Annotated in this window: 48 protein-coding genes, 1 tRNA gene and 1 pseudogene (1 of these 50 running past the window's edge); 29 read left to right on the top strand and 21 right to left on the bottom strand. The window is 30.9% G+C overall.

Annotated elements, in window-relative coordinates:
* Positions 1-280: 280 nt before the first annotated feature.
* Complete coding sequence (locus Q0684_RS00755) at positions 281-847, bottom strand: sigma-70 family RNA polymerase sigma factor (protein WP_299012131.1); 567 nt, start codon at positions 845-847, stop codon at positions 281-283.
* A gap of 227 nt (positions 848-1,074) precedes the next feature.
* Between Q0684_RS00755 and Q0684_RS00750 the strand changes: the two genes are divergently transcribed.
* The 5 genes from Q0684_RS00750 to Q0684_RS00730 all read left to right on the top strand — a co-directional run bounded on the left by Q0684_RS00750 (position 1,075) and on the right by Q0684_RS00730 (position 13,070).
* A complete protein-coding gene (locus tag Q0684_RS00750; RefSeq protein WP_018942691.1) occupies positions 1,075-1,938 on the top strand; it encodes an RNA polymerase sigma factor RpoD/SigA in 864 nt (287 codons plus the stop codon).
* 471 nt (positions 1,939-2,409) lie between these two features.
* A complete protein-coding gene (rpe, locus tag Q0684_RS00745) occupies positions 2,410-3,066 on the top strand; it encodes a ribulose-phosphate 3-epimerase (RefSeq protein WP_299012130.1) in 657 nt (218 codons plus the stop codon).
* Between the two features lies 1 nt (position 3,067).
* Complete coding sequence (locus tag Q0684_RS00740) at positions 3,068-4,450, top strand: exonuclease domain-containing protein (RefSeq protein WP_299012129.1); 1,383 nt, start codon at positions 3,068-3,070, stop codon at positions 4,448-4,450.
* Entirely contained in the window at positions 4,431-5,711 is a 1,281-nt protein-coding gene (locus Q0684_RS00735; protein ID WP_299012128.1) for an FAD-dependent oxidoreductase, read from the top strand. Before Q0684_RS00740 ends, Q0684_RS00735 begins: the two co-directional genes overlap by 20 nt.
* Positions 5,712-5,882: 171 nt before the next feature.
* A complete protein-coding gene (locus Q0684_RS00730; RefSeq protein ID WP_299012127.1) occupies positions 5,883-13,070 on the top strand; it encodes a T9SS type A sorting domain-containing protein in 7,188 nt (2,395 codons plus the stop codon).
* 53 nt (positions 13,071-13,123) lie between these two features.
* On the opposite strand, the gene Q0684_RS00725 is transcribed toward Q0684_RS00730, so the two are convergent.
* The 4 genes from Q0684_RS00725 to Q0684_RS00710 form a co-directional block, all read right to left on the bottom strand.
* A tRNA-Arg gene (locus tag Q0684_RS00725) sits at positions 13,124-13,197 on the bottom strand.
* A 256-nt stretch (positions 13,198-13,453) separates the two neighbouring features.
* Positions 13,454-13,906 carry a GatB/YqeY domain-containing protein gene (locus Q0684_RS00720; RefSeq protein WP_299012126.1) on the bottom strand — a complete coding sequence of 151 codons (453 nt, stop codon included), beginning with the start codon at positions 13,904-13,906 and terminating at the stop codon, positions 13,454-13,456.
* 41 nt (positions 13,907-13,947) lie between these two features.
* Positions 13,948-14,421, bottom strand: coding sequence for a retropepsin-like aspartic protease (locus Q0684_RS00715; protein WP_299012125.1), 474 nt, complete (start codon positions 14,419-14,421; stop codon positions 13,948-13,950).
* A gap of 50 nt (positions 14,422-14,471) precedes the next feature.
* Positions 14,472-15,224: an alpha/beta hydrolase gene (locus tag Q0684_RS00710; protein ID WP_299012124.1), complete on the bottom strand. Its 753-nt coding sequence runs from the start codon at positions 15,222-15,224 to the stop codon at positions 14,472-14,474.
* Positions 15,225-15,378: 154 nt separating this feature from the next.
* On the opposite strand from Q0684_RS00710, the gene Q0684_RS00705 reads away from it, so the two are divergent.
* Complete coding sequence (locus Q0684_RS00705) at positions 15,379-15,843, top strand: Na(+)-translocating NADH-quinone reductase subunit F (protein ID WP_299012123.1); 465 nt, start codon at positions 15,379-15,381, stop codon at positions 15,841-15,843.
* Between the two features lie 90 nt (positions 15,844-15,933).
* Here the strand turns inward: Q0684_RS00705 and nqrF are convergent, their stop codons facing one another.
* From nqrF to Q0684_RS00675, 6 genes are all read right to left on the bottom strand, one after another.
* Positions 15,934-17,244 (bottom strand): NADH:ubiquinone reductase (Na(+)-transporting) subunit F, encoded by a 1,311-nt coding sequence (gene nqrF / locus Q0684_RS00700; protein ID WP_299012122.1) that lies wholly within the window; start codon positions 17,242-17,244, stop codon positions 15,934-15,936.
* 1 nt (position 17,245) lies between these two features.
* Positions 17,246-17,968, bottom strand: a complete 723-nt coding sequence (gene nqrE / locus Q0684_RS00695; protein ID WP_299012121.1) for an NADH:ubiquinone reductase (Na(+)-transporting) subunit E — start codon at positions 17,966-17,968, stop codon at positions 17,246-17,248.
* Between the two features lie 75 nt (positions 17,969-18,043).
* A complete protein-coding gene (locus Q0684_RS00690) occupies positions 18,044-18,691 on the bottom strand; it encodes an NADH:ubiquinone reductase (Na(+)-transporting) subunit D (protein ID WP_299012120.1) in 648 nt (215 codons plus the stop codon).
* Position 18,692: 1 nt separating this feature from the next.
* Entirely contained in the window at positions 18,693-19,484 is a 792-nt protein-coding gene (locus tag Q0684_RS00685; RefSeq protein WP_299012466.1) for a Na(+)-translocating NADH-quinone reductase subunit C, read from the bottom strand.
* On the bottom strand, positions 19,484-20,683 hold the full coding sequence (locus Q0684_RS00680) for an NADH:ubiquinone reductase (Na(+)-transporting) subunit B (RefSeq protein ID WP_299012119.1): 1,200 nt from the start codon (positions 20,681-20,683) through the stop codon (positions 19,484-19,486). Before Q0684_RS00680 ends, Q0684_RS00685 begins: the two co-directional genes overlap by 1 nt.
* A 12-nt stretch (positions 20,684-20,695) precedes the next feature.
* Positions 20,696-22,045, bottom strand: coding sequence for a Na(+)-translocating NADH-quinone reductase subunit A (locus tag Q0684_RS00675; RefSeq protein ID WP_299012118.1), 1,350 nt, complete (start codon positions 22,043-22,045; stop codon positions 20,696-20,698).
* Between the two features lie 205 nt (positions 22,046-22,250).
* Here Q0684_RS00675 and Q0684_RS00670 point away from each other — a divergent pair, with 205 nt between their 5' ends.
* The 4 genes and pseudogenes from Q0684_RS00670 (at position 22,251) to Q0684_RS00660 (ending at position 25,017) form a co-directional block, all read left to right on the top strand.
* Positions 22,251-23,468, top strand: a complete 1,218-nt coding sequence (locus Q0684_RS00670; RefSeq protein ID WP_299012117.1) for a DUF5103 domain-containing protein — start codon at positions 22,251-22,253, stop codon at positions 23,466-23,468.
* A 50-nt stretch (positions 23,469-23,518) separates the two neighbouring features.
* Positions 23,519-23,905 (top strand): Co2+/Mg2+ efflux protein ApaG, encoded by a 387-nt coding sequence (gene apaG / locus Q0684_RS00665; RefSeq protein ID WP_299012116.1) that lies wholly within the window; start codon positions 23,519-23,521, stop codon positions 23,903-23,905.
* A pseudogene (locus Q0684_RS13495) lies at positions 23,896-24,198 on the top strand (DUF3667 domain-containing protein); the annotation flags it as partial. The gene apaG and the pseudogene Q0684_RS13495, both read left to right, overlap by 10 nt.
* A gap of 60 nt (positions 24,199-24,258) precedes the next feature.
* Entirely contained in the window at positions 24,259-25,017 is a 759-nt protein-coding gene (locus Q0684_RS00660) for a hypothetical protein (RefSeq protein WP_299012115.1), read from the top strand.
* Here Q0684_RS00660 and Q0684_RS00655 read toward each other — a convergent pair.
* The gene (locus Q0684_RS00655) at positions 25,014-25,694 is read right to left on the bottom strand and encodes an NRDE family protein (protein ID WP_299012114.1); all 681 of its coding nucleotides are present in this window, start codon (positions 25,692-25,694) and stop codon (positions 25,014-25,016) included. The genes Q0684_RS00660 and Q0684_RS00655 overlap by 4 nt on opposite strands.
* 151 nt (positions 25,695-25,845) lie before the next feature.
* On the opposite strand from Q0684_RS00655, the gene pruA reads away from it, so the two are divergent.
* Positions 25,846-27,471, top strand: a complete 1,626-nt coding sequence (pruA, locus tag Q0684_RS00650; protein ID WP_299012113.1) for an L-glutamate gamma-semialdehyde dehydrogenase — start codon at positions 25,846-25,848, stop codon at positions 27,469-27,471.
* Positions 27,472-27,543: 72 nt separating this feature from the next.
* On the opposite strand, the gene Q0684_RS00645 is transcribed toward pruA, so the two are convergent.
* The gene (locus Q0684_RS00645; protein WP_299012112.1) at positions 27,544-27,915 is read right to left on the bottom strand and encodes a DUF3127 domain-containing protein; all 372 of its coding nucleotides are present in this window, start codon (positions 27,913-27,915) and stop codon (positions 27,544-27,546) included.
* Positions 27,916-27,929: 14 nt separating this feature from the next.
* Positions 27,930-28,790 (bottom strand): flavin reductase family protein, encoded by an 861-nt coding sequence (locus Q0684_RS00640; protein WP_299012111.1) that lies wholly within the window; start codon positions 28,788-28,790, stop codon positions 27,930-27,932.
* A 78-nt stretch (positions 28,791-28,868) separates the two neighbouring features.
* On the opposite strand from Q0684_RS00640, the gene Q0684_RS00635 reads away from it, so the two are divergent.
* Positions 28,869-30,020 carry a HAMP domain-containing sensor histidine kinase gene (locus tag Q0684_RS00635; RefSeq protein WP_299012110.1) on the top strand — a complete coding sequence of 384 codons (1,152 nt, stop codon included), beginning with the start codon at positions 28,869-28,871 and terminating at the stop codon, positions 30,018-30,020.
* On the opposite strand, the gene Q0684_RS00630 is transcribed toward Q0684_RS00635, so the two are convergent.
* From Q0684_RS00630 to greA, 3 genes are all read right to left on the bottom strand, one after another.
* A complete protein-coding gene (locus Q0684_RS00630; RefSeq protein ID WP_299012109.1) occupies positions 30,017-30,235 on the bottom strand; it encodes a hypothetical protein in 219 nt (72 codons plus the stop codon). The two genes, Q0684_RS00635 and Q0684_RS00630, sit on opposite strands and share 4 nt — an antisense overlap.
* Positions 30,219-30,626: an HIT family protein gene (locus Q0684_RS00625; RefSeq protein WP_299012465.1), complete on the bottom strand. Its 408-nt coding sequence runs from the start codon at positions 30,624-30,626 to the stop codon at positions 30,219-30,221. The genes Q0684_RS00630 and Q0684_RS00625 overlap by 17 nt, the downstream gene beginning before the upstream one ends.
* 236 nt (positions 30,627-30,862) lie before the next feature.
* Positions 30,863-31,336, bottom strand: a complete 474-nt coding sequence (gene greA, locus Q0684_RS00620) for a transcription elongation factor GreA (protein WP_299012108.1) — start codon at positions 31,334-31,336, stop codon at positions 30,863-30,865.
* A gap of 157 nt (positions 31,337-31,493) precedes the next feature.
* On the opposite strand from greA, the gene Q0684_RS00615 reads away from it, so the two are divergent.
* The 3 genes from Q0684_RS00615 to purE all read left to right on the top strand — a co-directional run bounded on the left by Q0684_RS00615 (position 31,494) and on the right by purE (position 33,687).
* Positions 31,494-31,916, top strand: coding sequence for a phosphoribosylaminoimidazole carboxylase (locus Q0684_RS00615; protein ID WP_299012107.1), 423 nt, complete (start codon positions 31,494-31,496; stop codon positions 31,914-31,916).
* 50 nt (positions 31,917-31,966) lie between these two features.
* The gene (locus Q0684_RS00610) at positions 31,967-33,124 is read left to right on the top strand and encodes a 5-(carboxyamino)imidazole ribonucleotide synthase (protein ID WP_299012106.1); all 1,158 of its coding nucleotides are present in this window, start codon (positions 31,967-31,969) and stop codon (positions 33,122-33,124) included.
* Between the two features lie 83 nt (positions 33,125-33,207).
* Positions 33,208-33,687, top strand: coding sequence for a 5-(carboxyamino)imidazole ribonucleotide mutase (gene purE / locus Q0684_RS00605; RefSeq protein WP_299012105.1), 480 nt, complete (start codon positions 33,208-33,210; stop codon positions 33,685-33,687).
* Positions 33,688-33,816: 129 nt separating this feature from the next.
* Here purE and Q0684_RS00600 read toward each other — a convergent pair whose 3' ends face one another.
* Entirely contained in the window at positions 33,817-33,987 is a 171-nt protein-coding gene (locus tag Q0684_RS00600; protein WP_299012104.1) for a hypothetical protein, read from the bottom strand.
* 434 nt (positions 33,988-34,421) lie between these two features.
* Between Q0684_RS00600 and Q0684_RS00595 the strand changes: the two genes are divergently transcribed.
* Both Q0684_RS00595 and Q0684_RS00590 read left to right on the top strand, forming a co-directional pair.
* Entirely contained in the window at positions 34,422-36,458 is a 2,037-nt protein-coding gene (locus Q0684_RS00595; RefSeq protein WP_299012103.1) for a M3 family metallopeptidase, read from the top strand.
* Positions 36,459-36,545: 87 nt separating this feature from the next.
* Entirely contained in the window at positions 36,546-37,769 is a 1,224-nt protein-coding gene (locus Q0684_RS00590) for a carboxypeptidase-like regulatory domain-containing protein (RefSeq protein WP_299012102.1), read from the top strand.
* Positions 37,770-37,812: 43 nt separating this feature from the next.
* Here the strand turns inward: Q0684_RS00590 and Q0684_RS00585 are convergent, their stop codons facing one another.
* Both Q0684_RS00585 and Q0684_RS00580 read right to left on the bottom strand, forming a co-directional pair.
* The gene (locus tag Q0684_RS00585) at positions 37,813-39,087 is read right to left on the bottom strand and encodes a glycosyltransferase family 4 protein (protein WP_299012101.1); all 1,275 of its coding nucleotides are present in this window, start codon (positions 39,085-39,087) and stop codon (positions 37,813-37,815) included.
* A gap of 8 nt (positions 39,088-39,095) precedes the next feature.
* Positions 39,096-39,569 carry a heme-binding domain-containing protein gene (locus tag Q0684_RS00580; RefSeq protein WP_299012100.1) on the bottom strand — a complete coding sequence of 158 codons (474 nt, stop codon included), beginning with the start codon at positions 39,567-39,569 and terminating at the stop codon, positions 39,096-39,098.
* Positions 39,570-39,703: 134 nt separating this feature from the next.
* Between Q0684_RS00580 and lpdA the strand changes: the two genes are divergently transcribed.
* The 8 genes from lpdA to Q0684_RS00540 all read left to right on the top strand — a co-directional run bounded on the left by lpdA (position 39,704) and on the right by Q0684_RS00540 (position 51,764).
* Positions 39,704-41,104 (top strand): dihydrolipoyl dehydrogenase, encoded by a 1,401-nt coding sequence (lpdA, locus tag Q0684_RS00575; RefSeq protein WP_299012099.1) that lies wholly within the window; start codon positions 39,704-39,706, stop codon positions 41,102-41,104.
* Between the two features lie 111 nt (positions 41,105-41,215).
* Complete coding sequence (locus Q0684_RS00570; protein WP_299012098.1) at positions 41,216-42,430, top strand: hypothetical protein; 1,215 nt, start codon at positions 41,216-41,218, stop codon at positions 42,428-42,430.
* A 21-nt stretch (positions 42,431-42,451) separates the two neighbouring features.
* Positions 42,452-43,753, top strand: a complete 1,302-nt coding sequence (locus Q0684_RS00565; RefSeq protein ID WP_299012097.1) for an anthranilate synthase component I family protein — start codon at positions 42,452-42,454, stop codon at positions 43,751-43,753.
* A gap of 23 nt (positions 43,754-43,776) precedes the next feature.
* Positions 43,777-44,013, top strand: a complete 237-nt coding sequence (locus Q0684_RS00560; protein ID WP_299012096.1) for a hypothetical protein — start codon at positions 43,777-43,779, stop codon at positions 44,011-44,013.
* A gap of 80 nt (positions 44,014-44,093) precedes the next feature.
* Positions 44,094-45,404 (top strand): tRNA lysidine(34) synthetase TilS, encoded by a 1,311-nt coding sequence (gene tilS, locus Q0684_RS00555; RefSeq protein WP_299012095.1) that lies wholly within the window; start codon positions 44,094-44,096, stop codon positions 45,402-45,404.
* 43 nt (positions 45,405-45,447) lie between these two features.
* Entirely contained in the window at positions 45,448-47,421 is a 1,974-nt protein-coding gene (locus tag Q0684_RS00550; RefSeq protein ID WP_299012094.1) for a thioredoxin family protein, read from the top strand.
* Between the two features lie 136 nt (positions 47,422-47,557).
* A complete protein-coding gene (locus Q0684_RS00545) occupies positions 47,558-50,137 on the top strand; it encodes a phosphoenolpyruvate carboxylase (RefSeq protein ID WP_299012093.1) in 2,580 nt (859 codons plus the stop codon).
* A gap of 91 nt (positions 50,138-50,228) precedes the next feature.
* Positions 50,229-51,764, top strand: coding sequence for a YifB family Mg chelatase-like AAA ATPase (locus Q0684_RS00540; RefSeq protein WP_299012092.1), 1,536 nt, complete (start codon positions 50,229-50,231; stop codon positions 51,762-51,764).
* Between the two features lie 1,683 nt (positions 51,765-53,447).
* Here the strand turns inward: Q0684_RS00540 and galE are convergent.
* Positions 53,448-54,476 (bottom strand): UDP-glucose 4-epimerase GalE, encoded by a 1,029-nt coding sequence (gene galE / locus Q0684_RS00535; protein WP_299012091.1) that lies wholly within the window; start codon positions 54,474-54,476, stop codon positions 53,448-53,450.
* 100 nt (positions 54,477-54,576) lie between these two features.
* Between galE and Q0684_RS00530 the strand changes: the two genes are divergently transcribed.
* The 4 genes from Q0684_RS00530 to Q0684_RS00515 all read left to right on the top strand — a co-directional run.
* Positions 54,577-55,578 carry a GntR family transcriptional regulator gene (locus Q0684_RS00530; RefSeq protein WP_299012090.1) on the top strand — a complete coding sequence of 334 codons (1,002 nt, stop codon included), beginning with the start codon at positions 54,577-54,579 and terminating at the stop codon, positions 55,576-55,578.
* A 3-nt stretch (positions 55,579-55,581) separates the two neighbouring features.
* Positions 55,582-56,199: an aldose 1-epimerase gene (locus tag Q0684_RS00525; protein WP_299012089.1), complete on the top strand. Its 618-nt coding sequence runs from the start codon at positions 55,582-55,584 to the stop codon at positions 56,197-56,199.
* Between the two features lie 261 nt (positions 56,200-56,460).
* On the top strand, positions 56,461-57,609 hold the full coding sequence (gene galK / locus Q0684_RS00520; protein ID WP_299012088.1) for a galactokinase: 1,149 nt from the start codon (positions 56,461-56,463) through the stop codon (positions 57,607-57,609).
* An 18-nt stretch (positions 57,610-57,627) separates the two neighbouring features.
* Positions 57,628-57,671: the start of a UDP-glucose--hexose-1-phosphate uridylyltransferase gene (locus Q0684_RS00515; RefSeq protein ID WP_299012087.1), read on the top strand. 979 nt of this gene lie beyond the right edge of the window; only the first 44 of its 1,023 coding nucleotides appear in the window; it begins with the start codon at positions 57,628-57,630; its stop codon lies beyond the right edge, outside the window.

The following is a 57,671-nucleotide window of genomic DNA, read 5'->3' as shown; positions in this document are numbered from 1 at the left end:
TAATAGTCTTTGATACAAGTTAACTGCAATATTATTTACTATACTAAAGAAATACAGCTAAAAAAAGAAATGGTATACTCAATATAGTTATACTAAGGGATAATATTTACTTATTTTTTATAAAAAAATTGGTAAGTGTTTTGGGATATTTTAAAACATATTTATCTGCTATTTGTAAAGTCTTTGCAACCATTTTCACATCAACTAAAACATTGCGCTTTACTTTTGATGAAATTTTATGTGACGGGAGAATTTTTTTGAACGATTTATTCATTCTTTTTTATAAGGATTGATAAATTTTTATAACCTTTGCTTTCGCTCTTTTCAAACGCATTTTAACAGCACTATCTCCAAGATTTAAAAGCCCCGCTAACTCTTTAATGCTTTTATCATCTTGGTACTTCATTAATAATATCATTTTATCACAAGGGTCTAATATGGTTAAGGCTTTTGCCAATTTAGAAGACTTTAAATCTAATAATGATTTCTCATCATCTTCATCTGCAGTACTTTGTTCTTGAATTACATCTGTAACTACAGTAACTTTTTCATTTTTCTTATAGCTACTTCTTTGAACATAATTTACACAATGGTTATAAGTAAAGGAATACAACCAAGTAGAAAATTTAGAATTACCTTTAAAGCTTCTTAACTTTACAAATAAACTAACAAATATATCTTGCATTAGATCTTCTGCCTCTTGCCTACTTTTAGAAAAACCGTAACATTTATTATATACAACTGTAGAAAAACGATCGTATAAAGTTGCAAATAAATCTGCGTTATTGGTCCTTACAATTTCAAATACTAATTCTTCGTCGGTAATTTTTAATGCTAGTGCTTTCAATGTTTCTGTGTTTTTATGACACGAATAAACAGAATAAGTCACATTTAGAATTTAAAAAAAGATAAACGGTAAAATTAAATCGGTGAATGGTTAAAAAACATCTTTTTATAAATTCGACTTTTCTTCATTTAAAAAAAAAAACAAAAAAAATGTAACAAAAACAGCTTTTGTTACGTATCAATAATTGCGGGTATACTTTAATCATCAAAACAACTCGCATATAAAATATGAGACAGCTTAAAATTACCAAGCAGGTTACCAATAGAGAAACTGCATCACTAGATAAATATTTACAAGAAATAGGTAAAGTAGATTTAATTACTGCAGATGAAGAAGTAGAATTAGCACAACTTATTAAAGCAGGAGACCAAAGAGCTCTAGAAAAACTAACAAAAGCAAACTTACGTTTTGTAGTTTCTGTTGCAAAACAATATCAAAACCAAGGGTTAACTTTACCCGATTTAATTAACGAAGGTAATTTAGGTTTAATTAAAGCAGCAAAACGTTTTGATGAAACTAGAGGTTTTAAATTTATATCTTACGCAGTTTGGTGGATTCGTCAATCTATTTTACAAGCTTTAGCAGAACAATCTCGTATTGTACGTTTACCGTTAAATAAAATTGGTTCTATCAATAAAATTAACAAAATGTATGCGTTCTTAGAGCAAGAAAATGAGCGCCCACCAAGTGCAGAAGAAATTGCTAAGAAATTAGACATGACTGTTAATGACGTAAAAGAATCTATGAAAAATTCTGGACGTCACGTATCTATGGATGCTCCTTTAATTGAAGGTGAAGATTCTAATTTATATGACGTTTTAAACTCTGGTGAATCTCCAAATCCAGATAGAGTTTTATTACACGAATCTTTAAGAATAGAAATAAACAGGGCTTTAGAAACACTTACACCACGTGAAGCAGATGTTGTAAAATTATACTTTGGTTTAGGTGAACACCAACCAATGACTTTAGAAGAAATTGGCGAAACTTTCGATTTAACTCGTGAACGTGTGCGTCAAATTAAAGAAAAAGCAATTAGAAGATTAAAACATACTTCTAGATCTAAAATTTTAATGACTTATTTAGGCTAGAAATCTCAGATTTATCTAAGTAATTTACACATGCTCTTATAAAGTATGTAACATATTTAAAACTCTCAGATTAACTTTTGGGAGTTTTTTTTGAAGCTATCCTGCCTGCCGGCAAGCAGGTTCCAGCTTTACATTCTATCTTTTTTTACCACAAATGGAAGTAAAAAAAGGATGCCATTTCAATCGCGGCTAAACTTGTTTGGCAGCTTTAGCAGTGCAAAACAAATTTTATTCTATTTAAAAACTAATAAAAATCTATTATTTTAAATGTATATCATTTAGCTTACAAATCATATACTTAAAAATTTCTTCTTTCAATTTAAAAATGTTGTTCGTTTTACCATTTCCTTTTCAATAATCATTAAAAAACAACTTTTACAAACCTTAAAAATCACGACAGTCTTTTAGAATATTTAATTAAAAAAACAGCAGCTTTCTTAGTATCTTTGTCAAAAAATAAATCAAAAAATAATGAGTAATTTATTGGCTCCTTCAGTTTTAGCTGCAGATTTTGCAAACCTACAAAGAGATATAGAAATGGTAAATAATAGTGAAGCAGATTGGTTTCACATAGATATTATGGATGGTGTTTTTGTACCAAACATTTCTTTTGGAATGCCTGTTTTAAAAGCAATTACCAAGCATGCTACAAAAACAATAGATGTACATTTAATGATTGTAAATCCAGACCAATACATACAAACTTTTGCAGATTTAGGTGCAGATATTTTAACAGTACATGCAGAAGCCTGCACCCATTTACATAGAACTGTACAAGCCATAAAAGCGGCAGGAATGAAAGCTGGTGTAGCCTTAAACCCACACACACCAATTGCTGTTTTAGAAGATATTATTGTAGATTTAGATTTGGTATGTATAATGAGTGTAAACCCAGGTTTTGGCGGACAATCTTTTATAGAAAATACGTACAAAAAAGTAAGTCAATTAAAACATTTAATTGACTTTTCTAACGCCAATTGCCAAATAGAGATAGATGGTGGTGTTACAGATAAAAATGCCAACCAATTAATAGAAGCTGGTGCAAATGTACTAGTTGCAGGTAGTTATGTTTTTGGAGCAGAAAACCCAACAGAAACTATAGCCGATTTAAAAAACATAATGGCATAAATTGTATGCTGTTGTAGACATAGAAACCACAGGAAATGGCTATAAAGGCCAAAAAATCACAGAAATTTCTGTGCTGGTTTTTAATGGTCAAAAAATTACAAACGAATTTACTTCTTTAGTAAATCCGGAGCAAAATATACCACCGTTTATTACCAATCTAACAGGCATTACAAATGCAATGGTTAGAAACGCACCTAAATTTTATGAAATTGCAGAGCAGGTAGAAAAAATTACAAAAGATTTAATTTTTGTAGCCCACAATGTAAATTTCGATTATAATATTATTAGAGACGAATTCAAAAATTTAGGCTTTGATTGGAAACGCAAAAAACTTTGCACAGTTCGTTTAACAAGAAAAATAGTACCTGGCTTACCTTCTTATAGTTTAGGTAATATCTGTTCTGGAGAAAATATTCCTATAAATGGAAGACACAGAGCAAAAGGAGATGCAGAAGCTACTGTAGAACTGTTAAGAAGACTTATAGAAAGAGATCAAAATTTTATAATCAACTCTTTTTTAAACGCGCGCTCTAAACAAGCTACTTTACCACCATTATTAGACAAACAAACTGTAGATAATTTACCAGAAAATTTTGGTGTTTATTATTTCAAAAATGCAGCAAAAGAAATAATCTATGTAGGTAAAGCAAATAACATCAAACAACGTGTTATTAGTCATTTTTACGATAAAAAGAAAAAAGAGCAACAAATGTGTCTAGAAATCGCACACATTTCTCACCAACAAACTGGTAGCGAGTTGTTGGCACTTCTGCTAGAATCGTCAGAAATTAAAAAACACTACCCTAAATTTAATTTTGCACAAAAAAACAAAAGAGAAGCTATTGGTTTATTTACCTATCAAGACCAAAAAGGTGTGATTCACTTTGCGTTTAACAAACTAAAATTAACGCCAAAACCATTACTTACCTTTTTTACAAATACAGCTTGTAGAAAATTTTTAGAACAAATTTGCGAAGAGTTTACACTTTGCCCTAAATACTGCCATTTACAAACTAATGTTTCCCGTTGTTTTCATCATCAATTAAAAACATGCAAAGGCGTTTGTTGTAATAAAGAAACTGTAGAAAGTTATAATAGTAGAGTAAAACAAGCTATGGCATCTATTAATACAGGTACACAAAGTTTGGTTTTAAAAGAAACTGGCAGAACAGCAAACGAAGTTGGTTTTGCACTTATTTTAGATGGAAGTTACAAGGGAATTGGCTATCTTAATAAAGAGGAAGACGCTTTAATAGCACAACCAAAAGATTACGAAGTTTACATAGAACCTAAAAGAGACAATAGCGATATTCAAAAAATATTAGGTGCATATTTAAGAAAGCAGAAGAAACAAAAGGAAGAAAATGGAAAAATCAGCATATAAAATTAATATTATTGGTGCCGGAATTAGTGGTTTAATTGCAGCACAAATTTTAGAAAATTACGGTTATCATCCTACAATTATAGAAGCTTCTGCAACTGTTGGTGGTCGTGTAAAATCAGACATAGAAAAAGGATACACTTTAGATCATGGTTTTCAAGTTTTATTAACTTCTTATCCTGCAGCTAAAAAATACTTAGATTATAAAGCCCTAAAATTGCAAGAGTTTTTGCCTGGTGCAACTATTTTTAAAAATAACAAAGCACAAACTATTGGTGACCCTTTAAGAAATCTACCGCTACTTTTTCCTACAATATTTGCCAGTATTGGTAATTTTTCAGACAAAATAAAAATATTAAAACTGAATGCCTTTTTAAAGAAAAAGAAAATAGCGGCCATTTTTGCTGAGAAAGAAAAAACAACCTTACAATATCTGCAAGATTATGGTTTTTCGCCTTCAATTATAAATGATTTTTTTACACCATTTTTTAGCGGAATCTTTTTAGAACCTAATTTAGAAACCTCTAGTAGAATGTTTGAGTTTGTTTATAAAATGTTTGGCGATGGTTTAGCTGTTTTACCAAAAAAAGGAATACAAGAAATACCAAACCAACTAAAATCTAAATTAAAAAACACCACATTCTTATTTAACACAAAGGTTAAAGAAGTTAAAGATACTGCAATAGTACTAGAAAACAACAAAACGCTAGCAACGCAAATTACAATTATAGCAACAGACGCAAACCCATTAGTTGCAAACTTAAAAAACCAAGAAACAGCATGGAAAAGTTGTGATACCTTATATTTTGAAACCGAAAATAAAGTAATTAAAAAGCCATTAATAGGCTTAATTGCAAACAAAAATGCTTTAATTAATAACATCTTTTATCATACAAGTATTGCAACCACCATAAAACATGAGCATGACTTATTATCTGTAACTGTGGTAAAAAACCACAATTTAAACGAGGCAGAATTAATTGACAAGGTAACAGAAGAGTTAAAAACACTTTGTAATATAAATGTTAAACAATTTATTAAACACTTTACCATTAAAAAAGCATTACCAAAATTAAGCAACTTACAATATGAAATTTCTAGTACAGAAACCAAGTTAAAATCTACTTTGTTTTTAGCAGGAGATCAGCTGTTAAATGGCTCTTTAAATGCAGCCATGATTTCTGGTGAGAGAGCAGCATTAGGCGTTATACAAACTTTAGAAGATGGTTTAATTGCAGACGAGCTTACATCTGAATATAAATAAGTTAGACCAAACTATGCACTGTGACTTCTAGAAAAAATTGTGTCTAAAAAATAATATAGTTAAAATTATTGTAAATTTGTATTTAAACCCTAATTCTTAAAAATTAGAGTATATAAAATACTGTTTTATAGATAAATGAAAGAGAAAATATAAAAAAAGCAAAAAAACATAATGAAGAATATTACTTCTAACCAAATGCTTAAACAAACCTTTACATTTTTAGTAATGTTTATGTTATTATTAATTTCTGCTACTACTGCAAGTTATGCGCAGTGTGCAGATACTTCAGCAACTGGAGACTGTGATGGTGATGGTATTACAAACGAAATTGACTTAGATGACGATAATGATGGTATTTTCGATATAGTAGAATGTCCTACAGAAGATGTATTTGAATATAACTTAAATATCTTTTCAAGCATTGCCTTAACGCAAACAACAAGTTGCCCTGCTGTTAACTTTGGAGCAATCTGGTTTCGCCAAAATCCTACTTATTATATTGGTAGTCCTAATGATCCTTGTCTTGACCCTTTTGGCACAACAGGTGTAATTACAGATCATACAACGGGCTCTACTAACTCTGGTACGGTAATTGGTATTCAAGCAGGGTCAAGTGGCACAACAACTTTTAATTTTTTAACTGTACTTAGCTTTACAGAAACAGTACTACCAAACAGAGAATATGAATTTGGTTTAGCCCATATGATATGGGGTAGAGAAGATTTAACCACAGTAGATTTCAGAGGAGCAATTCAAATTCTTGTTAACGGCACAGTTATAGAAACTTTACAAGGTGGTGCTGGTTTAGCTTTTGGAGAATGGGAAGAAGATGTCATAACTATCAATTCTGGCAACTCTACCACTTTAAATATAGAAATAAGAGTTCGAAGAGGTCAGACATCATCTGGTAACGATTATCTTTTAGATGACATTACTTTGAGACAAAAAGCAGGACAACCTCTTTGTGATGCTGATGAAGATGGGGTTCCTAATATTCATGACTTGGATTCAGATAATGATGGTATTTTAGATACAGCAGAGTGTGCAGTGCCAGAAGGAAATATTACCTCAGGCAATGGTACTACAACACTTTCTGGAGATTTTACCTCCCCTTCAGGAGCCTCGTCAAATTTTTCAATTGTATCAGATCATAATACAAATCAATTTAATAACGGAGTAATCAGTGGTTTGCAATTGTTCTGGAATCAAGGTAATAATCAAACGCATAATATGACAATTAGTATTGATCAGGCAACAAACGGGAGTCTTTACGGTATTCGTGTAGGGAGTAAAGCGCCAAATGTTAATACTATATTAAGTCAAATAACCAAAGACATAAATATAACTTGGCCTGGAGGAACAGAAGCAATTATTTTTGACCCTAATAACGAAATAACAGGTTTTACTACTGGAGATCGTATAGATTCTGGTCAAGTTTTAACCATTGCTGGTGGGCTTTTAGTAAATTCTAATTGGAGTATTTTTATTGACTTATCTGGCGTAAATAATTTTCCAATAGATATAGGCTTTAATAGTAATAGCGTTCCCGGCCAAATAGTAAGTGAAGCAATGGCTTTTGATATTATTTTAGATTGCGATTCGGATAATGATGGCTTATCTAATATTTTTGATTTAGATTCTGATAACGACGGCATACCAGATAACGTAGAAGCACAAACTACTATTGGTTATGTAGAACCAAGTGGAATTGGTGCAGGAATTGCAGATGCAAACGATAATGGTGTAGATGATAATTATGAAAATGGAACGATAATTGGTATAACCCCAGAAGACACAGATAATGATAACGAACCTGACTTTTTAGATACAGATACCGATAATGATGGAATTCTAGACATTCAAGAAAATGGAGATACCACTAATAATAGTATTTTAGACATTACCGCAGACGCAGATAATGATGGTATTAACGATATTTTTGATGATAATGATGATGCTGCTGCTTTAGGATCTACTGTAAATGATGGTGTAGGTGCAAATGATACCGTTACAGGTTCTACATCTTTAGAGGATGCATTTAATGATGAAGATGGAGATTTTAACCCGGGTAATGGAGATTTAGACTTTAGAGATCTTGTCATAAACGCTGTAAATGATGCTGTAACTGTAATAGAAGGTTTAGAGAATATTAATGTACTTGATGTATTACTTAATGATACTATTGCAGGAGTACAAGCAACAACCAGTAATACAGACCTCACGCAATTAAGTACAATTAATGCCGGAGTTACAGTAAACAATTCAGGGCAAGTAAATGTGGCAAGTAACGTTCCAGATGGAGTTTATGTAATTAACTACCAGATTTGTGAAAGCGGAACAAGCAATTGTGAAGTTGCAGTGGTTTCAGTTACGGTATTAAATGATAATGATGGCGACCAAATACCAGACACTACAGATTTAGATGACGATAATGATGGTATTTTAGATACTAATGAAGGATATACAGCCCCTTCTTTAATTACAACACCAACTGTTATCGATTTTTCAAATGTTACCTCTGGCTCTGCAACAACAGGTAATCTAGGAGTTATAGAAAGTTGTAACAACGTAGATCTTTCAGCTAATTATAATTTTACACAGATAATAGGAGATGCACCAAACTTAAGAGTAGATACTGGAAGTAATCAACTTGTTATTGATTATGTTGGGACCAGTGGAACCGCACTAATAACCTATACCTTTTCTCAAAACGTTAATGTTACTATCGGTCTTAGAAGTAATAATTCTAATGAATCTGTAACATTTATAACACCATACGATAATATTATACCAGGTCCTCAGAGTACTATAGTAAACGCAGGCCCCCCAGTTGTTTGGAATAATAATAATGATCCAAACCAAACATTTTTCGAATTTATAGGAGTTTCTAGTGTTACTTTAGGCATTGAGGGTGATAATCTTGTTCAACGTCAAACTATTACTGTATCCAATTTTACAGGAAATGCATCTTGTACAGATAGTGATGGTGATACCTTCCCAAACTTTTTAGACTCAGACTCAGATAATGATGGTATACCAGATAACGTAGAGGCACAAACTACTGCTGGCTATATAGAACCAAGTGGCATAGGCACAGGAATAACAGATTCAAACGATAATGGTGTAGATGATAATTATGAAAATGCGAGTGGAACTGGGTTAACTCCTATAAATACAGATAATAGCGACGAACCTGATTTTTTAGATACAGATACAGATAATGATGGAATTCCAGATATTGAAGAAAATGGAGATGCTATTAACAATAGTATATTAGACAATAATGCAGACGCAGATGGTGATGGTATTAACGATATTTTTGATGATAACGATGATGCTGCTACTTTAGGATCTACTGTAAATGATGGTGTAGGTGCAAATGATACCGTTACAGATTCAACATCTTTAGAAGATGCCTTTAACGATCAAGATGGAGATTTTAACCCGGGTAATGGAGATTTAGACTTTAGAGATGATGAAAATAATGACAATGATGGAGATGGTATTTCTGATGCTGTAGATTTAGATGATGATAATGATGGTATTTTAGATACAGAAGAGGGACAGTGTACGGATATAGTAATTCCTGGAGCTAACGGTTTCTTAGCTACAGACATAAATGATGTAGCAAGAGAATCTGATGCTATTGATGGTATTAATGATCAATCGGCATCACTATTTCGCGATGGCTCAATTTTACAAATAACATTAAGAAGTGGTTCTGCACCAGTGCAAGCAGGTACAAATATTGCTATTGTTTCAGAAATATTTGATGTTAATTCTGGGAATATAATGACAATTACAGAATCTACAGATGGTGTAAATTTTGTAAATCCGCAAAACATTACGTTTACAGCTCAAAATATTTTTATTACAACTAATTATACACTTACTACTAACGCAACTGATATTAGAATTACGTACACCGAGGTTTCAAGTAATTTAAATATAGACAATGTAAGTTATAGTGCTTTTACAGAAGCCTGTAATACAAGTATAGATACAGATGGAGATGGTATACCAGATTACTTAGATCTAGATTCAGATAATGATGGTATACCAGATAACGTAGAGGCACAAACTACTGCTGGCTATATAGAACCAAGTGGCATAGGCACAGGAATTACAGATGCAAACAATAATGGTGTAGATGATAATTATGAAAATGGAACGGTAATTGGTATAAGCCCAGAAGACACAGATAATGATAACGAACCTGACTTTTTAGATACAGATACCGATAATGATGGAATTCTAGACATTCAAGAAAATGGAGATACCACTAATAATAGTATTTTAGACATTACCGCAGACGCAGATAGTGATGGTATTAACGATATTTTTGATGATAATGATGATACCGCTACTTTAGGATCAACTGTAAATGATGGTGTAGGTGCAAATGATACCGTTACAGATTCAACATCTTTAGAAGATGCCTTTAACGATGAAGATGGGGATTTTAACCCGGGTAATGGAGATTTAGACTTTAGAGATTCAGTAATAGCTGATGATATCATGATAACACAAGTTTACCAATTTGGCACAGAACGTTGGATAGAAATTACAAATATAAGCAGCGCAAATACACTACCTGCCAATACTATTAATATCCAATTGTATAAAGACCGAACAACAGAACCTCTAGGTGTTTTACCAGACGTAACCCTAAGTATTACCTCTGCAATTTTACCGGGTCAATCTGTATTAATTAGAAATTCTGCTAATACAATTACAAATACTACCCCTAGTACACCAGCTGCAAATGCTATTATTATAGAAAATAATGCTTTAACAGATATTGCAGATGGTGATGACATTATTACGATCTCGAGTAGCGGAAATGAATCTTCTTGGAGCAATCGTTTTGATGTTGTTTCCAACATTGAAAATAACACCTCTCTGGTTAGAATAGATGAAACACTAATACCTAATATCACTTTTGCAACAGAAGAATGGATAACATTTATAGATGATTCTATTTTACCTTTTGGTAACCCATTGGCAGATCCAAATGATGGCAGACATCCACACGCTCCTTTGGTTTCAGAAGTTATAAATGCTAACACGAATGCAAATACATTATTAGGTTTACATCGTATAAATGTCACAACAAGAACAGCTAATAATTGGAGTAATGGAGCCCCAGATCGTTCTCGTGCTGTGGTTATAAACGAAGATTACAACCACAATTCAGGAACATTAAGCGCTAGAGAATTAACCGTAAATAACAATACTAAGCTAGGTATTACAGACAACTTACTAGTGGTAACTAACGATGTGGTTTTAAACGGAGAAATAAGGTTAATAGATGCATCAAGCAATAGTAGAGCGCAATTTATACAGACACATGAATCTGCTAGTTTAGTTACTGCCGGTTCTAATGGTAAACTATTAGTAGACCAAAACTCTACGGTACCTAGTATTTATAGGTTTAATTATATAGGCTCTCCCGTAAAAGAGGTTTCTGGTGCAGCAACTTATACTATTGGTAATGTTTTAAAAGATGGTACTACACCAACTAATTTTTCTGGTACAATAAACACAACCATTGCTAAAAACATTAATTTTGTTGGAGGTTATGATGGGGATACACAAGATCCAATTCAACTTGCAAATTATTGGCTATTTAGCTTTGCTCCTGCTAATGGAGCTGTAGCTAATTGGATACAGAAAGGGAGTAATGGGGTGTTAGGTAATGCTGATGGATTTATATTTAAAGGGCCAGGTAGAGCTCAAAACTACACCTTTTTAGGAGTTCCAAAGGACGGAAATATTACCTCAAATATTGGTGCAAGTGAATCCTATTTAATTGCAAACCCTTACGCTTCTGCACTAAGTGTAAAAGAATTTATAGAAGACAATCTTGATGCTACAACAGGTGTATTGTATTTTTGGGAGCATGTTAGTGAACTAGATACATCTGGACCTACCACAGGTCATAATTTTGCAGGTTATATTGGAGGCTATGCAACAAGAAATATAACCACTGGTGTTAGTGCTATAAATGTTGCACAAAATGGATCTGGCCCAAAAGACATTACTTTACCCGCTAACACTGCAACTATTACTAACGGTTTATTACAAACAGTGCTAGATGGCGCTACCAATATTAATGTAGCTTCTTTAACCACAACAAATTCTTTATTAACTTTTACAAATATACCTAGTAGTGTAGAGAATTTAATTATAAGATATAGAACTACTTCTCTAGATTCTGTAAGCGTAAATATTTTAGAGAACGGAAACGGAGTTTTAAAGAAAAACGGCACAAGTGTAACTAGCTTAAAAATTCCTAGCAGTAGTACTTTTAGAACTTTTGAATTTAATGCATGTGTGGTTTCAGGTAGTGATATTAGCATAATTAATTTAGACAGTTTACCTATAGAAATAGAATACTTAAATGCAGTTGATACAGATGGTTTAGTAGCTTGTGCACCAAATGTAGGAACACCAGGCACATTTACTTATAGAGATCCAGAACCTTATGTTGCCATAGGACAAGGATTTTTTGTTGGTGGAGATAATGATGGTGGTTCTATAACTTTTAACAACAGCCAAAGACAATATGTTACAGAAGGTACAGGCAACTCAATATTTTTTAAAGCCGAAACAAAAGCTAGAAAGTCTGCTAAAACTTCTGAGAACGAAACAGCAACACTGCCTATTATAAAATTAGGTATGGACTTTAAAAATGAAATAGATAATAGAACTTATCACAGACAGATAGCTGTATCATTTAGTTCTTTTACCTCTTTTTCATATGACAAAGGATATGATGCTCAAATGTTTGATACGGGTACTACAGATATCTATTGGAAATTCCCTAGTTTAGAGGGTAACTTTGTAATTACAGGGGTACAATCTATTTCTGATGAGTTAGAGATTCCTTTAGAACTTAAAATGTCTTATTCTGGAACAGTTGATTTAATGATTGATGAATTAAAAAATGTACCTGCTAAAAATCTATATATTATAGATAAGGTTACAGGAGATTCTTATGAGATCAGTAAAAATAGCATTACATTAAATTTAGCAGAAGGAACTTATACAGATAGATTTTTCCTTGCTTTTAAACCGTTAAAAACACTGACGGTAAATGAAGAAGTTATTAGCGCTTTTACAAATATGTATGTTGATAATAACAACAACACTGTAGTAGTTACTAAAAAGGAACAAATAAGCGTAAATAAAGTGCAGCTTTATGATATTTTAGGTAAAGAAATTGCATCTTGGAAAATAAATGAACAACAAGAGAAATACGAATTAAAAATTAATAAAAAACTACCTACTGGTTTTTACATTATAAATGTAAAGACTGATAAAGGAAAGTCTAACAGAAAAGTATTGATTGAATAATTTAAAATTCTAGTATAAAAAAAAAGCGACCAAGATTTGGTCGCTTTTTTTTGTGACTCCAGCAGGATTCAAACCTGCAACCCTCAGAGCCGAAATCTGATATTCTATTCAGTTGAACTATGGAGCCATTATTTAACGATTAGGCAAATAAAATCAAGAAAGTGACAACAATTTTTAAACGTAATTAACGTGAATTCGATCTTAAATACACCGTTTGTAAGTCAATTATAATATTTAAAACTAATCTAATTTCAATTTTAAGGATAAATCAATTTAAATACGAGATTTCTCAACTACACTTCGCTACGTTTGAAATGACAAACAAAAAAAATTGAACTGCATAAAAATGTAAACTACAATAGTTTTATCAAAAATCACTTTAATTAATTTGACAAATGCTTTTTTACTAATGTAGAAATGGTTTTACCATCTGCCTGACCAGCTAGCTCTTTTGACACCATACCCATTACTTTACCCATATCCTTCATACCTTCTGCACCAGATTTTGCAATAGTAGCAACAACTACTTTTTCAATGGCTTCCTCAGAAAGAGATTCTGGTAAAAATTGTTCTAAAATAGCAAGTTCTGCCAATTCTGGCTCGGCTAAATCTTCTCTACCTTGTTTTACAAAAATAGCAGCACTGTCTTTTCTTTGCTTTACTTGTTTTTGAATAATTTTTATTTCCTGTTCTTCTGTTAATTCTGTTTGTATGCCTGTTTCTGTTTTAGCTAATAAAAAGGCAGATTTTACAGCTCTTAAAGCTTGTAAGGCAACTGTATCTTTTGCCTTCATTGCCTCTTTCATTTTATCCATTACTTGCTTTTGCAAACTCATATTTTTTCGTTTTAAATTATATACTATTTACTTAAAATCAATTAAAAATTAATTTTCAACTTATAATCTTTTTTCGCTTTTCGCAGGAATAATACATTTTTATTATAATCTATAATGGCTTTTCCTCTTTCCAATATATCTGCACCAATAATACCATCTACCTTTTTGGCATTATGATTTTCTAGTGCTGTATTTACATGTGACAAGTCAAACAATACCAAATTAAAATCTTTAATTTTCCACTTATCTATTTGTAAACTATTGTTTTCAGAAATTTGGGTTTCCATATCTGTTGCTCCTGCACCTGCTGCTTTAGTTTCGCTTTCTTTGGCTAATAGATTAAAATGTGCTATTGCATTTAAACCTACGCACGAATTAGAGGCACCAGTATCTAAAATAAAGCGCCCTTTAACTCCATTTATTTTAGCTTTTAACTCTAAATGATTGGTAGCAATTTTCTTTAACTTTATTTGCTTAAACTTTTGCTTTTTTAAGATTTTTTTTAACCTTTTCATAAATACAGATTCTATACATCAAAAATACAATTTAAAAAATGCATCCTAAACTATCTCAATAATATTTCTTCTAATTTCTCTTTGTACGTTTTAAATTCTTTTAAATTATGGTGCGTACCTTGCTCTATAATTAAAAGTGTTTTATTTTCTGAATTGGTTAATTGGTATAATGCTTTAGAATCTTTAAAGGCAGTAGTTTTATCTAAAATACCATGAAATAAGCTCACAGGGCAAATAACATCTGGAAGATATAAAAAAGTGTTAAATTTATATTTTAATAAGCTGTAAGGTTTTAATTTAAACTTGTATTGCACTGCATTACTCAAACTATAAAACGGAGCTTCTAAAATTAGTTCTTTAGGCTTATTTTTTGCAGCTACTCTTGTCGCAAAAGTAGTTCCCATAGAAAACCCATAAAGTACAATTTCACTCTCTAAATAGGTGTTTTTTAAATAATCATATACCTTAAGCGCATCTGTGTACATGCCTTCTTCATTAAAAACACCTGTACTCTTGCCATACTTTCTATAATCATACACTAAAACATCATAATTGTATTTCATTAAAAAAGAAACTTTATTACCCCATTTTTTCAAATTCCCTTCATTTCCATGAAAAAATAAAATAACGCCTTTAGGCTCTTTATGTTTAAAATGAAGTGCATTAATAATAGTATTTGGCGCCGTTTGTAGAAACAATTCTTCAAAATTATATTTAAATGAGTATTTATAGTTCTTATCTAATTTAGCTCTGTTTAAAAAAATAAGATGCTCTTGCCCAATATAAAGTAGGATTATAGACACAAGAATTATCAAAAAAAAACTTAAAGCGTATAACATATAATATTGTGGTTAGTAAATCTATTAATTTTTATAGCATCTAGATAATAAAATTAACATTTACTCATTTGTTTGATATTGCATTAATTATTATTTTTAAAAAGTAAAAATTTCAAATATGAATACTCCATATAGATTAGAACAAGCGCTTATTAAACTATACAACGCTTTTCATAATAAGAAACTAAACCCAGAAGATTGCACGGCTTGTGCAGTTGGCAATATCTTAGACAACTTAGATAGTTGGAAACATCTTTCTAACGATCATGGTTCTCTTAAATTAAGCTATGTTGGTCGTGTTCATCAAAATCTAGGCAGAAAATTTAATGGATATACCCCATTAGAAATTTTAGAAATAGAGAAAATATTTTTAGAGGCTTGTGGCTTTAAAACGCCATTATGCCATTATAATAAAAAACCTATAAACGGTAGTTCTGACGAAACATTATTTAACGGTTTATGCGCTGTAATTAGTTATTTATGTAAACTAGATAATTTGCCAAACGTAATGGATTATTCTAAGCTGTTTGAGCGTGAAAACGGATCTCCAGTATATCATTTAGAAACCGTTTTAACCAACTAAAGTGTAAAAGAACATACTTAAACCTATTAAAAAGGCCAATACAAAAATGTATTGGCCTTTTTAATTTCTAATGTATTAACACTTTAAAGTCTATCCTCCAAAGTCATCAAAACGGATATTTTCATCTGCAATACCAAAATCTTCTCCCATTTTCTGAACAGCTTGGTTCATTAATGGTGGTCCACAGAAATACAATTCAATATCTTCTGGAGCTTCATGATGATTTAAATAGTTTTCGATTACACAATTATGTATAAATCCAACAAAACCATCTCCTGCTTCATCATTAATATCTTTTTTAACTTTCCAATTGTCTGCTTCTAAAGGCTCAGATAAAGCTAAATAAAATTTAAAGTTAGGGAAATCTTTTTCTAATGCTCTAAAGTGATCTATATAAAATAACTCTGCTTTTGAACGACCACCATACCAATACGTTACTTTTCTACCAGTTTTAATAGTTCTAAATAATTGGTATAAATGAGAACGCATTGGAGCCATACCAGCTCCACCACCAACATAAAGCATTTCTGCTTCAGATTCGTTGATAAAGAATTCTCCATAAGGACCAGAAATAACACACTTGTCTCCTTTTTTCAAATTGAAAATATAAGAAGATGCAACTCCAGGATTTACATCCATCCAGCCACCTTTAGCTCTATCAAAAGGAGGTGTTGCAATACGTACATTTAACATAATTTCTCTACCTTCTGCTGGGTAAGAAGCCATAGAATATGCTCTTTCTACAGTTTCTGTATTTTTCATTACCAATGGTCTTAAGTTAAACTTATCCCATTCTCCTTCAAATTTGTCTGCTGTATCATGCTCTTCTGGGTGCGCAGTAATATCCATGTCTGCAAACTTAACTTCACAAGGTGGTATTTCAATTTGAATATAACCTCCTGCTTTATAACCCATATCTTCTGGTATTTCTACCACAAATTCTTTAATAAAAGAGGCCACATTGTAGTTTCTAACTACAACTGCATCCCATTTCTTAATTCCAAAAACTTCTTCTGGAATAGAAATATTCATATCTTGCTTCACTTTAACCTGACATGCTAAACGTGCCCCATCTTTTAACTCTTTTCTAGAAAAGTGTGGCACTTCTGTTGGTAAAGCTTCTCCTCCACCTTCTGTAACGTGGCATTCACATTGAATACAAGTTCCACCTCCACCACAAGCAGATGGCAAAAATATTTTGTTACTTCCTAATGTAGTTAATAGCGAATCACCAGAGGCAACTTCTATTTCTCTTTCTCCATTAATCATGATCTTTACAGGACCAGATGGAGATAATTTCTGTTTTACAACTAATAACAAAGTTATTAGCAATAAAGCGATTATTAAAAATGCGACCACTGTTGCAATAACAGTTCCTGTAGTACCTGCTGCTAAAATCATATTATTGTATCGTTTTCGTGTTTTTTGCTATTTCTTTCTTGTCTTCCTTCAAATCTTCTTTCTTGATAACAGCTTCTGTTTTTGTTGCTGGCTTTTCCTCTTCATCTCCACCAGTTAACATACCACCAAAGCTTAAGAAACCAATGCCCATAAGACCTGTAATAATAAAAGTAATTCCTAAACCTCTTAAAGCTGGAGGAACACTTGAGTATCTAATTTTCTCTCTAATTGCTGCAATTGCTAAAATGGCTAAAAACCAACCAATTCCTGATGATATACCATAATTAAATGCCAAACCTAAGGATGCTATTTCACGAGATTGCATAAATAAACTACCACCTAAAATAGCACAGTTTACAGCAATTAATGGTAGAAATATACCTAAAGAATTGTATAATGATGGTGAAAATTTTTCAACAATTATTTCTACCAATTGTACCATTGTTGCAATGGTTGCAATAAACATAATAAAAGATAAGAAACTTAAATCGTAATCTATATACTCTTTACCTAACCACTTTAATGCACCTGGTTGTAATAAATACTGGTCTAATAACCAATTTAAAGGTACAGTAATTGCTAATACAAAAATAACAGCTACACCAAGTCCTACAGCCGTAGTTACTTTTTTTGATACTGCCAAGTAAGAACACATTCCTAAAAATGTTGCAAATACCATGTTATCAATAAAAACTGATTTAAAAAATAATTCTAAATGTTCCATAATTTATATTTTCTGATATTTATTTAAATGAATGATGAACTAAATCATTACTACATTTAAACAAGTTGCTATTATTTAATTTTCTTCTACTAACGCAGGGTTTCTACTACGTTGCACCCAAATGATAAGGCCAACCACTATTAAAGCCATAGGTGATAATAACATAAATCCGTTATTCTCATAACCTATTGCGTATAAACCTGTCTTAGTAATAGGATCTCCCAAAACCTGGTATCCTAATAAAGTACCAGCTCCTAAAAGTTCTCTAAAAAAACCAACAATAATTAGTATTACTCCATATCCTAAGGCATTTCCAATACCATCTAAGAAAGAACGCCAAGGCTTATTTGCTAATGCAAAAGCTTCAAAACGTCCCATAATAATACAGTTGGTAATAATTAAACCTACAAAGGCACCTAATGTTTTACTAAGCGGATAAGCAAATGCTTTTAAAACTTGATCTACAATAATTACTAATGAGGCAACTACAATAAGCTGCACAATAATTCTAATTTTAGAAGGAATAACGTTTCTCATTAATGAGATAACCACGTTTCCAAAGCCCATTACAAATATTACTGCAATACTCATTACTATAGAAGCTTTTAACTCTGCAGTAATTGCTAACGCAGAACATATACCTAAAACCTGAATAGTAATTGGATTGTTATCCGTTAAAGGATCTGTAATTAACTTGGTATCTTTTTTTGATAATAATGCCATTTTACGATTTATTTTTTAAGTTCTGGAAATAAGGTAAGTATAACTTCAAGTCTTTTTTAATCATTGCAGATACACCATCACCTGTAATAGTTGCACCCGTTAAAGCATCAACTTCGTAATCATCTTTAATTTCGTTAGTAGGATCATTATTTCCTTTTGCTACAGTTATGCCTTTAAAAACACCTGCATCTGTTAGTAATTTTTCACCATAAAAATCATCCATAAAATAACGCTGTTTAATATTTGCACCCAAACCAGGAGTTTCTCCTTTATGATCAAAATAAGCACCTCTTACTACCATATCTTTATCTAAAGCAACATAACCCCAAATTGCGTCCCAAAGACCAACACCTCTAATTGGCGCTACATAAACAATTTTATTGTCTTGCATACCTTTAAATAAAGGTAAAAAACGAGACTTGCCTTCTTTAGCTCTGGTTTGTTGTTTTTTAACATCAATTAAATAAGGCTCAATACTATTGGCCTTCATAAACTCGTCACGACTCATTTCTTTAACAATTGCGCCGTCTTTATATTCTAAAACAATTTGTTCTGTAACACCTGTAGAAAAAACTTCAGCAACTTTATCTTCTGAGATAAAATTGATACTTCCTTCTTCATTTTCGTTAATTCCCATAGCATACAAAATATTTTGCTGCTTTTCCATTCTTTCGTTTTCCTTAATATTTGGCTTTAAGGAAGCCGCAGTAAACGCCAATAATGAACCAACTACGATTACCATTACAGTAGCGAATATTACCGTATACGAATTTTTATCTGTATTTGCCATAATTATGCTGTTTTAGCTTTTAAACGTTTCATTCTTCTCTTAACGTTTCCTTGCACAACATAGTGATCTATTGTTGGTGCAAAAACATTCATTAATAATATTGCTAAGAAAACTCCTTCTGGATATGCTGGATTAAATACACGAATCATTATTGATAAAAAACCAATAAGGAAACCATAAATCCACTTTCCTTTATTTGTTTGAGAACCTGTTACAGGATCTGTTGCCATAAATACAGCACCAAACGCCAAACCACCAATCATTAAGTGTTCCCAAAAAGGCGTATTCATTAAACCATAAAATTTACTAGATTCTGTAATTACATCTGCACTAACAACAGCATTAAAAATTAAGCCCATTACTGCAGCGCCTACAAATGTAGATACTATTATTCTCCAACTTCCAATTTTTGTAAAAATTAAAAAAGCTGCTCCTAATAATATCAATAATGTTGAAGTTTCTCCTACAGAACCTGGTATAAAGCCCATAAACTTATCCCAATTCGAATAAATAACTTCTGAATTTTGTGCATAACTACCTAAAATCGTTTCTCCTGATATTGCATCTGCAGTTCCTGCTCTTTCTGTTGCTTCATATACCCAAACTTTATCTCCAGACATCCAAGTTGGATATGCAAAAAATAAGAATGCTCTAATAGTTAATGCTGGGTTTAGAATATTCATTCCTGTCCCACCAAAAACTTCTTTTCCAATTACAACACCAAAAACCACTGCTACTGCTAACATCCATAAAGGTGTATCAATAGGAACAATTAAAGGTACTAACATACCTGTTACTAAATATCCTTCTTCCACTTCATGCCCTTTAATAACTGCAAAAATAAATTCTACAATAAGACCAGCACCGTAAGAAACAATAACTAATGGTAATACTTTAATAATTCCTATCCACAAGTTATCAAACGTAAAAAAGTTAGCTAAAACATCTGTTCTTAAAGATGGGTCTATAGCTGCATAATGTTGATAACCCGCATTAAACATACCAAAAAGTAAACACGGTATTAATGCCGTAATTACAGTATTCATAGTACGTTTTAAATCGTCTGCTGCTTTAATGTGAGTACCTCCATGAGTTACTTCATTTGGCAAATATAAAAAGGTATGGATTGCATTAAATGCAGGTGCCATTTTTTTACCTTTATACTTTTCTTTTAAATTATGTAAGTTTTGTTTTAAGCTCATAATAGTATAATCTTATCCTAATTCTTCTCTCATTAAATCTAAACCTTCTCTAATAATCTTTTGATGCGGTTGTTTAGATACACAAATAAATTCTGTTAAAGCAAAATCTTCTGGTGCTACTTCATAACCACCTAAAGCTTCCATTTCATCTAAATCTTTATACATAAATGCTTTTAACAATTGCATTGGATAAATATCTAAAGGAAAAACTTGCTCATAAGAACCAGTAACAACAAACGCTCTGTGCTCGCCGTTTGTGTTGGTATTTAAATCATACTTTTTATTTGGTGTTAACCAAGAAAAAGTTAGTGCTCTAGAAGTAGATACTTTATCAAAAACAGGCTTATTCCATCCAAAAAACTCATAATCGTCTCCTTCTGGTATTGCTGTAATTTGATTATCGTAATAACCTAAAAAATCGTCTTCTTTAATTTCTGTTCCAGAAAGTACGTTTCCACTAATAACTCTAGTATTATCGCTATTTAGATTTCCTTTTACTAAATCTGCAACGTTAGCTCCTGCAATAGCAGTTACATATTGCGGCGTAGCAAATTTAGAACCTGTTAAAGCCACTGTTCTTTCTAAATTCAACCTTCCTGTTAATAACATTTCTCCAATTACAACTAGGTCTTGAGCGCTTAAAGTCCAAACAACCTCTCCTTTGTTAATAGGGTCTATTTGTGCAATTTGAGTACCAACATTTCCTGATGGATGTGGCCCAGAAACTTTATGAAGTTGAATATCTTTTAAGTTTGCAAAAGGCGAATTTGAATTCTTACCAACAGAAACGTGCACTTTACCTTGTGTTAGCTTAGAAATTGCGGTTACAGCAGCTTGTAATTCTTCTTCTTTACCTGCCAATGTAAAATCTAAATCTGCAGCTAAAGGTGCACTTGCATAAGCAGACACAAAAATTGCTTTTGGCGCCTGATCTGGATTAGCAACAACATCAAACGGACGCTGTTTTACAAATGGCCAACAACCTGATGCTAATAAATGATTTTTAACCTCTTCTGCAGACATATTGTTTGCATCTTTGGTACCAAAATCTTTATAAGATTGTGTTGCATCTGCAGCTATTTTAACTGCTAAAACTTTTCTTCTTGCTCCACGGATTACCTCTACTACTTTTCCAGAAACAGGACTCGAAAATAAAACAGCTTCATTACTCTTATCATAGAAAAGAGTATCTCCTGCCTTTACTTCTGCGCCTTCTTTTGCAATAAGTTTGGGTATTATTCCGTGAAAGTCTTCTGGCTTAACTGCATAAACACTACTTTGAGAAATAGCAGTAGTGGTTTTTTCTGCAACGCCAACAAGCTTAATATCTAAGCCTTTTTTAATACGAATGTCTTTTGACATAGTAAATTGGAATATTTAGTTAACTAAAAAAATCGATGCAAAAATAATGGTTTTAACGATTATTTTAGATATAAATATTCTTTAATATTAGTTAAAAAATCTTATTTATAATTATTCTAAATAAATAGGTTTGTTATAAAATATCAAAATCTTTTTTTGGCTTAAATTTTGATTAATCTATGAAATGATTTAATATTTTTGTAAAATGAGCAAAAAAACAACTACTACATTTCTTCTGTTTTTTACGTTGATAAGTTTTAGTCAACACATAAAAACCATTCAATTAAGGCCATTACAAGAAAATGTGTTTACAGCAATTGTCCCTTTAGGCACTGTTTTAGAATTGTCTTTTGATGATTTGGAAGCAGATAGCAAAGACTATCAATATAAAATAGAACACATGACCTATGATTGGAAAAAAAGTAGATTATTACCTAGCCAATATATTAATGGCTTTGATCAAAATTATATCATAGACGTAACCAATTCGTTTAATACGTTTCAAAGTTATTCACATTATGCTGTAAGAATACCCAATGTAAATACAGAAATAACCAAGAGTGGTAATTATTTACTTTCTGTGTTAGATGAATATGATGATGTAGTTTTTACTAGAAAATTCGTTTTATTTGAAAACTTAGCCACAGTAGGTGTTACTGTAGAAAGAAGTAGAAATACCAAAACAGAAAACTCGCAACAAACCATTCAGTTTTCTGTAAATCACCCAAATATTGCTATTAACAATCCTGGCTTAGAGGTTAACGTTGCTATTGTAAAAAATAACAATTGGCAAGAAACCATTAGCAATCTGCAGCCCACTTTTTTTAAACCAAATCAGCTTTTATACACATACACCAATAAAACTAATTTTTGGGGAGATAATGAATATTTGCATTTTGATAGTAAAATTATTAGAAATAAAAGTTTAAATATTGTTCGTGTTACACACGATGAAGTGTTTAATCATTATATATACCCTACTACTTATAATGAATTTTTAGAATACACCTACAACCCAGATATTAATGGGCAATTTGTAGTAAGAACCTTAGAAGGTAAAGACAATAATACAGAGGCAGATTATGCATTAATGCATTTTACATTAGAAGTAGACGAAATGTTTAAAGAGAAAGAAGTTTATGTTTACGGCGCTTTTAATAACTTTAACACATCAGACAAAAATAGAATGTATTACAATCCTAAAAACCAAACTTACAATGCTAGCATTTTACTAAAACAAGGTTTTTACAACTATACTTTTGTAACCTCAGAAAAAGATAACATTTTAAACACAAAAGATATACGTGGTTCTTTTTTTGAAACTGAAAACGAATATACTGTAATTGCCTACTACAAACCTTTTGGAAGTCTTTTTGATAGAGTAATTGGCGTTGGTACTGGTTTTTTTGATCAGAATAGATAGTCTGAAAATAGATTTGTAAAAACAAATCTAAAAACCTACTTTTACTAGGTATGGTAGAACAAATAACAAAAGGCATAAAAATTTCTGTAAAAACAAACTTTAATAGTGTGAGTAACAGAAATAATACTGCATATTACGTATTTTCTTATGTTGTAACTATAGAAAACCATAGTGAGCATACTGTAAAACTAACAGATCGTTTCTGGAAAATTTACGATTCTTTAAGCGCTACAGAATTGGTAAGTGGTCCTGGTGTTGTTGGGCAAACTCCCACCCTAAAACCTAAAGATGTTTACACGTATAATTCTGGTTGTTTTTTAAAATCTAATATGGGCGCCATGAAAGGTTTTTACACCATGATAAATTTAGAAACTTACGAACAATTTAAAGTATACATTCCTACTTTTAACCTAGCAATACCTGCCTTATCAAATTAATAAAACCAAAAAAAAAGCTTCTAAAAATAAAAGATGCTACGTGTTTAAATTGCGGGCATCCTTTTAATGGGCAAGAAAAATTTTGTGCAGATTGCGGACAAGCAAACAAGGGAAACCAAATAAATTTTAAAGATTTTGTTCGCGAAATTTTTAACGGGTTCTTTAATTTTGATGCGAAATTCTGGAGAACATTAATTCCGCTTTTAACAAGTCCGGGTAAAATATCCAAAGACTATAAAGAGGGTAAAAGAAGCAGGTATTCTAATCCTTTTCGTTTTTACATTACAGTTTCTATTCTCTTTTTTTTAATACTTAGCTTTTCTTCAACTTACGATAAATACAAAGCGTATTCTATGAGCGAAGAAATTACAAAAGTAAACCTAGAAGATGCTTTAAAAGACAATCAAATTAAAGCAGATTCTATTAAAAAAATAGTAGCTCAAGAATTAGAAGAATCTTTTATACCCTTAACTAAAAATTACAAAAAAGAAATTTTAGCTAAAATAGAAGCAGAGGCAAAAGATTCAATTAAAAGAAAAAAAATTAGGAAAAACAAGATTTCTTTTAAAGGAACTAAATTTGACGATTTTATTACTTTCCAAAAGAAAAACCCAAAATTAAGTACAGATATTGCTCTAGATTCTTTAAAACAAAAGAAAAGTTTTAAAAATAGATTTCTATATCAAAAATCTAAAACGGTAAATGAGCTTTCAAATAATAAAGATGTCGTAGACAGATATGTAAAGGAAGCCCTGTCTTACAGTTCTATTGCCCTATTTATTTTTCTTCCAATTTTTACCTTATTTCTTAAATTTTTGTATCTAAGAAGAAAATACACTTATGTAGATCATTTAATTTTTGTTTTTCATACACAAACCGTTTTGTTTATATTATTAAGCATTGCAACTTTTACAGGTATTCTTATTGGTACTGGCAATTGGGGAGTCTTTTTATTTGTGTTTCTAATTTATCTATTCTTAGCAATGAAAAACTTTTACAATCAAGGTTATGGCAAAACTATACTAAAATTTTTATTCTTAAATTTTAGTTACGCTATCATAGGTACTTTAAGTATTGTTTTAGTGGCAATAGTATCTTTTGCGTTATTTTAGTCTAGCAAATCTAAGTACAACATATTTACAGCTGTCTGCTCTTTTTTAACAGAAGTAACACTTACCGTTTCTACAAATTCTCTTTTCATTTTTGGTGAAGTCCCTTTTGTGCCTAAACTTTCATTTTGATGAAATTCTAATATTTCTTCTTGAGAAAAATCTGGATTATTTTTTACCCATTTCGTAAACCAATTTTGACGCATACTTTTCATTTCTTCAGTATACAATGTACTAGAAGACCAAATTATTGGTTCTTGTGGTAATTCTTTAAAATGTTTTTCGGCTCCGTCCCAAACAAGCTCAAAGGTATTTAAACTTGCATCCCAATCTACTAAAACTAGCGTAAAAGGCTCTATTCCAGCAAAATTGAATTCCTCTATAAAAGAAACTGCATTTTTAGCACTTAAAATTTTCTTCACAATAACACCTCTACTCATTTTATAGGGTGGTTTTCTAGTATGAATTTTAAAACCGCCATTTAACAAACAAACCAAACGTTTTCTCTCACTTAAACCAATCCAAGTTCCACCTGCTAATTCGTCTTTTGGGTAAGTTAAGCTTACACCATCTTCTACATAATCTTTTGGCGCTATTGTTTTTCGCAACGGAGTTTCGTCTCTATTAGACGTTAAAATAAAATTATTATCCTGTAAAGGCAAATAGGTAACAGTACACATTAGGCAATTAATATTGAATTAAATATAGCATTTCAAAGAAAATTTTACATTTTCATTAACAAATAGCGTCAAACATACGTTAAAATTATTAAAACAAAAATTGTAACTTTGATTTCTCAAAACTAGTCGATAATTTTTAAATAAACATACAATGGCAAGAGGATTTTTTAATGTTCCTGTAGCAGTTAACGAACCTGTTAAAAGTTACAAACCAAATTCACCTGAAAGAAATGAAGTTTTAGCAACTTATAAAACAATGTACCATGGTAATATAGACATACCTATGCACATTAATGGTGAAGAAGTTAGAACAGGAAACACCAGAAATATTACACCACCTCATGATCATAAACATATCGTTGGGCAATACCATATTGCAGATAAAAGCCATGTTGATACTGCAATTTCTACAGCTTTGGCAGCAAGAGAAGCTTGGTCTTCGGTTTCTTGGATGGAAAGAGCATCTATCTTTTTAAAAGCTGCTGAATTATTAGCAGGACCTTACAGAGCCAGAATGAATGCTGCTACAATGCTAGCACAATCTAAAAATGTTTTTCAAGCAGAAATTGATGCTGCTTGCGAAATGATTGATTTCTTTAAATTTAATGTACAGTATATGACTGATATTTTTAAAGATCAGCCAGAATCTGCTCCAGGAATTTGGAATCGAGTTGAATACAGACCTTTAGAAGGTTTTGTATACGCAATTTCGCCTTTTAATTTTACTTCTATTGCAGCAAATTTACCAGCAGCAGCAGCTTTAATGGGTAATGTTGTTGTTTGGAAACCATCTGACCACCAAGCATATTCTGCACAAGTAATTGTAGATTTATTTAAAGAAGCGGGGTTGCCAGATGGCGTAATTAATGTAGTTTATGGAGATCCTGTCATGATTTCTGATACTGTTTTAGCATCACCAGATTTCTCTGGATTACATTTTACGGGTTCTACAACAGTGTTTAAAAACTTATGGAAACAAATTGGTAGTAATATTCACACCTACAAAACCTACCCAAGAATTGTAGGAGAAACTGGTGGTAAAGATTTTATTTGGGCACACAACTCTGCAAACCCTTTACAAATAGCAACTGCAATAACAAGAGGTGCTTTTGAATACCAAGGTCAAAAATGTTCTGCAGCTTCACGTGCTTACATTCCTAGTTCTATATGGAATGATGTAAAAACACACTTAACAAACCAAGTTAACGAGCTTAAAATGGGGTCTCCAGAAGATACCAGCAACTTTGTAAATGCTGTTATACATGAAGGTTCTTTTGATAAAATTGCAAAATATATAGATGCAGCAAAACAAGATGCAGATGCAGAAATAATTTTAGGTGGTAATTATGATAAATCTGTTGGTTATTTTATAGCGCCAACTGTTATTTTGGCAAAATCGCCAACATATGCAACCATGACTACAGAGCTTTTTGGACCAGTAATTACCATTTACATCTACGAAGATGATGCATGGGAAGCTTCTTTAAAATTAGTTGATGAGTCTACAGAATACGCCTTAACAGGTGCTATTTTCTCAAAAGATAGATATATTGTAGAAAAAGCATCTAAAGCTTTAGAAAATGCGGCAGGAAACTTTTATATAAACGACAAACCAACTGGTGCTGTTGTTGGGCAACAACCTTTTGGTGGTGCTAGAGCTTCTGGTACAAATGACAAAGCTGGTTCTGCACAAAACCTATTAAGATGGACTTCTGTAAGGTTAATTAAAGAGACTTTTGTTAGTCCAGAAGATTACAAATACCCTTTTTTAGGATAAACTACAAAGTTTACAGCACAAAAAAAGAGCATTCAATTATTTGAATGCTCTTTTTTTCATCAATTCTATTTACTAGAATGGTAAATCATCTGGCTCTTCATCAGAAACACTAGACGCTTCTTTAAATTGGTCTACTGGAGGTAAATTTCCTTCTTGAGGTGCTCCTTGAGATAAACTCTCAATTCTCCAACCTTGCACAGAGTTAAAATACTTTGCTTCACCTTGTGGATTAATCCATTCTCTACCTCTTAAGTTTATAGAAACTTTTACGTCTTGCCCAACTTTATAACTATTTAATAAATCTGTTTTATCTTGAACAAATTCAATCATAATCATTTGCGGATATTGCTCATCTGTAGTAACAACTAATTCTCTTTTTCTAAAACCGTTTGCACCAAAAGTTTGTACGTCTCCAATTAATTTAACTTTACCTATAACTTCCATAATATAAAACTTAACTATTTAATTAAAAGCACTTTCCAAGCACTTTCTACATCATTTTCTTTTAAAAACTCTTGGGCAAATGTATGTTTTTTTGTGGTTTCTAGCCCAATAAAATTCGCGTGTTCTTTCGCAAAGTTATCAACACTTTTTTGTGATGGTAATTCTGAAACATTACCTAACATACCTAAATTATTGCCCGTTAAAATAGTACTATTTCTTATTTCTTGTGGTATATTATCTACACCAATTCCCAAATTAGCAGTAGGTTTTGGTATTTCAAAAAAACCGTCTTTTGCCCTTGTATAATAACTACCTCCTGCTCTAGCTACCAAATCTATTTTATGTTGGTCTATAGCGCCTGTTTCATCTAAAACAGCATCTTGAATATGAATTTTTACAACTTCACAAATAATAAGATTTCCTGCGCCTCCTTCTTCACCAGTAAAAAGTACATCTTTTACTTTACACTCAAATTGCACAGGAGATTCTGCCACTCTAAATGGTTTTACAATATCAGACTTTAACATGGTAAAACCTGCTTTATCAAACTCGTTTACACCTTTAGCATATTCTGTACTGCTTAAAGACATTTGTTGCACAATAGTATAATTTACCACATTAATTACCACTTCTTTTGTTTCTAAAGCGTTTTCTAACGTATGTTTTATTGTATTGTCTCTCACTCTTCTGGCAGGAGAAAATATTAATGTTGGCGGATTAGAACCAAATACATTAAAAAAACTATAGGGAGACAAATTAGGGTTACCAGCTGCGTCTATTGTGCTAGCAAATGCAATTGGTCTTGGCGCAATTGCTCCTAATAAATAACCATGTAATTTACCAGTAGCAATTTCTTTTGGATCTATTGTAAGCATGTTCTTAATTTTTTGTCCTTAAATATACTATCAAAAATACAAATGAGTTATCTATTGTAAACCTTTATATTTGTTTTAATGAAATTTTTAACAAACACCATCTTATTCAAAAGAATTGCCATTATTGCTTCGCTTACCATAGTTTCTTTAATTCTTTGGAATACGTATGTGTTTTTTCAAAAATTTAAGGTAGAAGAGCGTTTAAAAATAGAGGTTTTAGCTGAAGCTCAAAAAGAATTGGCAAGTAATACCAATTTAAATGCAAGTGTAGATTTGCCACTAAAAGTTATAGAAAGCAGCAAAAGCATACCAATGATTTTGGTAGACGAAAATGAAAATATTTTAGAGGTTAGTAATTTAGATTCTATAAAATCATTAGATAAAAATTATGTAAAGGAACAATTGGCAATAATGAAATCAGAAAATAAGCCGATTGAAATGAGTTATAAAGGAAAAAACAAACAATACATCTATTATAGAGATTCAGATTTACTAAACAAACTCACTTATTATCCGCTTGCTTTAATTTTAATTTTAATACTTTTTTTAAGTATTATTTATCTGTTTTACAGCTCTAACAAAGTTTCTGAAACCAATAAATTATGGACAGGTATGGCAAAAGAAACTGCACATCAAATTGGTACACCTTTGTCTTCTCTTTTAGGTTGGATAGCCATTTTAAAAATGGAAAAAGTAGACGATACCTATATTACAGAAATAGAAAAAGATGTAGCCAGATTAAATACCATTGCCAACCGCTTTTCTAAAATTGGCTCTACTCCAGAGTTAGAAGAAAACAATATTATAAATATTACCAAAACCGCTTTTGATTATTTAGAATCTAGAAGTTCTAAACAAATCACTTTTACTTTTAACAGCATTGCAACAGACATAAAATGCAATTTAAATATAGAGCTTTTTGGTTGGGTTATAGAAAACTTAATTAAAAATGCTATTGATGCCATGTTAGGTATTGGTCAATTAAATGTAACCATTACAGACGCATCCAAAAAAGTAAAAATTACTGTTTCTGATACAGGGAAAGGAATGCCTAAAAAGTTATTTAAACAAATCTTTAAACCCGGTTTTACCACAAAAAAACGTGGCTGGGGCTTGGGTTTATCTTTATCTAAACGAATTGTAGAAGATTACCACAAAGGCAAAATTTATGTGAAAAAATCTGAAATTGATAAAGGAACTACTTTTGAAATTTTACTGGATAAGATTTAATTTTTTTGATTTTTCTCTGGACGAATTACGTACTTGTATTTTTTGTATTTAGAACTTACATATCCAAACAGTAAACCAAAAAGCATATGAAGAACAAATTTAACTATTACATTTTTAAACGTAATTTCTTCCCCATCAATTAACGGCCAAACAAAGGTCATTCCTACAAACATATAAAGACCCCAAGCTAAACCAAATCTAATCCAAGGTTTCATTTTTATTAAACGTTTTAGCAATGGTTTCTGCTAAAGCAGAAAATTCTTCTTTAGATAATTGTACTTTTTCTGTAAACTGCATATCTGCCATTTTATTAGTTGGCACTAAATGTACATGAACATGTGGCACTTCTAAACCAATAACACTCATACCAACTCTTAAACAAGGCACCGCTTTTTCTAAGGCTTTTGCTACTTTGTAAGAAAATGCCATTAATTTGGTGTATTCTGCTACAGACAAATCGAAAATTTTATTTTCTTCTTTTTTAGGCACAACCAAAGTATGGCCTTTTGCATTGGGATTTATATCTAAAAACGCAATAAAATCTTCGTTTTCTGCTACTTTATAACTTGGTATTTCTCCGGTAATTATTTTTGTAAAAATGCTCATTGGTGTTTGGTTTGTGGTTGTTGGTTGTTGGTAAATATAAAAAACAAATTCGAATTTTGATATGCTCAAAATCCGAATTTTTATGTTTTAAAAGTATAATTATTTGCTTTTAGGCTAAAAGTTTACAAACAAGTTTAGCCCCGACTGAAACGGCATCCTTTTTACTTACATTAGAATGTAAATTCTAATGTAAGTAAAAAGATATAGTGAAAAGCGGGAGATAGCTTCTAAAAAAACTATCTAGAAATTTCTACAATCTCAAATTTCATAATACCACTTGGCACTTTTATCTCTGCAATTTCACCTACTTTTTTACCTAATAAGCCTTTACCAATTGGCGAGTTTACAGATAATTTACCATTTCTAACATCGGTTTCAGAATCTGCTACCAATCTGTATTTAAACTCCATACCATTTGTAGTATTTTTAATAACTACATTAGAATGTATTAAAATTTTAGAAGTATCTAATTGACTTTCATCTAAAATACGGGCATTTGCTACCACATTTTTTAACTTTGCAATCTTAAACTCTAAGTGAGATTGTTCTTCTTTAGCTGCATGATATTCTGCATTTTCACTTAAATCTCCCTTATCTCTTGCATCTGCAATTTCTTGAGTAACTCTTGGCCTTTCCTCTTGCTCTAATTGCAATAATTCGTCTTTTAGTTTTTTTAAACCTTCTGGTGAATAATAAGATATATCGCTCATAATTATTGTCTTTTTAATGGTACTACTTTTTCTTACAAATACCCTTTTGGGTTAAATTTAAAAATCTCATTGCCCGCAAAAGGAATGAGATTCTTTAACAAATGTACAAAATATTTGTAACTTGCTTGCGTTTTTAAAATAGTGAAAACCTAAAATTATGATAAAAAATGTATTTATATTAATCTGTATAATATTTCTTACAAGCTGTTCTAGTAATGATGTACCAGAAAATTGTTTACGTACAGATTTACCTTTAAATATAACCACAGATTTAAATAACCCACAACTTATAAACGCACAAACCCCAGGAGGTTTTGTAGATTTAGTTGGTGGTATAAATGGTGTATTACTATTTAATAAAAACGGCAACGATTTTGTTGCTTTTGATAAACTTTGTCCACAAAATGATTGTGATGCTCCTATGACTTTTGAAAAAGGGTTGGTTTTAACTTGCGCTTGCGACAATAGCGAATACAGCGTTCATTTTGGTGGCGCACCACAAACAGATGGTTTTGAATGTGCTGCAAGAGAATATCGTGTTTTAAAAAATGGCTCTTCAATTAGAATAACTAATTTTTAGTGAAAGTGAGCAGAGTTGTGTACTTTTGCTAAAACACAACAATTTTACTCGTGATAAATTACTTTTCTTCAGATTTTAAATTGGGCGTTCTTGGTGGCGGTCAATTAGGTAGAATGCTACTTGCCGAAACTCAAAAATTAGACATACATACTGCTATTTTAGATGGTAACAAAAACGCGCCTTGTGCTGCAATTTGCGATACGTTTGTAGTGGGCGATTTATTAGATTTTGATGCTGTTTACAATTTTGGTAAAACCGTAGATTTACTAACTATAGAAATAGAAAATGTAAATTTAGACGCTTTAGATAAGTTAGAAAGTGAAGGTTTACCCATTTATCCCAAACCCAAAGATTTAAGGATTATACAGAGTAAAGCAAGACAGAAAAACTTTTATATAGATCATAAAATACCTACTGCTCCTTTTTCTCATTATGCTTATTTAGAAGAATTAAAACATTCTTATGAAAACAATATTGTAACTTTTCCTTTTGTTTGGAAAGCTGCGCGTTTTGGTTATGATGGTAATGGTGTAAAAATTGTTAGAAATATTGCCGATTTAGAATCTTTACCAAATGTAGAATGTATTACAGAACAACTCATACCTTTTAAGAATGAATTGGCGGTAATTGTTGCTAAAAACAAAGCGGGAGAAACAAAAACATATCCTGTAGTAGAAATGGAATTTCACCCAGAAGCAAACCAAGTAGAGTATGTAATTTGCCCTGCTAGAATAGCTAATAATGTTGCGAAAAAAGCAAGAGAAACTGCTTTACATATTGCTGAAAAATTAGATTTTATTGGTTTGTTGGCTGTAGAAATGTTTCAAACCACAACAGATGAAATTTTAGTGAATGAAGTAGCGCCAAGAACGCATAACTCTGGTCATTATTCCATAGAAGCCAGTTATACTAGTCAATTTGAACAGCATTTGCGTGCCATTTTAAATCTTCCGTTAGGAAATACAGAAAGTAAAGTTGCAGGAATTATGGTAAATCTTGTTGGTGCTGCAGGATTTTCTGGAGAAGTAATTTATGAAAATATTGAGGAAATTTTAAAAATAGATGGTGTAACACCTCATATTTATGGTAAAAAAGAAACACGCCCTTTTAGAAAAATGGGTCATGTAACCATAGTAAATAAAGATATTGACAAAGCTAGAGTTATTGCTCAGGAGGTTAAAGAGACGATAAAGGTAATAGCAAAGTAATTGTAAATTAAGCTGAACTTATTTCAGCTTCTAAATAATAAAACAACAGACCCTGAAACAAATTCAGGGTAAATCTAAGATTTATGGTAGGAATAATAATGGGAAGCGATTCTGATCTTCCAGTAATGCAAGAAGCAATAGATATATTAGAAAGTATGGACATTTCTATTGAAGTAGACATTGTGTCTGCACATAGAACTCCAGAAAAATTGGTTGAATACTCCAAAAACGCACATAAAAGAGGTATAAAAGTAATTATTGCTGGCGCAGGTGGCGCAGCTCATTTACCAGGAATGGTGGCTAGCATGAGCCCTTTACCAGTAATTGGTGTTCCTGTAAAAAGTAGAAACTCTATAGATGGCTGGGATTCTATATTATCTATTTTACAAATGCCTGGTGGTGTGCCTGTAGCAACAGTTGCCTTAGATGGTGCAAAAAATGCAGGTATTTTAGCGGCACAAATTATTGGCGCTTCAGACCAATGTGTTTTAGATAAAATTATTGCCTACAAAGAAGGCTTAAAAATTAAGGTAGAAAAAGCTGCTGAACGCGTAAAAAAATAATACATCATAGAAAACAACAAAACCATTAAGCATAAAATTGTTTAGTGGTTTTATTTTTTCTTAGATGAAATGACTAATTGGTGTATCACTAATTTTTTATTTTGAATTTGAGTATTATTTAAAAAAGCTTTAAAAAGGTAAATCTGCTGAAATAGTACCTTCTAAATTTAAAGTAATATGAGTCCATTTATTTACAGCGACTTCTCTAACTGCAGATCTAAACATTCTTCTATTTGAAACGCCCTCTGTATTATTTCTATATACTCCTGCATACTCTCTACCCGCTTCAATAAAAAACATAAAAGTGTTTACTTGCGCACCTTCTTCATATAAAACCTATTTAGAGGTTATGTCTGCAGGCTTAAACCAAAACTCAATTGTTCTATTTCTAATATTTAGTAAGTATATGGCCTCTATATTTGATATCATAATAAAATCACAAGATCTATTTAAGCTAAAGTCAACTCCAGAAGGTATTTAAGCAACAATAATATGAGTAATAAAAGTAATAAAACCGGAAAATACTTTTTTTATAAATCTCATAAATATTCTCTTTAAACTATTGCATTACACTTTAACTTTAATTCAATTTTAAATAAAAGTATTGTATTACTCTATATTTATAGCTTTTATTAGTTAAACGAGAATAAATTACCGATAAATGGATATTTTTTTAGTTAAGTTTTAAACTAATCTTTTAATAATTATCTTTGATTCTTATTAAATATAAGAAAATGAATGTACTTTTAAACGATTTTGATACACCTCCTTTTGCTGCAATTACTAATGAAAATTACAAACCCGCAATAAAAGAGGCAATTGCACTTGCTAACAAAGAAATAAAAGCCATTGTAAATAATACGCAAGCACCTACATTTGAAAATACAACAGTTGCCTTAGATTTTTCTGGTGAAAAATTAAATAAAATTACCAGTATTTTTTTTAATTTAAACTCTGCAGAAACCAATGAAGAAATGCAAAAAATTGCACAAGAAGTTTCTCCTTGGTTAAGTGAATTTAGAAATGATATTACTTTAAATGCGCCATTATTTAAAAGAATAAAAACAGTTTATGATAGTCGTAAAGATTTAGAATTAACCAAAGAGCAACAAATGCTTTTAGAAAAACAATACAAAGGTTTTTCTAGAAACGGTGCAAATTTAAATGAAGTAGATAAAAATAAGCTAAGAGAAATTGATGCACAACTCTCTAAACTTTCTTTACAATTTGGCGAAAATGTTTTGGCAGAAACCAATGCTTTTGAAATGCATTTAACAGCAGAAAAAGATCTTGCTGGGTTGCCAGAGTCTGCAAAAGAGGCCGCAAAACAATTGGCGCAAGAAAAAAATAAAAAAGGTTATATTTTTACCTTAGATTACCCAAGTTACATACCTTTTATGACCTATGCAGACAATAGAGAACTGCGTAAAAAATTGGCTATTGCCAATGGCAAAAAGGGATTTAAAAACAATGCGCATAACAATGAGAAAATTGTATTAGAAATTGTAAACCTTCGCCATAAAAGAGCAAATTTATTGGGTTACAAATCGCACGCAGCTTTTATTTTAGAAGAGAGAATGGCAGAAACGCCAGAAACTGTATTTAATTTTTCTAATGAATTATTAGAAAAAGCAAAACCAGCGGCTTTAAAAGAATTTAAAAATTTAACCGATTTTGCCAATAAATTAGACGGAATTCAAGAGTTACAAAAATGGGATGGTGCCTATTATTCAGAAAAACTAAAAAAAGAAATTTTTGATTTAGACCAAGAAGTTTTAAAGCCCTACTTTCAATTAGAAAACGTAATAGCAGGCGTTTTTACAATTGCTAATAAACTATTTGATTTAGAGTTTGAAGAAACAACTACCATTCAAAAGTACCACGAAGATGTAAAAACATACCATGTTACAGACACAAATGGTAATTTTATTTCGGTTTTTTATGCCGATTTTCATCCAAGAAAAGGCAAACGAAATGGTGCATGGATGACCTCTTACAAACCACAACAAATAAAAAATGGTATTAACGAAAGACCTCAAGTGTCTATAGTTTGTAATTTTACAAAGCCTGTGCTGAGCAATGATGGAGTAACACCAACAAAACCTTCTTTATTAACTTTTAATGAAGTTACTACCTTGTTTCACGAATTTGGCCATGCTTTGCATGGTATGCTTGCCAATACTACCTACAACAGTTTATCTGGAACTTCTGTATCTTGGGATTTTGTAGAATTGCCAAGTCAAATTTTTGAAAATTGGTGTTATGAAAAGGAAGCACTAGAAATATTTGCAAAACATTACGAAACAGGAGAAGTGATTCCTATGGAATATGTTGAAAAAATTAAGGCCTCTGCAAGTTTTCATGAAGGCATGCAAACTTTAAGACAATTAAGTTTTGGGTTACTAGATATGCAATGGCACTCTAAAGATCCATCAAACATAACTTCTTTAAAAGATTTTGAAACTGCTGCATTTACAGACACAAAATTATACCCAGATGTTGCCGAAAATGCTATGAGTACTGCTTTTTCTCATATTTTTCAAGGTGGATATTCTGCAGGGTACTATTCTTACAAATGGGCAGAGGTTTTAGATGCAGATGCTTTTGAATATTTCTTAGAAACGGGTATTTTTAACAAAGAAACCGCTACAAAATTTAAGGAACACATCTTATCTAAAGGTGGTACAGAAAAACCTATGGAATTGTACAAACGCTTTAGAGGTGCAGCACCAAAACCAGATGCACTTTTAAGAAGAGCAGGTTTAATTTAATGTACTTTTTCTAACACTTAAAGTTAATTAGAAACAGTAATTAATTATTTTAAAGAAAATCGAATTTTTATTTATTATTTTTATGAAATGAGAATTCGATTTTCAATTTTGTTACTCTTTCTTTCTTCTTTCTGTTTTTCACAAATTATAATTACAGGAAAAGTTTATGAAGTAAATAGTGTATTGCAAGGTGCCGCTGTATATTTAAATAATACAATGTTAGGCACAACCACCAATGCAAAAGGAGAATTTACATTACCCGTAAAAAAAGGTCTTTATCAGTTAGTTATTTCTTATTTGGGTTATGAAAAAATTATTTACAACCTAAATACTTCAACTTATAAAAAACCGCTAAAATTTGTTCTTAAAGAAACTAGCAATACTTTAAATGAAATTGTAGTTAAAAAAACAATTTATAACCAAGAATGGAGATACAATTTAGAAAGTTTTAAAAAAGATTTTTTAGGAACAACTAAATTTGCAGAAGATTGTAAAATAGAAAATCCCAAAGTTTTACATTTTGATTTTAATAGAAAAACCAATTTATTAATTGCCATTGCAAGAAAACCCCTTATCATAAAAAATAAAAGTTTAGGCTATGAAATTATATATGAACTAGATGAATTTGAGCGCAGTAATCAAACTACCGTATATTTAGGTTATGCCCGTTACAAAACACTAAAAGGTGGCCAAAGAAAACAACGCAAATGGGCAAAAAATAGATTAACTGCTTACAATGGCTCTTATTTGCACTTCTATCAATCTATATTAAGAAACACTACTTATAAAGACGGTTTTTTAGTACACCAATTTAAAAGATTGCCAAATCCTGAAAGGCCAACAGCTCTAGAAATTAAAAAAGCACAAACATTAATCCGTTTAAACCTTGCCAACTTAAATTTTTCTAAAAAAATAGAAAACCCAAAAACAAAATTAGATTCTGCATTGGTTATTTCTAGAAAAGCAAGATTGCCAAAATTTAAAGATTATTTGTACAAATCTAAAGTTCCTATTAAAGACATTATTGAAAGAAAACCAAATGGTACATATTTTAATTTTAAGCATAATTTAGTGCTTGTTTACACCAAAGAGAAAGAGGAAATGGCTTTTATATTAAGAAATACTTTTAGTAAGTTAAGAACACCAACCTACCAAACCTCTACACTTCTACCAAACACAATGCCCATTAAAATAGAGAAAAACGGCATGCTAGAAAATCCTTTAGCGGTATTGTATGAAGGCTATTGGTCTTTTGAGAAGTTTGCCAATTCTTTACCTTTAGATTATGTTCCAGTTGGCAGTTCTCAGTAAGCAGTTTTCAGTTGGAAATTGGAAATCTATAAAATATAAAAAATTAGTTTTTGCTATTTCCCTTTGGGAAATTTGGGATGGGATTATTTTTCGCTTCAATCCACTTACTCATATATTTTGTAGCATTTAAGGTTTGATGCTGCAACAAACTACCTAAAAAATTAACTTGTCTATGTTTTTCTAGGCTTTCTTGAATTTCAAATAATTTATCAAAAAATAATTTAGAATTTTTAGCCTTACTATACAACTGATTTATAATACTAAATCCGTTTTTTTGGGAAGTATGCCATATTTCTTCATCCGTATAAAGCTGAATAGTTTTTTTTGCAAAATCTTTATAATCGTTTGTCACAAAACCATTCCAAGGTAAATTGCCATGCATACCTTCTGCTCCTATTTTTGTGGTTACACTTGGTGTACCACAAAGCATAGCTTCTGTTAATTTTCCTTTAATGCCTGCTCCAAAATTTAACGGTGCCAAAACTACTTTCGCATTTTTTACAACTTCATTGGCATTTGCTGCAAAACCTTTAATCATAAATCCTTCTTTTGGGTTATGCAATTGCTGAATTTGTGGCTTTACATAAGCACCATAAACATGTAATTCTGCTTTAGGAAGTTGTTTTCTAACTTCTGGCCAAACTTCTTTTTTAAGTGTTAAAACTGCATCTACATTAGGTTGATGAAAGAAATTACCAATAAAAATAAAATGATTTCGTTCTTTAAATGGTTGCAATTGTTTTTGCTGTTTTTCAGAAATTTCATCTAAAAGAAAAGGCAAATACATTAAAATTGAAGCATCTATTTTAAAGGTATTTTTTAGCAATTCCATTTCAAAAGTAGAAATGATTAAGGACAAATCGCATCTTAAAATGGCTACAATTTCTCTTTTTGTAATGTCTCGTTTTAGCAATTCTTCAACAGAAAAAGAAACCTTTTTTTTATGGCAGATTTCTCTTGTTTTTCGCAAACAATGCAAGTCCTCTGTATCTAAGATAGTAAGCGCATTTGGCAATTGTGTTGCAACGCGCCAACCAAATTGTTCTTCGGTTATAAACCGATCAAACAAAACAACACTAGGCTGCAAATCTTTTAATAAAGCATCAAAAGAAACATTATTTAAAGCAATTGCAACTTCTTTTACACCTAAATTAGTTAAATCTAAAGCGTTTGTAGTTTTTTGAGCAGTGGTTGCAAAGATTATATCAAAATTATTGTTTCTGAATTCTTCAATCAATTGCAGCATTCTTTTGCCTGCAGCAGAAGATTGTGGTTCTACCCAAACTGCACCAATTATTAAGAGTTTCTGTTTTTGCAAACCAAAAACTATTTGGCACTCATTTGTTGCTTATAATCTGCTTGTACTTTTTTACCCCAAGCCACAACAGCATCAATTTGTGCTGGCGTTAAGTTAGCGTCTCCATGCGTCCAACTATAAGAATTTAAAGGCATTTCTCCTTCTTCTACTTCTTCATGCAGCTCATCCATTTTATGCTCTTTTTTCTTTACAGAATATGCACTCCATTTAGAGAAATTTAAATGTTTTTTACCATCTTTTATATGAGATTCTAACCAATAATTTACAGGAGTTACACTATTATACCAGGGATAATTGGTTTTACTAGAGTGACAATCAAAACAAGTAGTTTCTAATATTTTTTTAACGTTTGCAGGCGGATTTGTCTCTGCCAAAAAAGTATTTACAGATGTTAAATTGCCATCATTTTTATCTGGTCTAAAAAACTGAGCTACTACTAAAATAAGCAACAAAGCAAGAAGTATCTTTTTTAAAACTTTCATCTTTTAAGTTTAAGAATAATTTAAGCAGTAAAACTACTAAATTCTATCATTATTCTACGATAATATGCTTATTTTCGCATATTATTAGTATAAATTAAATCGAAAGATTATAAAATACGCAAAAAAACGTACTCATGAAATACGATATTATTGTTATTGGTTCTGGTCCTGGGGGATATATTGCTGGTGTTAGAGCTTCTCAATTAGGTAAAAAAGTGGCATTAATAGAAAAATACGCAACTTTAGGCGGTACTTGTCTAAATGTGGGTTGTATTCCTTCTAAAGCTTTATTAGATTCTTCACATCATTTTTATGATGCTGTAAATCATTTTGAAGAACATGGAATTTCTGTAGGAAAACCAAGTTTTGATTTTGGTAAAATGATAGACAGAAAAGCCAAAGTTGTAGAAACTACAACTGGCGGAATTAAATACTTAATGGACAAAAATAATATTGATGTTTATGAAGGTATGGGTTCTTTCAAAGATGCAACACATATTAATATTACAAAAAGTGATGGTTCAACTGAAGTTATAGAAGGAACTAACATTATAATTGCAACAGGTTCTAAACCTGCAAATTTACCTTTTATCAACTTAGATAAAGAACGTATTATTACTTCTACAGAAGCTTTAAAATTAAAAGAAGTACCTAAAGATTTAGTAGTAATTGGTGGTGGTGTAATTGGTTTAGAGTTGGGTTCTGTTTACAAAAGATTAGGTGCAAATGTAACCGTGGTTGAGTATATGGACAAAATTTTACCTGGCATGGATACTGACGTTTCTAAGGAAATGCAAAAAGTATTTAAAAAGCAAGGTGTAAAATTTGCAACAAGCCATAAAGTAAATGCTGTTGAAAGAAATGGAGACATTATTACCGTTAAAGCTACAGATAAAAAAGATAGAGCAGTAGAATTTACGGCAGATTATTGTTTGGTTGCAGTTGGTAGACGTGCTTACACAGATGGTTTAGGTTTAGAAAAAGTTGGTGTTGAAGTTAATGAACGTGGCCAAGTTACTGTAAACGATCATTTACAAACCAATGTTGCTAACATTTACGCCATTGGCGATGTTGTTAAAGGTGCAATGTTGGCGCATAAAGCGGAAGAAGAAGGTGTTGTTGTTGCAGAATATTTAGCTGGCGAAAAACCACATATTGATTATAATTTAATTCCTGGTATTGTATATACTTGGCCAGAAGCTGCTGCTGTTGGTAAAACAGAGCAAGAATTAAAAGATGCTGGTGTTACTTACAAAGCTGGTAAATTTTCTATGCGTGCTTTAGGTAGATCTAGAGCTAGTGGAGATATTGATGGTTTTGTAAAAGTATTAGCAGACAAAAATACAGACGAAATTTTAGGAGTGCACATGGTTGGTGCACGTGTTGCAGATTTAATTATGGAAACTGCTGTAGCTATGGAATATAGAGCATCTGCAGAAGATTTAGCAAGAATTTGTCATGGTCACCCAACGTATTCAGAAGCAGTTAAAGAAGCTGCAAAAGCTGCTTGGGACGGAAAGCCTTTAAATGCTTAAAACTTTTAAGTAACAAAATTTTAGACCTTACAGATAAATGCTTTACACAAAGTTTTGGCATTTTGATTTGTAAGGTCTTTTTGTTTGCAAAACTTTGGTTAATTTTACGTGATGTTTAAAAAAATTCTTTTTTTTATTTTTATCTGGTGTAGCCTATCTTTTTTTGGGCAAACAAGAGATACGCTTGCTATAAAAAACGGAATTGATAAACCTAGCATGGTGCCTATTCATCCTTTTGGTATTTTTTCTGCACGTATAAACCAAAACTTTAGAACTAAACCTGTAAGTAAAAGCACTTTGAGTTTTACCTATGCAAGTGCCAACACCTTTCATCCTTTTGTAGAACAATACATACCAAAAGACCAAGCTACAAGAAATGAATTGCGCCAATTAATATGGTATAACAGGCGCTATTATCAAGACCAACAAACTACACCTTCTGAGTATTCTAATATTATTATTGATGGAGTTTACAAGAATTTTAGAGTAGATTTTAATACAAAAATCAGCAAAAACCACGAGTTAGGCATTACACTGCGTTCGTATTTAATTACCAAAGGAAAATATCCGTTTTCTACCATTTCTAGTGATGAATTTATAGAGTGGTTTCATAGCAATATTGCTGGTGGAGAAGATCCTTTTGGAAGACGATTTTACGGCTTAAATCAGGTGAATATTCGTTATCAAGATAGAGATGGCAATATTTTAGAGCAAAATAATGGAGACTTCTTTGTGGGAGGTTTAGAAGTGAATCACTTTTATTATCCAGATTTTAAAACCTTAAAAAAGAAAAACATTTTTGTAAATTTTGGCTCGCATTTAGGTATTAACCTGTCGCAATTTAATCCTTCTTTAGATATAGGCGTTTCTGGAAACCTAATAAAAGAATGGGTTTTAAAAAATAAAAATGAAATTAGATCTTCCTTTGGAAGTGCATACTTAAGAAAAAATATAGTTAATTTTGGTGAAGTTATAAATTTTGGAAACAATAATTTCTTTGGTAGTTTAGAGGCAATGGTAGAGTTTACAAAATATACCCGTAAAAATAATTATCATGCTTTTGGTGTAAATTACCAAAGGCAAACTAGCTTTTTTAAGCGAGATGAAGCCAATTATTATCAATTAGTTGGCGAGTGGCAAGCCATACATTCTGGTTGGGAAAATGGTTTCGAAAAATTACATGAACAACAATCTTCTTGGAGTATTATTTATACTTATGCCAGAAAAAAATATCTTTTTTCTATTTATGTAAAACAAGATTTGTACCTAAATAACTCACCAGACATACAAACAGGCGCACAACTGCAAATACCAATTTCTAACTAAAACCATTTTGTATTGCTTACTATGCAAAGAACTATCCAGATATTTACCATTACAAATCTCACTCAATTTAAAGATAATTTATTGTGTTGGGCGCAACAATTTAATACCACAATTTGGCTAGATTCTAACAATTACAAACAACAATACACCAACTTTAACTGCGCTTTAGCTGTAGAAGAATTTACAGCAATTAAAACCGATTATTCAAACGCTTTTGATAAGTTAGAAGAATACCAACAAACCACAAAAGACTATATTTTTGGGTACATTACTTACGATGTAAAAAATGCAGTAGAAAAACTATCTTCTAAAAATTACGATGGTTTAAACTTTGCAGATTTGTACTTTTTTCAGCCACAAAAACTTATTTTTATGAAAGGGAATACAGTTGAGTTTCACTATCTAAATATGGTAGCTGATGAAATTGAAGACGATTTTGATGTAATCCAAAAAGCTAAAAATCAAACTACCCAGCAATCTAAAACAGCTATCAAAATAAAATTACGCACGCATAAAGAAGAATATCATAAAAAAGTAACCCAAGTTTTAGAACATATTAAAAGAGGCGATATTTATGAGGCCAATTACTGCCAAGAGTTTTATGCAGAAAATAGCACTATAAATCCTGTTGCAACTTACCAGCATCTTAATACAATTTCTGAACCTCCATTTGCTTCATTTTTAAAAATAGACCAGCATTATGCATTATGTGCATCACCTGAAAGATATATTAAAAAAGAAGGTCAAAAAATAATTTCGCAACCTATAAAAGGTACTGCAAAAAGGTTGGTAAGTGCTATTAATGATGCAAAAATTGCGGCAGATTTAGCAAGAGATATTAAAGAACGTGCAGAAAATGTAATGATTGTAGATTTGGTAAGAAACGATTTATCTAAAACTGCCAAAAAAGGCTCTGTAAAAGTAGAGGAATTGTGCAAAGTATATCCTTTTAAGCAAGTACATCAAATGATTTCTACAGTGGTTTCTGAAATTGAAGAACACACAAATCCCATTACTATTTTAAGAGATACTTTTCCTATGGGAAGCATGACAGGTGCCCCAAAAGTTTCTGCAATGCAAATTATAGAAAAACTAGAAAAAACCAAACGTGGTTTGTATTCTGGCACTATTGGTTATTTTACGCCTACTGGCGATTTCGATTTTAATGTAGTAATTAGAAGTATACTATATAATGAAGAAAAAAAGTATATTTCCTATTCTGTTGGTAGTGCAATTACCGCAAAATCTATCCCTGAAAAAGAATACGAAGAATGTTTATTAAAAGCAAAAGCCATGAAATATGTGCTTTTAAATAATGCGTAGTTTTAGCAGTTAAATTAGAAAAAATGATATTAAATAAAGAAGAATTGTTTCAAAAAACATTAGAAAGTTTAACGGAAAAACCCGGCGAACAAAATATGTTTAATCAGTTTTTAGCGTTGTATCCTGAAGAATGGAAACAGTTAAAAATTACATTTTCTAAATTTAATAGAAGTAAACAATTTGGCAAAACAATTCCGTTACCAAAACCAGAAGTTTCTTTGCGAAAAGAAATTAGAATTTGGTTAAAAAAACAGCAATAAATTAGAACTTTCACGTTTTAAAAATCTAAACGCTCTTTCACCTCACAAAAAACTATTTATTTAGTTACTTTTGATTTAGAATGCTACAAAAACTAAAAAATCACATCCATAATAATCTTCCTTTTTTAAAAGGAAAAAAACTATTAATTGCCATTTCTGGTGGTGTAGATTCTGTGGTATTAACGCATCTTTTACAGCAATTACATTATAATATTTCTTTAGCACACTGCAATTTTAATCTTAGAGGAAAAGAAAGTGATTTAGATGAAGATTTTGTGGCAACATTAGCGCAAAAACTAAAAATAGAACCGCACATTGCACAGATTTGCATAGAACCTGTGGGTTCTATTCAGTTAGCGGCAAGAGAGTTGCGTTACGAATGGTTTCAAGATTTAATTGAAAAAAATGGTTATGACTATGTTTTAACAGCACATCATGCAGATGATAATTTAGAAACTTTTTTAATTAATTTAACTAGAGGTTCTGGTTTAGATGGTTTTACAGGAATTCCAGAAAAAAATGGCAATATTATACGACCTCTTCTCCCCTTTTCTAGAGAAGAAATTATAACTTTTGCTAAAGCAAATAATATTTCTTGGAGAGAAGACCAAAGCAATGCATCCACTAAATACGTCCGTAATAAAATTAGACATAAAGTAGCACCTGTTTTAAAGGAAATCAATCCCAATTTATTGGAAAGTTTTGCCAAAACCATAGGGAATTTGAAGGAAAGTAAACATATTATTGTGGATAGAATTTCAGAAGTTTCTTCATCAATTATAAGCAAAGATTTCTCGACTGCGCTCGAAATGACAAAAATTAATATTGCTGAAATAAACAAATTATCAGAACCAAAAGCGTATTTGTATCAGCTCTTAAAAAAATATCAATTTACAGCATTTAACGATGTTTACAATTTACTTACGGCACAATCTGGTAAAAAAGTACTGTCTAAAACGCATGTTTTGTTAAAAGATAGAGGATTTTTAATACTGTCTAAAAAAACGAATGTCATTTCGAGCGGAGTCGAGAAATCTCAAATTCAAGAAAACACAGCAGCCATTACAAACCCAATACATCTAACTTTTGAAAATGTTGATGCAATAAGTATTAACAACAAAAACACCATTTATGTTGCTAAAGATAAAATACAATATCCTTTAACTGTAAGAAAATGGCAAAATGGCGACTATTTTTATCCAGCAGGAATGCAAGGCAAGAAGAAATTGAGTAAGTATTTTAAAGACGAAAAACTATCGCTTTTAGAAAAAGAACAAACTTGGTTACTTTGCAATACAAATGATGAAATTATTTGGATAATTGGCAAAAGACAAGACCAAAGGTTTCAATTAAAAACAGCAATAAATGGTTTAAAAATCACTTTAAACTAAGTGCATTTTTGTAACTTTATATTTTTATAAACAACGGTAATTCATGAAGCATATACTTTTTACACTTTTTTTATTTTTATCGCTTTCTATCTTTTCTCAAACAGAAGAAAATCCTATAAAAATAACAACTTCCGTAAAAAAAATAACAGATACTACCTATGATGTTGTTTTTAATGCTAAACTTTATAAAGGTTGGTATTTGTACTCTCAATACAATCCTGAAGGCGCCTCTATACCTTTGTCTATTTCTTTGGTAGAAGGTGAAACTGGTTATAACATAGAAGGCAAAGCAACTGAAAAAACAACCTTTAAAAAATACTCTGATATTTGGGAAAAAGATGAAATTGTTTTTAAAGACAAAGCCACAATAACACAAAGAATTCAGCTTACCAATAAAGAAGTTACCACTATAAAACTAAATTTCTTTGGGCAAGTGTGCGAAACAGCCTGCATTAATTTTGATGAAAACTTTACAATTGCGTTAGACGGAAAAAAAATTGCCAAAGAAAATCTTGAGTTAGATGAAAAAAGTAAAGCGTTAACCAAACAATTAAAGTTAGCTTTAAAAAACACAGATTTATTAAAACAAACTACAGAAAATTCAGAAACTGGAGATTCTCTCTTTAGTATCTTTTTACTGGGTTTTATTGGTGGTTTATTAGCACTATTAACACCTTGTGTTTTTCCTATGATTCCGCTTACCGTATCTTTTTTTACCAAACAAGGTCAAAGCAAAAGCAAAGGAATTTTTAACGCCTTACTTTATGGACTTTTTATTGTTTTAATTTACATACTTCTAAGTGTTCCTTTTCATTTAATAGATGGTTTAGATCCTAGTATTTTAAACACCATTTCTACCAATATTTGGTTAAATATTTTCTTTTTTGCCATTTTAGTATTTTTTGCATTCTCCTTTTTTGGTTTTTATGAAATTACTTTACCAAGTTCTTGGGGAAATAAAATAGACTCTGCCTCTGAAGTTGGTGGTTTTTTAGGCATCTTTTTTATGGCCTTAACCTTAGCCATTGTATCTTTTTCTTGCACAGGACCAATTTTAGGATCGCTTTTAGCAGGTTCTTTAGGCACAGTTGGCAATCCTGCATTTCAACTAACTGCTGGCATGTCAGGTTTTGGATTGGCATTAGCCTTACCCTTTGCCCTATTTGCACTATTTCCTAACTTACTTAAGGCTTTACCAAAATCTGGTGGATGGCTAAATACTACCAAAGTAGTTTTAGGTTTCTTAGAACTGGCTTTTGCCTTTAAATTTCTTTCCAATTCTGATTTAGTTGGACATTGGGGTGTTTTTAAAAGAGAAATTTTTATTGCTATTTGGGTTGTTATTTTTATTGGTTTAGCCTTGTATTTATTTGCTAAAATTAAATTTCCACACGATTCTCCTATCAAAAAACTATCTTTTTCTAGAATTTCTTTTGGTATTTTGGTATCCGCTTTTGTTATTTATTTAATACCAGGCACTTTTAAAACACCAAGTTGGAATTTGAGTTTACTTAGTGGTTTTCCTCCACCACAATTTTATAGCATTTATGAACAAGAATCAGAATGTCCTTTAGGTTTAGATTGCTATAAAGATTTTGATGCTGGTTTCGCAAAAGCGAAAGAAGTTAACAAACCAATTTTGTTAGATTTTACAGGTTGGGCATGTGTAAATTGTCGTAAAATGGAAGAAAATGTGTGGAGTGACCCCGAAATTTATCAACTTTTAAAAAACAAATTTGTATTAATCTCTTTATATGTAGATGATTACGAAAAAGAATTACCAGTAGCAGCACAATTCAACTTTAAAAAAGCGAACGGTAGCCTTAAAAAAATAAAAACGTATGGTGATAAATGGTCAACCTTTCAGGTGATTAATTTTAAAAATGCCTCACAACCTTATTATGTGGTTTTTAACGCTGATTTAAAAGTTTTAAATACACCTCAACAATACACAGATAAAAATACGTATTTAAATTGGTTGAAGGAAACCTTGGTAAATCACCAAAACAAGCCTTAAATCTAGATTTTATCTTTTTAATTTATTTGTGTTTAAATTTCTATCGTTTTCGTAATTAAATTGGTAATTATTAAGAAAAACACAAGTTCTGTGCACCCACTTTTTTGTAACTTTACTTTTATTAAAATTATAAAGAATGTCAGATCTTCCAAAATTATCTCGCTTTAACGATAACGTACTATCTAAATACCAAATTTACAATAGTATTTTTACCACTTTACCTTTTGATACGATAGACAATACAGGGGTTTTATTACCTTTATTGCATAAGGTTTGTGAAAAAGGTTTTGCTCTTGGAAAAAATCCAACAGAAATTATAGAACACTTTTTTAAAAAATATCAAGAAAATCCTACTGAACAAGAAAAAACGGATTTACTTTTTAAATTTATTCAATATATAGAACGTCAAGTAGTATTATTTGATGCGATTGAAGACGCTGCTTTTCCTGCAGTAAATAATATGGATGGTGTTGGAACTTTAAGAGGATCTAAAGAATCTGCCACTCTAAATAACAAAAAGGAAGAATTAAAAGCTTATTTAGAAGATTTTAAAGTACGTGTTGTATTAACTGCACACCCAACACAATTTTATCCAGGTTCTGTTTTAGGTATTATCACAGATTTAGATGAAGCCATACAAAGAGACGATTTATTGTTGATAAAAAAATTATTAGCACAATTAGGAAAAACTCCTTTTTATAAAAAAACAAAGCCCACTCCTTTTGATGAAGCCGTAAGTTTAGTTTGGTATTTAGAGCATGTTTTTTATCACTCTGTGCCAAAAATTTACAATTACATTCAAAATAATATCTATGATGGTAATCCTATGGATAATGAAATTATAGATTTAGGCTTTTGGCCTGGTGGAGACAGAGATGGAAACCCATTTGTAACTACAGAAATCACTTTAAATGTTGCAGAAAGACTTCGCCAATCTGTACTTAGAAACTACTACAGAGATGTAAGACGTTTAAAAAGACGTTTCACTTTTGATGGTGTTCAAGAAATTTTAGCTAGAATAGAAAAAAGATTGTACAAGCATGTTGTTAGAAGTTATAGCAAAGTAAACTTCTCTCAAAAAATATTGCTAGAAGAATTAAGTGCTGCTAGAGAAATTATAAGTACCAAACACCAATCTTTATTTATAGAAGAATTAGACGATTTTATAAATAAAGTGAGAATTTTTGGATTCCATTTTGCAACCTTAGATATAAGACAAGATAGTAGAGTGCATCATGCTGCTTTTACGCAAATTGTAAAAGATTTACAAAGTATAGGCGACACTACTTTTCCAAAAAATTATAATAATTTATCTGAAGAAGACAAAGTAGAAGCGTTATCCTTAATAAAAGGAAGTATAGACCCTAGTAAATTAACAGAAAAAATATCTGTAGATACTATAGAATCTATGTATGCCCTTAAAGAAATTCAAAAAAGAAACGGCGAACGTGGTGCAAATAGGTACATTATTAGCAACAACCAAACTGCATTAAATGTAATGCAAACTTTTGCAATGCTAAATTTATGTGGTTTTGAAAACGAATTGCCTGTAGATGTAATTCCGCTTTTTGAGACTGTAGAAGATCTTATAAATGCAGAAGATGTAATGCGAACTTTATACGCCAACAGAGCTTATAGATACCACTTAGAAAAAAGAAAAAACAAGCAAACTATAATGTTAGGGTTTTCTGATGGAACAAAAGATGGTGGATATTTAATGGCTAACTGGGGAATCTTTAAAGCAAAAGAAGCTTTAACAAAGGTGTCTAGAGAATTTGATATTGAAGTAATTTTCTTTGACGGACGTGGAGGACCACCTGCAAGAGGTGGAGGAAAAACACACGCATTTTACGCTTCTTTAGGCCCAACAATAGAAGATAAAGAAATACAATTAACTATACAAGGGCAAACTATTAGTTCTAACTTTGGTACAAAAGCCTCTTCTCAATACAACTTAGAGCAATTGTTAAGCTCTGGTATTAAAAATGATATTTTTACTAAAGATCAATTGAATGATAAGCATAGAGAATTAATGGAAGATTTGGCAGCGAATAGCTACCAAACTTATGTTGATTTTAAAAAGCATCCTAAGTTTTTACCGTATTTAGAAAAAATGAGTACGTTAAAATATTACGCAAAAACCAATATTGGTAGTAGACCAAGTAAACGTTCTAACTCTGCTACTTTAGATTTTTCTGCTCTTAGAGCCATACCTTTTGTAGGTAGTTGGAGTCAGTTAAAACAAAATGTTCCAGGATTTTTTGGTGTAGGTACTGCTCTTAAAAAATATGAAGATGAAGGTAAGTTTGATGAAATTGTAGATTTCTACAACGCCTCTGATTTCTTTAGAACTTTACTAGAAAATAGCATGATGAGTTTAACCAAATCTTTCTTTGGTTTAACAGCTTACATGTCTGAAGATCCAGAATTTGGTGCATTTTGGAACATTATTCATGATGAATACAAAACCACTAAAAGGTTACTTTTAAAATTAGCAGGTCACACAGAATTAATGGAAAACTTCCCTGTTGGTAAGGCTTCTATAGAAATGAGAGAACAAATTGTATTACCATTATTAACCATTCAGCAATTTGCTTTAAAGCAAATTCAAGAATTGCAGAAAAATGAGGGTAATGAAAAAGAACTAGAAATTTACGAAAAAATGGTAATGCGTTCTTTATTTGGTAATATTAATGCAAGTAGAAATTCTGCTTAAAAACAAATTTCAACATTATTTAAAAATGCAATCAATATTTTGATTGCATTTTTTTTATGCCTTTTTTTTAGTTATTTTTAAAGAAAAAAATATGCTAACAAAAGTTTATGGTTCTGCCGTTTTTGGTATAGAAGCCACTACAATTACTGTAGAAGTTAATATAGATAAAGGCGTAGGTTACCATTTGGTAGGTTTGCCAGACAAAGCCGTTAGTGAGAGTTCTTATAGAATTTCTGCTGCATTAAACAACAATGGCTACAAACTTCCTGGTAAAAAAATAATTATCAATATGGCACCTGCAGATATTAGAAAAGAAGGTGCTGCTTATGATTTAACATTAGCTATTGGCATTTTAGCGGCGTCTAACCAAATAAAATCAGACCATATAAATGAATATTTAATTATGGGCGAACTTTCTTTAGATGGAAGTTTACAACCCATAAGAGGTGCTTTACCAATGGCGATAAAAGCTAGAGAAGAAGGTTACAAATATTTAATTTTACCCAAAGCAAACGCCAAAGAAGCAGCTATTGTAGATAATTTAGAGGTTTTAGGTGTAGAAAACATCTTAGAAGTCATCAATCATTTTGATGATCATGTAAAAATTGAACCTACTATTGTAGATACCAGAGCTGAATTCTATAAAAATATCGATTTTCCTGAGCACGACTTTGCTGATGTAAAAGGCCAAGAATCTATTAAACGTTGTATGGAAATTGCAGCTGCTGGTGGTCATAACATAATTTTGATTGGTCCTCCAGGTTCTGGAAAAACCATGTTAGCAAAACGTTTGCCAAGTATTTTACCACCAATGACTTTGCATGAGGCTTTAGAAACTACAAAAATACATTCTGTAGTTGGCAATACTAAAAACGAAGGTTTGTTATATGCAAGACCTTTTAGAAGTCCACACCACACAATTAGCAATGTTGCTTTAGTTGGCGGTGGCCAATATCCAAGACCAGGAGAAATATCATTATCACACAATGGCGTTTTATTTTTAGATGAATTACCAGAATTTAAAAGAGATGTTTTAGAAGTAATGCGTCAGCCTTTAGAAGATAGAGAAGTTACCATTTCTAGAGCAAAATTTACAGTTACTTATCCCAGTAGTTTTATGTTGGTAGCCAGCATGAATCCTAGTCCTTCTGGTTTTTTTAATGATCCAAATTCGCCAATGACCTCTACTCCGCAAGAAATGCAACGCTATTTGAGTAAAATATCTGGTCCTTTATTAGATAGAATTGACATTCATATAGAAGTAACGCCAGTTCCTTTTGAGAAATTGTCTGAAGAACGCAAAGGAGAAGCTTCTGTAGAGATTAGAAAGAGAGTAACTGCTGCCAGAGCAATACAATCTGTACGCTTTAAAGAATTAGAAAATGTCCATTACAATGCACAAATGAGTGTAAAACAAATTCGTAATTTCTGTAAATTATCTGAAGAAAGTTTAACGCTTTTAAAAACGGCTATGGAAAAACTAAATCTTTCTGCTAGAGCCTATGACAGAATTTTAAAAGTTTCTAGAACCATAGCAGATTTAGCAAAATCTGAAGCCATTTTACCAGATCACATTGCTGAAGCAATACAATATAGAAGTTTGGATAGAGAGGGTTGGTTGGGGTAATTTTTAAAAATGATGTCAAACTAGATTCAAGCATTAAACTAATAATCTATGATTTGTAAGTTCAATTGATAAGTGCTACAGGCAAATTTTAAACACTTAAAGTAATGACTCCAAGTGGCTTGAATCAAACACCTAAATTTGACTTGAATGAAAAAACATAATCCCCTTCCCTTTCACAAAGATATCAAATAGAAGCATTATTACAAGTAGGAATAACCCAAACTTCCTTAGTGACTCAATTATGAGTTGATAGAAGCACCGTTAGTAGAGAGTTAAAAAGAGATATCGCTATACGAGGCAGAACAGCTGAAGAATATATATCGGCTAATGCCGAACGTGAAACAAGAAATAGACACAAATACAAGTTTAAAGGAGCGCTATTAACAGCTAAATTGAGCTCGAATGTAAGTAAAAAGATGATACTAGACAAATGGAGCCCAGAACTTATCTCTAAGAAATAGAAACAATAAGACATCCCAATAGTCTCCCACGAAACTATCTATAAATGGATTTGGGAATCCGAACACACAAACACCAAAGAAAACAAGCCTTACAAGAACCTTTACAAAGAATTAAAACAGGGAAAAAGAAGGCAGAAAAGGGGAAATATCAAAGATACAAGAGGAGCTATAAAAAATCGTGTGCACATATCAGAGTGTCCGGCAGTTATTGAAAAAGAAAACGTATTGGAAATTTAGAAGCAGATTTAATGATAGGTAAAGATCATAAGACAGCATTATTGATACTTACAGATAGAACAACTTTAATTGCTATTATAGATAAGTTAATGGGGGAAAACGACTAATGAGCTACCTTCTGTATTAAAAAAGGTTAAGTAGATTTAGTTCTAGTTAAATTAAGTAAATTACTTATGATCATGGAAAAGAATTTGCTAGGCATAAAGAAATTACAAAAGAGTTTAACTTAAAAACATACTTTACAACGCCTTACACTTCGCAATAAAAGGGAACTGTAGAAAATAGAATTGGGGTAATCGGAAGGTTTTTCCCAAAGAAAACTGATTTAAATAAAATTTCTAAGAAAAGAATTAAACAAGTAAAATCATCAATTAATAACAGACCTATTAGAAAATTCAATTATCTTAGTCGTATTACCTATCTAAATAATAATTTTGTTGCACTTATGACTTGAACACAGCATATTATTTTATATAAAAAATATAAGAATTCAAAGAGATTGAATATTCGAACTACTGAAGGAAGAGTTACAATCACTCCTTCAAACCCTTAAGTTTCAAAAATAGCCAAACCTGATTATTTGATTTTTTTTGTAGTTGGAGAACTCCTTTATGCTGATTTTTCTTTTAAGAATCTTGTAAGTATTTATGCTTTCATGCTTTTACTAATAATAGCTTTGTGATGAAAGATGGTAACATGCCTGCTAAAAACTACAACAAAGGAATTTGCAGTTAGAGTACATTTCTAAATGACTATTTTGCAAGTATCTCGGATAGTAAAATCGTAAAAACTTATCATAATAAAATCTATGATATAAATATATGTTAGGTTATAAAAGTTTTACAGACGCTCAAAGAAAAAAATTAGTAAGAAATAATCTTTTTTCAACTAAATAACCAACCTATATTGGATTGGTTTATATTTTTTGAAAATAATAATAATAATAATAATAATAATAATAATAATAATAATAATAATAATAGCTTTACTTATTATTTCTCAATTTCTGCTCCCATTTCCACGAAGAACTAATCATTTCATTTAAGCTTTTATTGGCTGTCCATCCTAATTTTTCTTTAGCTAAATCTGTTGCAGCATATAGCTGTGGTACATCTCCAGATCTTCTATCCGTAATTTCGTAATTTAGCTTTAAGTTAGATACTTCTTCAAAAGAATTAATTACATCTAATACAGAAAAACCATTTCCTGTTCCTAAATTAAAAACTTCAAGAGGTTGGTCTTGTTCTTTTTTTATGATTCTTTCTACTGCTAAAACATGTGCTTTTGCTAAATCTACAACATGAATATAGTCTCTAATTGGTGTTCCATCTTTTGTTGGATAATCATTACCATAAACCATTAATTTTTCTCTAATTCCTACTGCAGTTTGTGTAATGTAAGGCATTAAATTATTAGGAATTCCACTGGGTAATTCTCCAATTAATCCAGATTCATGAGCACCAATAGGATTGAAATATCGCAATGAAATTGCAGAAAAAGCATTGTTTGATTTTATAAAATCATCTAAAATTTCTTCGGCTATTTTTTTGGTATTTCCATAAGCAGAAAAAGGTCTTTGTGTTTCATTTTCTTCAGTAATTGGTAATGTTTCTGGAGTACCATAAACTGTGGCAGAAGACGAAAATATAAACCCATTGATGCCATTTTCTAATTGTGCAGAAAGTGTATTTAACAAAGAGTATAAATTGTTCTTATAATACATTAACGGTTTTTGCACAGATTCTCCAACAGCTTTAAGAGCAGCAAAATTTATAACAGCTTTAGCATCTTTATGTTTGTTAAAAACTTGTAAAGTTTCAGCTACATTTTTTAAATCAATATTAATAAATGTAGGTTTTACTTTTGTAATTTTTTCTATTCTACCAAGGGTTTCTTCTGATGAATTAGATAAATCATCTAAAATAACAACTTCATAATTGTTTTCAATTAATTCTACAACTGTATGAGAACCTATATAACCACAACCACCTGTTACTATTATTTTGTGCTTCATTTTATTTTGTTTTCTAAAATACAAATCTAATAAAAAAAACTAACAAAACCTACTAGAACCTACTAGTAGTTTTTAAGAAAAGAAATTGTATATTTGTTGCATGGGAATTGTATCACTTAAAAAAAATATTGGTGTGCCAAAATACAAACAAATAGTAACTTCAATAGAAACTGCTATTACTAATGGTACATTAAAAAAAGGAAATCAATTGCCTTCTTTAAACGAAATTAAAGATACTCATAAAGTATCTAGAGATACAGTTTTAACAGCTTTTAATGAATTAAAAAACAGAGGCATTATTTACTCTGTGGTTGGCAAAGGGTACTATGTATCTAGCATAGATATTGAAGTTGAAAAAAAGATTTTTTTACTTTTTGATGAATTAAATTCATTTAAAGAAGACTTATACAATTCATTTTTAGAAAATTTAGGAAAAAATATTCAAGTTGATATTTTCTTTCATCATTTTAATATTGAAATTTTTAACAAGTTGATAAATGACAATATTGGAGGTTATAATTATTATGTAATTATGCCAGCAAACCTTAACGGGACAGCAAGTGTTATAGCTAATTTACCCAAAGAAAAAGTTTATATTTTAGATCAAGTAAATAGCAGTTTGTCTGAATATGCAGCTGTTTATCAAAACTTTGAAAAAGATATTTTTAATGGACTTTCTTCTATTAAATCAAAAATAAAAAAGTACAAAAAAATAGTTTTATTTTTTTCTGACAAAAAGCAACCTCAAGGAATTTTAAAAGGTTTTCAAACTTTTTGTAATCAGTATAATATTAAATTCGAATCAATCTCATCTTTAGAAAATAATAGAGTTCCTACAAAAGGTGAAATTTACATGGTCTTAGACGATAAAAATTTAATAAGAGTTCTAAAAAAAATAAAAGTAGCACAATTAATTTTAGCAAAAGATGTTGGCATTATTTCTGTGAATGACACCTTATTAAAAGAAATAGTAGAAGGTGGTATTACCACAATTTCAACAGATTTTAATGTAATGGGAAAAAATTTAGCAAATATGATTTTAAATAATCAGCAAATAAAAATTGAAAACCCTAGTAGTTTAATTTTAAGAAAATCAATTTAAAAAATGTTTACAATAAAAGATGAAAATGTCAACTTTTTAGAACTAAAAAGCACAAATAGTAAAGCAATAATTTCTTTAAATGAAGGTGAAAGATTACAAGAACTACAGCTGAATAATCAACTATTAATCAAAGAAATTACTGGTTTTTCTTATGAAAACTCTTATGCTTCTTCTATATTATTTCCTTTTGCAAATAGAATAGAAAATGGAAAATATACATTTAAAGAAAACGAATATGAATTTGAATGTAATGATGGTAAAAATGCTTTGCATGGTTTAGTTTATAACAAACCTTTTACAGTCGAAAAAAAAATTGAATCTCTAAATTATGCTGCTGTAACTCTTATTTATCAAGAAAAAGAAGAAAGTTTAGGGTTTCCTTTTACTTATAAAGTTGAATTAATCTACACGCTTTATAAAGATGAAATTAGTGTATCCGTAAAAATAGAAAATACAGATACCAAACCTTTTCCTTTTACTTTAGGATGGCACCCTTATTTTTTTAGTGAAGATTTAGAAAATAGTTCTTTAAATTTTAAAAGCGATAAGAAAATTGAATTTGATGAAAATTTAATCACAAAAAAAATAACTGATTATAAAGCTGATGACAAATTCACTTAAAAAGGCATACAATTAGATGATTCTTTTATTTTAAATTCTGATGTAGTTGCCTTTTCAACTCCAAATTATCAAATAGAAATTTCTACAAACCAAGTAGAAAACTATTTACAATTATATACACCTAAAGGCTTACCAGTTATTGCTATAGAGCCAATGACAGGTATTTCTAATAGCTTTAATAATAAAACTGGGCTTCAAGAATTAGAACCCCAAACATCTTATGCTGTAACTTGGAATGTAAAAATTAAATAAAAATCTACAATGAGCAAAACATTAATTAAAGAAGTAAAAAGTAAGTTTTTAGAAACCTTTAAAGTAGCACCTTTACTTATTTTTTCTCCTGGAAGAATAAATATTATTGGTGAGCATACAGACTATAATGATGGTTTTGTTTTTCCTGCTGCTGTAGATAAAGGTATTGCAGCTGCCATACAAAAAAGCAATACTGGAAATTGTACTGCAATTGCTTTAGATTTAGACAGTGCCATAAAATTTGAATTAGATAAATTAAAACCGTCAAAAGAAGGGAGTTGGGAAAACTATGTTTTTGGAGTTGTTGCAGAAATACAAAATAGAAATAAAGTTGTTGGCGATTTTAATATTATTTTTAAAGGTAATATTCCTGGTGGAGCAGGCATGTCATCTTCTGCAGCATTAGAAAATAGTGTTGTTTTTGGTTTAAATGAATTGTTTGATTTAGAATTAACCAAAACAGAAATGATTTTAATTTCACAAAAAGCAGAACATAATTATGTGGGTGTAAATTGTGGAATCATGGACCAATATGCAAGTATGTTTGGCATTAAAGACAATGCATTGCATTTAGATTGTAGAACTATAACATCTAAACCTTACAAAATCGATTTTAAAGATCATCAATTAATGCTAATCAACACAAATGTAAAACATAGTTTGTCTGATAGTGCCTATAATGATAGACGTTCTGCTTGCGAAAGCATTTCAGAATTATTAGGTGTAAAAGCATTAAGAGATGCAACAAAAGAAGATTTAGAAACTGTTATTGATAAAGTTACACCTAGTAATTACCAAAAAGCATTATATGTTATTCAGGAAAACACAAGAACTATTAAAGCTGCAAAAGCGATTGAAAATAATGATTTAGAATTATTAGGTTCTTTAATTTACCAATCTCATGCTGGTTTATCTGATCAATATAAAGTAAGTTGTGATGAATTAGATTTTCTGGTTGCACAAGCAAAAAAGAATAAAAACGTTTTAGGTGCAAGAATGATGGGTGGTGGTTTTGGTGGTTGCACCATCAATTTAATTAAAAAATCTGAAGCAAAAGCATTTGGTAAAACAGCATCCATAGCCTATAAAAATAAATTTGATAAAGAATGTTCTGTCTATTTTATAGAACTTTCTGATGGTACACATTTGGTAAAATAATCAACAAAAAAATACATAATGGAAAATACAAATTTGCAAGATTATTCACATAAAAGATTTAA

The organism is uncultured Polaribacter sp., assembly GCF_947503875.1.
In the GTDB taxonomy this organism is placed as follows: domain Bacteria; phylum Bacteroidota; class Bacteroidia; order Flavobacteriales; family Flavobacteriaceae; genus Polaribacter.
This window is presented reverse-complemented; position numbering and strand designations above follow the sequence as displayed.

Coding starts and splice junctions, on each gene's coding strand:
- Q0684_RS00750 (WP_018942691.1), top strand. CDS start 1,075: ATGAGACAGCTTAAAATTACCAAGCAGGTTACCAATAGAGAAACTGCA.
- rpe (WP_299012130.1), top strand. CDS start 2,410: ATGAGTAATTTATTGGCTCCTTCAGTTTTAGCTGCAGATTTTGCAAAC.
- Q0684_RS00735 (WP_299012128.1), top strand. CDS start 4,431: ATGGAAAAATCAGCATATAAAATTAATATTATTGGTGCCGGAATTAGT.
- Q0684_RS00730 (WP_299012127.1), top strand. CDS start 5,883: ATGAAGAATATTACTTCTAACCAAATGCTTAAACAAACCTTTACATTT.
- Q0684_RS00720 (WP_299012126.1), bottom strand. CDS start 13,906: ATGAGTTTGCAAAAGCAAGTAATGGATAAAATGAAAGAGGCAATGAAG.
- Q0684_RS00715 (WP_299012125.1), bottom strand. CDS start 14,421: ATGAAAAGGTTAAAAAAAATCTTAAAAAAGCAAAAGTTTAAGCAAATA.
- Q0684_RS00705 (WP_299012123.1), top strand. CDS start 15,379: ATGAATACTCCATATAGATTAGAACAAGCGCTTATTAAACTATACAAC.
- nqrF (WP_299012122.1), bottom strand. CDS start 17,244: ATGATTTTAGCAGCAGGTACTACAGGAACTGTTATTGCAACAGTGGTC.
- nqrE (WP_299012121.1), bottom strand. CDS start 17,968: ATGGAACATTTAGAATTATTTTTTAAATCAGTTTTTATTGATAACATG.
- Q0684_RS00690 (WP_299012120.1), bottom strand. CDS start 18,691: ATGGCATTATTATCAAAAAAAGATACCAAGTTAATTACAGATCCTTTA.
- Q0684_RS00680 (WP_299012119.1), bottom strand. CDS start 20,683: ATGAGCTTAAAACAAAACTTACATAATTTAAAAGAAAAGTATAAAGGT.
- Q0684_RS00675 (WP_299012118.1), bottom strand. CDS start 22,045: ATGTCAAAAGACATTCGTATTAAAAAAGGCTTAGATATTAAGCTTGTT.
- Q0684_RS00670 (WP_299012117.1), top strand. CDS start 22,251: ATGAGCAAAAAAACAACTACTACATTTCTTCTGTTTTTTACGTTGATA.
- apaG (WP_299012116.1), top strand. CDS start 23,519: ATGGTAGAACAAATAACAAAAGGCATAAAAATTTCTGTAAAAACAAAC.
- Q0684_RS00660 (WP_299012115.1), top strand. CDS start 24,259: ATGAGCGAAGAAATTACAAAAGTAAACCTAGAAGATGCTTTAAAAGAC.
- Q0684_RS00655 (WP_299012114.1), bottom strand. CDS start 25,694: ATGTGTACTGTTACCTATTTGCCTTTACAGGATAATAATTTTATTTTA.
- pruA (WP_299012113.1), top strand. CDS start 25,846: ATGGCAAGAGGATTTTTTAATGTTCCTGTAGCAGTTAACGAACCTGTT.
- Q0684_RS00645 (WP_299012112.1), bottom strand. CDS start 27,915: ATGGAAGTTATAGGTAAAGTTAAATTAATTGGAGACGTACAAACTTTT.
- Q0684_RS00640 (WP_299012111.1), bottom strand. CDS start 28,790: ATGCTTACAATAGATCCAAAAGAAATTGCTACTGGTAAATTACATGGT.
- Q0684_RS00635 (WP_299012110.1), top strand. CDS start 28,869: ATGAAATTTTTAACAAACACCATCTTATTCAAAAGAATTGCCATTATT.
- Q0684_RS00630 (WP_299012109.1), bottom strand. CDS start 30,235: ATGAAACCTTGGATTAGATTTGGTTTAGCTTGGGGTCTTTATATGTTT.
- Q0684_RS00625 (WP_299012465.1), bottom strand. CDS start 30,626: ATGAGCATTTTTACAAAAATAATTACCGGAGAAATACCAAGTTATAAA.
- greA (WP_299012108.1), bottom strand. CDS start 31,336: ATGAGCGATATATCTTATTATTCACCAGAAGGTTTAAAAAAACTAAAA.
- Q0684_RS00615 (WP_299012107.1), top strand. CDS start 31,494: ATGATAAAAAATGTATTTATATTAATCTGTATAATATTTCTTACAAGC.
- purE (WP_299012105.1), top strand. CDS start 33,208: ATGGTAGGAATAATAATGGGAAGCGATTCTGATCTTCCAGTAATGCAA.
- Q0684_RS00600 (WP_299012104.1), bottom strand. CDS start 33,987: ATGTTTTTTATTGAAGCGGGTAGAGAGTATGCAGGAGTATATAGAAAT.
- Q0684_RS00595 (WP_299012103.1), top strand. CDS start 34,422: ATGAATGTACTTTTAAACGATTTTGATACACCTCCTTTTGCTGCAATT.
- Q0684_RS00590 (WP_299012102.1), top strand. CDS start 36,546: ATGAGAATTCGATTTTCAATTTTGTTACTCTTTCTTTCTTCTTTCTGT.
- Q0684_RS00580 (WP_299012100.1), bottom strand. CDS start 39,569: ATGAAAGTTTTAAAAAAGATACTTCTTGCTTTGTTGCTTATTTTAGTA.
- lpdA (WP_299012099.1), top strand. CDS start 39,704: ATGAAATACGATATTATTGTTATTGGTTCTGGTCCTGGGGGATATATT.
- Q0684_RS00570 (WP_299012098.1), top strand. CDS start 41,216: ATGTTTAAAAAAATTCTTTTTTTTATTTTTATCTGGTGTAGCCTATCT.
- Q0684_RS00565 (WP_299012097.1), top strand. CDS start 42,452: ATGCAAAGAACTATCCAGATATTTACCATTACAAATCTCACTCAATTT.
- Q0684_RS00560 (WP_299012096.1), top strand. CDS start 43,777: ATGATATTAAATAAAGAAGAATTGTTTCAAAAAACATTAGAAAGTTTA.
- tilS (WP_299012095.1), top strand. CDS start 44,094: ATGCTACAAAAACTAAAAAATCACATCCATAATAATCTTCCTTTTTTA.
- Q0684_RS00550 (WP_299012094.1), top strand. CDS start 45,448: ATGAAGCATATACTTTTTACACTTTTTTTATTTTTATCGCTTTCTATC.
- Q0684_RS00545 (WP_299012093.1), top strand. CDS start 47,558: ATGTCAGATCTTCCAAAATTATCTCGCTTTAACGATAACGTACTATCT.
- Q0684_RS00540 (WP_299012092.1), top strand. CDS start 50,229: ATGCTAACAAAAGTTTATGGTTCTGCCGTTTTTGGTATAGAAGCCACT.
- galE (WP_299012091.1), bottom strand. CDS start 54,476: ATGAAGCACAAAATAATAGTAACAGGTGGTTGTGGTTATATAGGTTCT.
- Q0684_RS00530 (WP_299012090.1), top strand. CDS start 54,577: ATGGGAATTGTATCACTTAAAAAAAATATTGGTGTGCCAAAATACAAA.
- Q0684_RS00525 (WP_299012089.1), top strand. CDS start 55,582: ATGTTTACAATAAAAGATGAAAATGTCAACTTTTTAGAACTAAAAAGC.
- galK (WP_299012088.1), top strand. CDS start 56,461: ATGAGCAAAACATTAATTAAAGAAGTAAAAAGTAAGTTTTTAGAAACC.